This window comes from Robertmurraya mesotrionivorans (genome assembly GCF_050971805.1).
GTDB lineage: Bacteria > Bacillota > Bacilli > Bacillales > Cytobacillaceae > Robertmurraya_A.
The window spans coordinates 1-57,671 of sequence record NZ_JBPCCH010000013.1; the positions used below are offsets into that span (position 1 = coordinate 1).

A 57,671-nucleotide genomic window follows, 5' to 3' on the forward strand; every position below is an offset into this window, starting at 1 on the left:
TCCGGCTCAATACCGAAGTCATCTGTTGGCAGCTTAAGTCTCTTTATTAAACTGTCCATTTTATGGGGTATAGTTCAAAAATCACTGTCCGTCTAAACAATATCTTTATAATTAGCTATAGTTTTTTCTGCTGAAAGAGCTTCTTTTAATCGTTCATCATAGTATGTATAAATTATTTTATCTTGATTGCTCATCTTATAATGTGTAATCAAGAAATTGATTCTAGAAATAACCTCAATAAAATTCAAAGGTTTTGCTGAAGTTATATGGTTACCCTCTTGGAGCAAACTAACTTCAAAAAAATTCATTGAACTGCTTTTTGTAAAGTCTTTTATTAAGATTTCCAAGGGAACACCTCCAGTTTTAACCCTTTACACATTAACATAAAATGGAATTAAAAGTTGGAATGCTTATTCCATAAAACTCTTAGCTTAAGTAGTTTCCCTCACAATTTGGATGTAACCTGAGCTTTTAGCTTAATAATAAACTGCTGTTTCCACAGCTAGCCTCATTCTCAAACTCTTATTTTATCTTTTTCGGTTCAATCTTTAAATGATAGCCCATCTTCCTTCAATGCAATCCTAAGTTTAGGTAAGGATGCTGGTCCCATACCGTGAAGTTGCAAAATCTCTTTTTCGCTATAGGTTGAGAGTTGTTGCAAAGTAGTTATTTCCTTGTGTTCCAATGCTCGTCTGGCTGGTGCACTTAGGAGTGAAAGAAATCCGCTGTTTGGTTTGCGTTCTTGCTCACAGATTGGGCACGTAGGACAATCGCTACTTTTATAATAATGGTGTCCATGGTCGCAAGTTTTTGATTTTTTTGAAGTCGTCATTTTACATCTCCTTTTCGGAAGGATATTCTGATTTTCTATATCTAGTAGAGCCTTCTTCAGCTAACCAGCTCCGTCGAATAAGAAAAAGTGGTCAATAATGGACAACTTCTTCTCTTACACATTTACTTTATAGTTTAACGCTAACTAAACTCAAGTACTTCTACCATACACGAATGGATGATGTTCGATAGTGTTTCCTTAATCGGATTTAGTCTTCCCATAATCCCATAAATTTTAATTTGTCCCATACTCAGCTCACCTTTCTCTTCTCAACTAAACTCGGTTAATACTCTAATATTCTACAAGGAGATTTGTAAATCCTTTTCCATAAACCTGCACCTATTGTTCAAGAAGGAAATATAGATTTTTAGTCGTTAGCAAAAGTCAGATGCTATCACCTTTTCTATTTAATAGATATTTATGTTGATTAATATTAGAAATATTATTGTAATAAAAATGCCATGGCCGTAATCGAATTAACACCTCCCTGTTCTTTTTCTCAGAAAAATATATGTTACGATAATTTAAAATTAGTAACCAAAGAACATGGAGGGTAATAAATGCTTAAAAAAATTATTTCAGGTGTAGCAGTTACTGTACTCTCAGTATCAATAAGTGCAAATGTACAAGCTGCAACGATTACTGTACAGAAAGGAGATACCCTTTGGAATCTTTCACGAGCAAATAATACAACTGTAGAAAATATTAAAACGTTGAATGATCTCACTTCTGACCTTATTCACCCTGGGGATGTCCTAACCATTTCTCAACATAAAAATTATACCATTAAACAAGGTGACACTTTATGGGACATAGCCTTAGAACATCATGTAACAGTTTCACAAATTAAAGAATGGAACCAATTACATACTGATCTTATTCATCCTGGTTTAAGCCTATTAATCTATGAAGATATTAATACTACTAAGACGGCTATAACTGAAAATTCAATGATGCCTGAAGCACAAGAGTCAAAGGAAATTATAGTGGAAGCTACTGCCTATACAGCTTCATGTGAGGGATGTTCCGGAATTACCTCTACTGGAATTAATCTAAAAGAAAACCCAAGTGCAAAAATCATTTCAGTTGACCCTACAATTATTCCACTTGGTAGTAAAGTTTATGTGGAGGGATACGGTGAAGCTATCGCCGGAGATACCGGCGGGGCCATAAAAGGAAATAGAATCGATGTCTTTATTCCTTCTCAGCAGGATGCAATCAATTTTGGAGTTAAACAATTAAAGGTAACCATTTTAAACTAGAAATCAAATAATCCTCATCCGGAATAAAGATGAGGATTATTTTATATTAAACAGATATCCTTCTTCCTAGTTATGTCTTTCACTATCGTAAAAAAGTAAGCGTCGAGCTAATCTCATATAAATGATTTTGGTCTGCCCATAGAATGAAGTAATTATAGAAGGTGTCTCCGATTTGGATTGGTTCTGGATATCGGACAATCAGTGCTGCTTGCCCTCTCATTTCAGGGGATTGATCTTCTGACGGAAATATATAGCAAGCCTCCTGAGTTTGTATGTTTGTCTGTAGGATAAGTGGTTTGGTACCGTACGGGAGTAGTTGGTGAAAGGCTTCATTTTGGCAGACGGTGTGGATGGGTTCATCTGAAGATATTGCTGCTACTTGAAAAAATCCATCAGGACCTTCATATCTATCATCACTTACCTGCTTCCAGTGTGCCGGATACTGAAATTGGATGTTAAAGCTATCACTTGTAAATGTCTTTTTTAAAGATGAAATGGGAACAGGTGACCATTGTAACGAGGTGATTTGTCCTCCCTCCACAATCTTAATCGGAACGGGATGGCGTAAATCTAGCACCCACATTTCCCTCCCTATTCCTTCTCCATTACACCCCGAAAGATAAGCTAATTTTGGTGATTCTGGCGACCAAGTAACAGGAGTTGCGTAGCAAGAGGATATAGCTACCGTCCGGTCATTTTCTCCTTTCCTACTTGTGGTTCGAATCAATGAGAAATAGCCTACATCTTCAAAGGCTGTCGCACTATAAGCAATCGTCGAGGAATCTGGTGACCATACCGGATAATAATTTTTTGCAAGCGGGCCTCCCTTCACCTCGAAAATCTGTCCACTTGTAAGTTCGATCGTATGAATAATAGAAATACTTGCACCTGGACTTGTGTATAAGACATATAAACCATTCGGGGATAAGCGAACATTGTTCAATCTTCCTCCCGTGTTTTCAGTAATTTGCTGTTTATCTGTACCATCTGTAGCAATGCGATAAAGCTGACTAAAACCCTTTTCATCAGGAGCTTGATAAAGGAGTTCTCGCCCATTTGGAAACCACTGAACATCCGTCGCATTTACTGCTTCTATTCGTTGAACCTGATGGGTAGACACTCGATATAAGATGATTTGATTATTCTTTACATAAGCAACCCTTTGACTGTCTGGGGACCAATCTAAAAAGATCCCTTCTCCTTCAGTGAACTGGTCAATCCTAGAGGTGCTCCCGTCCCCTGCATCAAGGATGAACAAGACACCATTTCTTCCTACAAAGGCAATCTTGGTACTATCTGGTGACCAAAATGGAGTAGTATATGATTCTCCCAATCCATTAGTGAGCTGGACATTTTGCCCGTTTCTAAGATTATAAACCCAAAGGTCGTAGCTACCTCCCCGATTGGAGGTATACGCAATCATACCAAGATCCCCAGGTGGGGCATACGGAATTCTTAATCGCATTCCTGGAGAAAGATTGTAGTTTGGAAGCTGGTTTACTTGTCTAATCAGCTCATAGTTACTTTGTCCCCTTGTGGTGACGTTGTATCTGTTTGCTATCTGAAATAAGGTATCTCCAGGCTGAACGACATAGAATGGATTCCCTGGAGGTACCTTTAGTAGTTGCCCCACTTGTATTGTATATGGCGGCTGAAGCTGATTTGTCTGAATAATAACAGATTGTGGCACACCCAATGTTTGAGCTATGTTAAAAACGGTATCACCTGATTTTACCCGAACTCTATCCACTCCTGGTGGCACCGACAGTTGCTGACCAACATAAATCGTATAGGGTGGCTGTATATTATTAGCGGCAGCAAGAGACTCATAGGAAAGCTTCCATCGACTTGCAATTTGAAAAAGTGTATCCCCAGGGCGGACCGTGTAAAAAAGTTGCATAAACACTCCTCCATTAAACTAATGCTTTATCTGCCTATATGCTATTCATGAATACACGTAAAGATTCATTTAATATAGATAGAAGAAGATTGTATAAAAAAGAACCCAGGAATTCCTGAGTTCTATGACCCTTATAAACTAGCTACTTCTTCCTTCACAACAAGTACCTTTTTCTCCCACACTCTGCTTCTCCATCTAAAATACATCACAATTCCTCTTAGCCACTCATCGACAATAAAGGCAACCCAGACTCCATAAAGTCCCCATCCGAAGTGAATTCCAAGCACATATGCTACTGGTACACCAATTACCCACATCGAGATAACTCCCATTTTTACTGAGAAGGTAGCGTCACCTGTTGCACGCAGAGCATTCACTACTAAAAGGTTAAACGTTCTTCCTGGTTCAAGGATTAAACAAAGCAGCAACAATTGACTACCAATATAAATGATTTCATTGTTATCTGTAAAAATGCTCATTAATGGTACTCTAAACAATGCAACAAGGATTGCGATAAGTATCGTGATAATAAAACTTGACTTTAAGCTCTTTAGGAGTTGACGATAGGCTCCATCGAAGTCCCCCGCACCAACACGATAACCGATTAAGATTTGGGTTCCTTGTCCCATGGCCAATCCGAACAACAAAATAAACGTCATTATGTTCCAAGTGTAGACTCGAGTCGTTAAGGCAGCTGCTCCCATTAATGCAGTAATCGCGGTGATTGCCATCTGACTCGTGTTATAACATAACTGTTCACTTGCTGCAGGCACACCAATTCGGAGGATCTTTTTAATCTTTGAAGCATCAAAATGAGTATAATCCTTAAGCTCCACCTTGATAGGAAGTCTCTTATACATAAGATAAACAGCAATACCTAAGGCTATGGCTCTACTGATAGCGGTTGAAATCGCTACTCCTTCTACCCCAAATACAGGTAAGCCAAATAAGCCGTATATAACTAATGCATTTCCTATTAAGTGAATGATGTTCATGATAATCGATACAAACATCGCATCTCTCGTAAACCCATAAGCTCGTAAAATGGAAGACACGGTGACAAGCAAGGCTTGTAAGAACAAAGTTGCACCTACAATTGAAAGGTAAGAATGGCCAATAGATGCTAAGTGTTCTTCGAGCTTAAAGAGGTCGAGCAGCGGTCCTTGGAAAATAAACATCAGCGCACTTACCACAAGACCGATAAATAAATTAATCGTAATAGAAATACCCGCGGTCTCCTTTGCCTCTAACCTCATTCCTGCCCCTAAGTACTGGGAAATCAGAACCGCTGTCCCTGTTGAAGTAAAGGCAAAAATCAAAATAGCAAAGAAAACCAATTGATTCGCGACACCGACTGCTGCAACCGCATCATCTGAAATATGAGCGAGCATGATGGTGTCTGTACTTCCCATAATCGTCTGTAAAAATAATTCAATAAAAATTGGCCAAGTGATGGCTCGTAAGGTGAGTTTATGCGGTTCATTAGATGATAGTGATTTTCCCATAGTTATACCTTCTTCTGTTTTAAATTGAGGTAAAAGCAATAGAAAAAATCCATATCAAAGGTTGATATGAATTTCTTTCTATAGCCATATAAAAATTACTCAGGTTTTCCAAAGTACGGTGTTCCGTCTTCTTTCCACGTAAACACTTGAGCACGTGTATGTCGATTCGGATCGTACAATGGATCTCCAACAATCTCTGTATACGTTCGTGCATGATAAACAAGAATATCCCCAGTTCCATCTTCTGAAACAGTAAAGCTATTATGACCTGGACCATATTGTCCCGCTTCACGGTTCGTTTGAAATACGGGCTTATCCGATTTCTTCCAAGAGTTAGGATCTAATAGATCACTTGTTTCATCTGCTGAAATCAATCCCATGCAGTAGTTTTCATCTGTGGCACTTCCTGAATAAGAAATGAACACACGACCATTTCTTTTAATCACAGCAGCACCTTCGTTTACCCAAAAGCCAATTGTTTCCCAGTCAAACTCCGGTTTGGTAATCATCACTTGAGGACTTTTGATTGTCCAAGGATTTTCTAAAGGAGCAATATACAGATTAGAGTTTCCTTTTATATTAGGATCCTTCTGGGCCCAAACTAAGTATTGCTGCCCATTATGTTCAAAGGATGTCGCATCTAATGCAAAGGATTCCCAATCCGTTTTGATTTGTCCCTTTTCCTCCCATGTACCTTCTAATGGGTTAGCAGACTTATTTTCAATAACAAACATACGGTGATCAAACAAACCGTTGATAATTTCTTTTGACTTAGCAGCTGCAAAGTAGATATACCAGCTTCCGTTAATAAAATGAAGCTCCGGTGCCCATATCAATGAACTCATTGGCCCAGTCTCATGCTTTCTCCATGCCACAACTGGTTCTGCCTCTGCAATTCCATGTAATGTCTTTGAACGACGAACCTCAATTCGATCGTATTCAGGGACAGATGCCGTAAAATAATAATATCCGTCAGTATGCTTGTAGACCCATGGATCGGCTCTTTGTTCTAAAATTAGATTTTTATCTTCTGTTTTCACCATCATGGACTCCTCCGATTTCTTCTATTTCTTATCCCTTACAGGTACGCCAAAATTTGGTGTTCCATCTTCATTCCATGTAAATACCTGCGCACGAGTATGGCGATTATGATCCCACAGTGGATCTCCTTCAATTTCTTTGTAGTTACGAGCATGGTAAATCAGAATATCCTGTGTACCATCTTCGGATACAGTAAAGCTATTATGACCTGGACCATACTGGCCATTTTCTTCACTTGTTTGGAAAACGGGCTTATCAGCTTTTTTCCAAGACTTAGTGTCAAGCAAGTCGCTATCCTCATCTGCCGTTAATAGACCCATACAATAATTGAAATCGGTTTTACTTGCTGAGTATGTCATAAAAATCTTACCGTTTCTCTTTAATACAGCCGCTCCCTCATTCACTAAAAATCCGATGGTTTCCCAGTCATATTCTGGCTTTGTAATCATGACTTGAGGACCTTCAATTTCCCAAGGGCTCACCATTTTAGCGATATAAAGATTAGAGTTTCCAACGACGTTTGGATCGCGCTGCGCCCATACATAGTATCTGACACCTTTATGTTCAAAGGTCGTAGCATCAAGAGAAAAAGACTCCCAATCCGTTTTCACTTGGCCTTTTTCAACCCACTCACCCTCTAAAGGATTGGCAGAATCATTTTCTAAGACATACATGCGGTGATCAAAAATATCATCCGCTCTTGCTGCTGCAAAGTAGATATACCATTTCCCATCAATGTAATGAAGCTCCGGTGCCCAAATATGTGCACTCATTGGTCCTGTCTCATATTTCCGCCAGGCAACAACCGGTTCTGCTTCTCCAAGTCCTTGGATCGTTTCTGCCCTTCTTAATTCAATTAAATCAAATTCAGGGACAGATGCAGTGAAGTAATAATAGCCGTCTGTGTGCTTGTAAACCCATGGATCTGCTCTTTGCAACAAAATTGGATTGTTTAATGTTTCTACTTTTTGCATGTTCTTCACCTTTCCTTATTAAACAAATTGAGGGCTCACTTTAGCCACTTCATTTAAAAATTTTAATACCGTAAAGCGGTTACGAAGATGGTGTGCTTCTTGTAAGCTTCTATTCACTAACTCTTCACTGATTCCAAGCTCTGCTGGAGTAACTGCACCATTTAATTTTTCTAATATCTCTCGAAGCCTTTCGGGCTGAGGGATTTCTTCATAAATAGATTTAATCACTGGAAGATGCTCTTGGATATTTTTAACTATGAATGGATCATCTATATTCTCCAAATCCTTTTCTTCTGTAATAAGCTCTAGAAACTCGCGTTTATAAATATCAGCTAATAGTAAAGTAGCAACAGATACCTTCGCTCCATGAAGAACGGCAGGACGGCCCAGTTTTAGAAACTCCATTTCCCAGTAGTGAGATAGATGATGCTCTCCACCAGAAGCTGGGTGAGATTGCCCAAATAGAAGCATGGCTAATCCAGACTTGATAAGCGCCTCAATTAAAATCCGAACGCCCAACTGACCTCCCGCTTCAATTTCCTCCGCATGTTCCACACAATTCTCTAAGGCATCTCTAGTGATTTGTGCCGAAAGAGGGCAATATGGTTCACCAACCGCTACGTGACCGAGCTTCCAGTCAGCTAGAGACGTATATTTGGCCATCATATCTCCAAACCCTGCTGCAATCATTTCTCTTGGAGCAGACTGGAGAATCGTTAAATCAGCAAAAACAGCAATAGGCGAACTCATCTGAAAGGTCGTTTTTACTCCGCGAACGATGAGAGGAGCACCTAATGACGTGAACCCATCAACTGAAGGAGCAGATGGTACTGAGATAAAAGGAATTTTTAGCTTTGTCGCACAAAAACGTGTGATGTCATGAATCGTTCCCGCCCCAAAAGCGATGAGAACATCAGCTTCTGTCGGAATGTCAAGTAACGCCTGAACCAGACATTTTTCATCGGCAACGACATCATTATTTTCGTCTGGTTTTAAAATAGTTACTGAAAAAGGAATATTCTTTTCTTTTAAGTGTTCAGCGAATTTTTCGACTCCAGCCTTATACGTTTGTGCATCTGCCACAATAACCACTTTTTGATAAGCTTTTCTTTGAATAAATCGAGCGGCTTCCTTCAGAGCATCATTTCCAATCTTTATTGATTCAATCGGAATCACATTATGATGGTTTCCACAGTCACATTGTTGGCTCAAAGTCATGACGTCTGCTATATAATTCTCCATTTTGGTACTCCTCCTTTTCCTATGCCTATTTAAAACGTTCCGAACTTATAGGTAGTACTTGATGTAAACGGCTGATCCTTCTCAATCACACAGCTAGGAAACTCTGGATGATGAACGGCATCAGGTAACCCTTGAGTTTCTAAGCAAAGACCTAGATACTTTCGAGCTGGAACACCTCGTATCTCCCCTTCTGCTTTGATTTGTGTACCAGAATACAAAACGACAGCCACTTCATCTGTTTCAATCGTTAACTTACGACCACTTTCTTCATCCTTTAATACAATCTCGTCCTCATAACGTGAGTCTAATAAAAATGGATGGTCATACCCTTCACCAGCTAGTTTATTTTGCGGATGGTTGGATTCTGCTCCTTCTCGTATGACACGTCCAGCTGTAAAATCAAACGGGGTATTCTTCACATCTGCAGTCTGTATCGGCAGCAGCTCGTCGTTCAATTCAAGGTATTTACTACTTTTTATAAATAAAGAGTGATCTAAAGTATCACGTTTTAAATCCCCACTTAAATTAAAATAGGAATGGTTAGTCATGTTTAAAATGGTCTTCTGGTCAGATGCCCCTTTGTAGCTAATCGTTAACTCATTATTGTTGTTTAACATGTAGGTAACGGTTAGCTTCAAATTACCAGGGTACCCTTCTTCTCCATCTGGACTAAAGTAAGAAAACTGTACCCCTACCTCATCTTCCCTTTCGAGGATCTCAGCATCCCAAATGACCTTGTCAAACCCCTTATTTCCACCATGAAGATGGTTCCCATTATTATTTTTTGCCAAGGAAAAGGTTTTGCCGTCTAATTCAAAAGAAGCTCCCGCTATGCGTCCAGCAAATCTACCAATAACCGCTCCTAAATAATACGAGTCTGCTAGATATTCATCGATGGAGTCATAACCAATCACTACATTTTCCATTACTCCATTTCGATCTGGAGTGATTATCTTTGTGATAATACACCCTAAAGTAATACAGCTTACGCTCATTCCACCATCATTTACAAGGGTGTATGTATCAACGGTTGTTTCATTGATTTGTCCAAAGTATTCCTTATTGACCTTCATTTTCATCCAACCTTTCCTAAAACCGATGAATATAAATGATTCCATATCACCACAAGGATGATATGGAAGGACTAATGCTTATTTTTTCTTTGCTAGACGGATGACATTCCAAGACAACTTCGGTAAAACCGCTTTCACTCCGCTGTTCTCTTTTATCGCATTTCCATTAGAATGCGGAGCAACAGGTGTCCCCTGTGCTGAGTTCGTCTGTTTGATGTCATCATTCTCTAAAACGATATGCTCGATCACTTCGTAGCCCTCAAAGTTACGGATATCTACTTCTAAATCTAATCCTTCTTCGAGGTGACGGTTGACAGCAAAAATGGTTAATGTTTCATTTTCTTCATTATACACTGCTGTTGACTCAAGGAATGGTACATCTGTGAAATCTTTACTATCATATTTTGAACTTGAAATGATAGGGTTTAATGCTACACCGCGACCGTAAACAGAAGTGTGCATATATGGATAGAAAATGGTTTGCTTCCAAGCTACTCCGTTGTTTTCTGTCATAATTGGAGCAATGACATTGACTAACTGAGCCAAACAAGCAATTTTTAATCGGTCTGCATGCTTAAGCATAGTAATTAGCATGCAGCCTACTAAAAGGGCATCTTCAAAATTATAAATATCTTCAAGCTGCGGAGGTGCAATACTCCAAGGTTCTATTTGTTTATCTGCCTCGTTACTGTGGTACCATACATTCCACTCATCAAACGCCAAGTGAATTTTCTTTTTGCTATGTTTCTTCGCTTTAATATAGTCTGCAATCGAAATGACCGAACGAATAAAGTCGTCCATTTCTAATGACAATGCTAAGTAATTAGAAATATCATTATCACGGTTACCGTAGTATTGGTGAAGAGAGATAAACTCTACATGGTCATAAGTGAAATCAAGAACGGTTGCTTCCCAATCCGCAAAAGTTGGCATTTTGCGATGAGAGCTTCCACATGCCACTAGCTCAATCGTTGGATCGACCCATTTCATTGCTTTGGCCGTTTCTTGAGCGAGTCTTCCGTATTCAGCCGCCGTCTTATGTCCGATTTGCCATGGGCCATCCATTTCGTTTCCTAGGCACCACGTCTTAATTTTATGAGCCTCTTTATAACCGTGAGAGATTCTGAGATCACTATAATAAGAACCACCTGGGTGATTACAATATTCTACTAAATTTCTTGCCGCATCAATTCCACGTGTCCCAAGGTTCACCGCCATATTTACTTCAGCGTTCACTAGTTTTGCCCACTGCATAAATTCGTTTGTTCCCATTTCATTTGTCTCCGTTGTACGCCAAGCTAGATCTAGTCTTCTTGGACGTTTTTCAACTGGACCAACGCCATCCTCCCAGTTATATCCGGAAACAAAGTTTCCACCTGGATAACGGACAAGAGGGACTTGCAACTCCTTCACCATTTCGATTACATCTTGTCGAAATCCATGTTCATCAGCAGTATGGTGACCTGGTTCATAGATTCCCCCGTATACCGCACGTCCTAGATGCTCGATAAAAGATCCATAAATTCGATTGTCAATTTCAGAGATTTTAAAGTCTTTTTCTAAAATCATTTTCGCCTGATTTTTCATGTGATCTATTCCTTTCTGATTCCATACAGAGTATCGGGTTTTGTATGCTTCTAATCTATTTAGCTAACTTTTTCCCATTTTGGCTTCCCAGCAAAAGGACAGCTTTTGTTTTTAAACTTTGCCAGGTAGCGGACAATACATCCGCTATGAGCACAGGTAGTTCCATATTGCAATGATGAACAACCTTCACAAGCTGTTAATCGCTCTTGATAGACTTCTTCAGAAACGATTAGACTTGGCTGTTCTTCCGTTTCTTTTATCAGTTCCTCTATCACTTCTTCAGTGACAATCACGCTTTCTACGCAGCCTTTACATAAGCTTTTCCCGCTCAAAAGTTCCACCCGCCTATTCTACGGATAAAGTAACAACACTCATTGCAGGTAACTTGATAGATAACTTGTTGTTTTCCACAGTAAAGCTTGTAAACTCTACTGGTTTCACCACTTCAGGTTGCTCAAAGGTATTGTGGGCGTTCATGCTTGCTGCAGTTAAAATGGTACCTTTTACATTTGAAGTTCCAGCATTCACTCCACGAAGGTCAAGTTCTAGAACAGATTCGTTTTGATGATCAATATTACATAAGCTCACATGAATCGTTCCCTCTGCATTTTTAGAAGCAGAAGCGGTTACTTGTGGAAGCTTTTCTCCCTTGTATTCATACTCACCGAATGTTGAATCTACAGCGATACGCTCAGCATCCTGGTGAACTTTATACATATCAAATACATGATACGTTGGAGTAAGAATCATCTTTTCCCCTTCCGTTAAAATCATGGCTTGTAATACGTTTACGGTTTGAGCAATATTCGTCATTTGAACACGTTCGTTATGTTCATGGAAGATGTTAAAATGCAAGCCAGCCACTAATGCATCACGAATCGTATTTTGCTGATATAAGAAGCCTGGATTTGTTCCTGGTTCAACATCAAACCATGTGCCCCATTCATCAATGATCATGCCAATACGCTTATCAGGGTCGTATTTATCCATAATGGTGCTATGCTTTGTAATCAATGTGTTCATGTGAAGAGCTTTTTTCATGGTAATGAACCACTCATCTTCAGGGAAATCAGTAGCTGATCCCTTTCCAAGCCAAAAGTCACCAGGAATGGTGTAATAGTGAAGACTTAAACCGTCCATTAACCAATGAGCATTTTTCATTAATACTTCGGTCCAATTGTAGTCATCTACGTTGGCACCACCAGCAATTTTATAAATCTTGTTTTGACCATAATTACGGACGTACGTTTGATAGCGGCGATATAGGTCCGCATAATATTCTGGTCGCATATTTCCACCGCAGCCCCAGTTTTCATTGCCGACACCAAAATACTTCAATTTCCAAGGCTCATCTTTTCCATTTTCGCGACGCCAGTTCGCCATTGGTGATTCGCCTTCAAAGGTCATATATTCAACCCACTCAGACATTTCTTGAACCGTTCCGCTACCCACGTTTCCACAAATATAAGGCTCACATTCTAGTAATTCACAAAGAAGCATAAATTCGTGCGTTCCGAAGTGATTGTTTTCGACGACTCCACCCCAGTGCGTGTTCACCATACGCTTCCGGTTTTCCTTAGGACCAATCCCATCCTTCCAGTGGTATTCATCAGCAAAGCAACCGCCCGGCCAGCGAAGAACCGGAACCTTTAATTGCTTAAGCGCTGCTAATACATCGTTCCGAATTCCCTTTGTATTCGGAATCGAAGAATCTCCTCCTACCCAAATTCCTTCATATATACATCTGCCAAGATGCTCAGCAAAATGGCCATAAATATTTTTATTAATTTTCCCTTTGGTCACATCTGCATTAACGATTACACGGTTACTCATGTATCCTACCCCCTAAAGGCGTTCCTTTATTTTGTTTACAATGCTTTCTACCGTAAAGCCATATTCTTTAGCAATTTTATCTCCAGGTGCAGATGCTCCGAATGTCGGTATCCCGATAATTAAACCGTCTCTACCTACATACTGTGCCCAACCTAATGGAGAACCTAGTTCAATAGCAACATCCAGCTTGCTGTCAGTTGATAAGATAGAGTCTTGATATTCCTTCGACTGCTTATTAAACAACTCCCAAGAAGGCATGCTGATCACTCGAGCCAAAATTCCTTCTTGGTCTAGCTCCACCTTTACACGAAGAGCTAGATCTAGTTCTGAACCAGTAGCTAGTAACTGAACCGTTGGAGTTCCGTTGTCAGAATCAGCCGCAATATATGCCCCTTTAGCTATTTGTTCGTTTGCTGTATTCGCGTCAATATTTACGGTTAAGTTTTGTCTTGTTAACACTAGAACAACTGGACCTTCTTGATTTTGTACTGCATACTTCCAAGCTGCTGCCGTTTCGTTCGCATCAGCTGGACGAAGGACTGTCACATTCGGAATTCCTCTAAGCGCGGATAATTGCTCAATTGGCTCATGTGTCGGTCCGTCTTCTCCTACAAAAATGCTATCGTGAGTAAACACAAAAATAGCTGGAAGGTTCATTAGGGCAGAAAGTCGAATAGCTGGTTTTAAATAGTCTGAGAAAACAAAGAAGGTAGAACCAAATGGCCTTACTCCTCCGTGTAGCGCCATTCCATTTACGGCTGCTCCCATAGCGAACTCTCTTACACCAAAATAAATATTTCGACCTTCGTATCTTTCTGCTGAAAATCTTCCTAAATCCTTTAAGTGCGTCATAGTTGACGACTCTAAGTCAGCCGATCCACCAAATACATTTGGTATTCTTTGAGCTAAAGCATTTAACACCTGACCAGAGGCAATTCGAGTGGAAACAGAAGTACCTTTTTCATACACAGGAACGTTTAGATCCCAACCTTCCGGAAGCTCTCCTTTTAGATCTCGTACCAGTTGCTCAGCTAGCTCTGGATAAGCCGCCTTATATTGGCTAAACAAGGTATCCCACTCTTGGTTCGCCCCAATTCCACGTTCTTTTACCTCAAGCCAATATTCCCTTACTTCTTCAGGAACATAAAAATCTTCCTGCGGCCATCCTAAGAATTCCTTCGTTAACTTGACCTCTTCTCCTCCAAGCGGAGAACCATGGGTCCCTTGATGTCCCGACTTTCCACCTTTATTCGGGCTACCATATCCTAATGTCGTTTTTAGTTCAATTAGAGTTGGTTTAGTCGTATCCTTTTTTGCTTCTAATAAGGCTAGTTCAATCGCTTCTAGATTATTCTCTTCTTCTACTCGAAGCACCTGCCAGCCATACGCTTCAAATCTTTTTTGAACATCTTCGGAGAATGATAGATGTGCCTCTCCATCTAATGTAATGTTGTTTGAATCATATATAACAACTAATTTACCTAGCTTTAAATGTCCAGCAAGAGAAGCTGCTTCCGCTGAAACACCTTCCATTAAATCACCGTCGCCACAAATGGCATATGTATAGTGGTTAACTAGCGAGAACCCTTCCCGATTATAAACAGAAGATAAGTGAGCTTCCGCCATTGCCATTCCTACACCCATCGCAATTCCTTGACCTAAAGGACCTGTTGTTGCATCTACTCCTGGTGTGTGACCGAATTCAGGGTGACCAGGTGTCTTGCTTCCCCACTGTCTAAATTGCTTAAGATCGTCCAAGGAAACATCATAGCCACTTAAATGTAAAAGACTATATAAAAGCATCGACCCGTGCCCTGCCGATAGGACAAAGCGATCACGGTTAAACCATGTAGGGTTGGCTGGGTTATGATTCATAATCTTTGACCATAACACATGACCTGCAGGAGCCATTCCCATTGGCATTCCAGGGTGTCCTGATTTCGCTTTTTCGATTGCGTCAATGGCTAGTGTACGAATCGCATTGACGGCTACATGCTCCACTGTTTGTTTATCAACTGTTTTATTCAAGGGTGTTCCTCCTCTTTCTTACAATTGGGGGCTATTATTTCTAATAGCCCCACCTAGATTTATTAGATTTTATCGGTAAATAACTTCGTTCCAGCGCAATTCATTGTTAAAGTTATTAGTTTTTGTATCGTTATTAATGACCACCATTTCAATTCCTGTTAATTCAGCAAAGTCTCTTAATTGTTCTGTAGTTACTTTGTAAGAGTAGCAAGTGTGATGAGCTCCTCCCGCCTGAATCCAATTTTCTACCGCTTGGCTTAACGAAGGTTGTGTCTTCCACAGTACTCGAGCAACTGGAAGGTTTGGCATTTCTTTTTCTGGTTGAACCGCATCCACTTCATTGACTAAAAGACGGAAACGATGTCCTAAGTCGATGATGGAAGCATTTAGTGCAGATCCACCCATTCCATCAAACACGATTCTTGCTGGATCTTCCTTCCCACCAATACCTAGTGGATGAACTTCGATTTTTGGACGTGTAGCAGAAATGGTAGGGCAAACTTCTAGCATATGTGCACCAAGGACCATTTCATTTCCTGGCTCAAAGTGGTATGTGTAATCTTCCATGAATGACGTTTCTTCATTACCAGCAATAATTTTCATTAAGCGTACCAATGCAGCTGTTTTCCAATCTCCTTCACCCGCAAAGCCGTACCCTTGTTCCATTAATCGTTGAACAGCTAAGCCTGGTAGCTGACGCATACCATGAAGATCTTCAAAAGTCGTCGTGAAAGCTGAATATCCACCTTCTTCTAAGAACGCCTTCATTCCAAGTTCAATTCTTGCTTGGTAACGAATAGATTCTCTAACAGAACCATCCGTTAATCCTTCTGAAACAATTGTATATTTCTCTTCATACTCAGCCATTAGCTGGTCAAGTTCTTGTTCAGAGACATCATTCATTCGTTGAACAAGGTCACCTACACCATATCCATTCACTGTCCAACCAAATTTAATTTGCGCCTCAACCTTGTCACCTTCTGTAACTGCTACCTGACGCATATTGTCACCGAAACGGGCAACCTTCAAGATTTGACTTTCTGAATAAGCAACAGCTGTTCTCATCCAACTTCCCACACGCTCTCTTACCTCTTGGTTTTCCCAGTGACCTACAACAACCTTGCGCTTTACATTTAATCGACTAGTAATGAATCCATGCTCACGGTCACCATGTGCCGATTGGTTTAAGTTCATGAAATCCATATCAATCGAATCCCACGGAATATCACGGTTAAATTGTGTTGCAAGATGTAGGAATGGCTTTTGTAGTGCGGATAATCCCGCAATCCACATTTTTGAAGGAGAGAATGTATGCATCCATGTAATAATACCTGCACAATTATCGTCCGCATTCGCTTCAAGCATCACTTTACGAATAGCATCTGCATCCTTTACTACAGATTTAAATACTAGTTTATGAGGAACATTTGCATCCAAACCTTCTACTATTGCACGTGAGTTGCTTTCTACTGCTTTTAAAACTTCTTCTCCGTACAATAATTGACTTCCTGTTATAAACCAAAATTCATAAGCTTTTGTCGTTAACAAGGTAAATCCCCCTAAATAGAAAATGTATTGGTAGAATCATAGAATTAAACAAGTTATACGTACAAGTAATGTTATTTTTGCCCGTAATATGCCTTTGCACCATGCTTACGTAAATAGTGTTTATCTAGGATTGCTTGCGCAATTGGGCGAACACCTGGGTTTAACTGATACGCTTGCAGTGCCATTTTTGCCACTTCCTCAAGAACCACTGCATTATGTACCGCCTGGTGTGCATCCTTTCCCCAACTAAACGGTGCATGGTTTGCTACTAGTACCCCTGGAATGGCGACTGGATCGATTCCTCCAACTGCGAAAGTCTCGATAATAACATTCCCCGTTTCCAGCTCGTAGGCACGATCAATTTCTTCTTTTGTCATCTCTCTTGTACATGGAATTTCTCCGTAAAAATAATCGGCATGTGTTGTTCCTAAAGCTGGGATGGAACGCCCTGCTTGAGCCCAGCTTGTTGCCCAAGGGGAGTGAGTATGGACGATTCCCCCAATAGAAGGAAATGCACGATACAGTGCTAGATGAGTAGGCGTATCGGAAGAAGGTCGTAAATTGCCTTCCACCATATTGCCTTCTAGATCAACCACAACAAGATCTTCTACTGTTAGATCTTCATACGGAACACCACTCGGTTTAATGACGACTAGGTTCTCTTTACGATCAATTCCACTCACATTGCCCCAAGTAAATGTCACTAAGCCGTGCTTGGGAAGATCTAGGTTGGCCTGTAACACCTCTTGCTTTAGTTGTTCTAGCATACTGTTTCCTCCTTCTTTTCTGAGGAACTAGCATTCTTAAGTTTTTTCAAAGTTTTCATGACATTGTTCTCTCCGCGACCGAAGTAGTCATAAAGGCGAGCATACTCGCTGTATAACACATTATAAACAGCTGCATTCTTAAGCTTCGGTTGGTAATACTCATCCTTCACTCGGCCCATTTCCTTTGCTGCATCAGTGATGGTGTCATAACCTCCACGATCCTTTCCTGCTGCAACGGCTCCAAACATCGCAGAACCAAGTGCAGGTGTCTGAGATGAAGCAGAAATTTTAATATCCATATTTAACACATCAGAATAAATTTGCATCATCAATGAGTTTTTCTCAGCAATACCACCAGCTGCGTATACTTCATTTACTGGTACACCATTATCTCTAAAAGTCTCAACAATCATTCTAGTGCCATACGCTGTTGCTTCAATTAGTGCTCGGTAAATTTCTTCAGGCTTTGTTAGAAGGGTTGTTCCTAATAGAACACCTGTTAAGTCCGCGTCCACAAGAGTTGAACGATTTCCATTCCACCAATCTAGAGCAAGTAGTCCACTTTGGCCCACTTTCAGCTTGCTAGCCTTTTCTGTTAGCAACTGGTGGATATTCACTCCTTTTGCTTTTGCCTCATCCTGATAGCTTTCAGGTACACAGTTTTCTGTAAACCACTCAAAATGGTCACCTACACAGGATTGCCCTGCCTCATATCCCATAAAGCCAGGAAGAACACCATCCTCAACTACACCACACATACCTGGGACAATTCTTTCTTCTTCTCCTAGTAAAATATGACAAGTTGACGTTCCCATAATCATTAATAGTTTGCCAGCTTCCGTGATTCCTACAGCTGGCACAGCAACGTGTGCATCTACGTTTGCAACTGCTGCGGCCGTACCAGGCTTTAATCCTGTAAGTTTCGCTGCTGCTTCCGTAATTTCTCCTGCCTTAGCACCAATTGGAACTATTTTAGTAGATAGCTTTTCTTCTACTACATTCTCTAATCTAGGGTCTAATGCTTTAAAGAAATCCTTCGACGGATACCCTTCTTGCTTATGCCAGATGGCTTTATAGCCCGCCGTACAACTATTCCGATTAATTTCACCTGTTAACTGGTAAATGACCCAGTCTGTTGCTTCTAGAATTTGATCAGCCGCTTCATATATATCTGGTGCTTCATTTAAAATTTGCCATACCTTTGGAATCATCCATTCAGAGGAAATCTTTCCACCATAACGCTTTAGGAATGCTTCTCCACGTTGTTCCGCAATTTCATTCAAACGATTTGCTTCATCCTGTGCCGCATGATGTTTCCATAGCTTCACATAACTATGTGGGTTTGCGCGATATTCCGGCTTTAAGCATAACGGTGTTCCGAATTCATCAATTGGTAAAACCGTACAAGCTGTAAAGTCAATCCCTAACCCAACTACATCTTCAGGTGAAACTTGTGCTTTCTCTAACACTTCTGGAATCGTAATCTGTAAAACTTCTAAATAATCTGTTGGATGCTGAAGTGCCCAGTCGTGCTCTAACTTCGTCGTTCCATCTGGTAAAAATTCATCCATCACACCATGCGTATAAGGTTTGACAGCTGTTGCTACTTCCTTACCTGTTCCAATCTCGACAAGTACCGCTCTTCCCGACTGTGTTCCATAATCAACACCGATTGAATACTTACCCATTTACATCACCCTGCCCTTAGAAAGAATGCGTTTACATTAAGATAAAAAGATGATCCGAGATTTGTTTATATATCCATCATCGGATTAAAATGTAACTTTTTCCATTTAGAATATAATGTTATGCGTACAAGATATTAGAGACTTTATATGTAATCCTTTACAATCAACCTTACAAGTTGACTTTTTTCATTATTTTTTCTCCAACTTGTACGCATAACCTTTAATTTGATTGTACCACCTATCGTCATTTTTTCAATGGTATTTTTAAAAATATATTTAAGTTTCTTTGACATATTTGCCTAAAAACTAGTTCTTTATCATACGAACAGCAAATACTTTCGGTACTTTCCGGCCTTCATGTGCCTTAAATTGTACACGGACACTTGTCTTATTCTGTGTAATTGAACGAGGAATGTCGTACCGTACAAGTACAAACTTGTTCATCTCTTCTAGTTCTATTAATCCATCTTTCAAACGAAACCCATCTATACTCAAATCAAAGGACTTCTTAGTTTCAATCTCTTTCGTATACATGACGACTAACGCATGTAATGAATCTGGATCAACACTTAGCGAGAAAGAAAAATAACCACTTGGCCACGTATCTCTGTATTTACGATTCGACTCCACACCTAATCCAACATGTTCTCCATGAAAATCATGGTCACGTTCTGGTTGCATTTCACCAGGTTGGAAAAAGTCAACCGTCTTCGCCTGTAGCTCGCGTTCTTTTTCAAGTGAAGCCTTATAAACCATTTCCGTCTGTTGCCATTCCCCCACCGAAAATACATCCCAATATACGGTTGTACTACGGTCATGCATTAAATAAAAAGGGTACATTTCCACATTTCGCGGATAACCGATTTCTTTCATAAGAAACTGATGCTTTTTTTCAGCAATTGGATGTATATAATTTGTGATACTAGAATTATTTGTCACAAGCACAGGTGTAAACAGCAAATCCTTCGATTGTACTTTCTCGTTAATCGGACCTAAATCCCCCGCTAACACGAGTGGGCCGCTCATAAAGGCTATTCGATTTGGGTTATCGTTCATCTTTTCGATTCGTAAAGTCATAGGCATAACTAATTCAACCCTGTCTCCTTGCTGCCATGTTCGAGTAATGGTGATAAAACTTGAAGGCTTGTTGTTATGAAGGTACATTTCTCCATTAACAAAGACACACATTCCTTGTTCTGCCCAATATGGGAACCGAACGGAAAGGGAGAATGTCTTTGCCTCTTCACAATCAATTGTTACCGTCACCTTACCGTCTTTTGGATACTCAGTGTATTGATTTAGTCTAACACCCATCTCCACCCAATCAAGCGTTGATGGTACATACTGATTGATGTACAGTGAATGTTCACCATAGAAATAAATATTGTTTCCATAGCTTGAGTGATTCTCCATTCCAGAGCCAACACAGCAGGTGAAATCATTAAATTTCGAATTATATACTTTGTGTCCACCCATATCGAGTGAGACAAAATACGTAACCGTTCCTTCTGTTGGATGCTGTGAAGCTAGGATGTGATTATATAAAACCCGTTCATAAAAATCTCCCTGAATCGCTAATGGATTCCATTGAAAGAGATGTTTCGTAAGCTTGAGCATGTTGTAGGAATTACAAGTTTCACATGTAAAGGCACCAAGGCGATCATTTAACTTGTCTGGCTCTCCAAAATGTTCATTCATACTATTACCACCTATCACATACGAATGGTGGTTGGTGACTTTCTCCCAGAAAAACTCTGCAATATGCCGGTACGATTCATTCTGTGATACTTCGTACTGACGTGCAGCCCCAACTATTTTTGGTATTTGTGTGTTCGCATGCCTACCCGCTAACTCATCCACTCCATTTGCCAGAGGGTTAAGTATTTCTTCATGATGAAATTGTTCAGATAAGCTCCAAAAACGATCATCTCCCGTATCAACAGCTAAATCCGCTAATACCTCTGACATCCCACCAAATTCACAATGTAAAACCGCTTGTACTTGGTCATGCGTTAAGTGCGAAAAAACATCTACCAACCACAAACCTAACTTCTCTTCCACTTGTAGCGCCTTTTGATTATTCGCTAAATGATAGGCATCTCTTAATCCTGCAAATAATTTATGAATAGAATACAAAGGAACCCAACCGCCGTTTAAGTCAAAACCTTGTGAGCGAATATCACCTGATTTCACTTCCTCAAACAGCTCTTTTCCACACGGCACACCTCCAACATAGCCATTGCCATTCGCATGTTGACATTGTTCTAACTCTTCTACCATATAATTCACACGTTGTAAAAATCTCTCATCCTCCGTTGAGGCAAACATCATGGCACAACCAGACAAGTAGTGCCCAAGAGTATGGCCCGATATCCCTTGTGCTTCCCAGCCCTCGTAATTCTCAGCCTTTGGCTCTAAGCCAGCATACTCTCTAAAACGGGATAATAACCGGTCAGGTTCAAGTTGCAGTAAGTACTCCTTATTTAATTCCATTGCCGCTTTAAGAGGGCCACCAGTCACTTTGACACGATTTAACTTAAATGAAGTTAGCTCCATTCCACACCGCTCCTATCTCAAATAGTAAAACTACCCTACTTTTTTACCGATGACGACATTTCCCTGTTCATCTTTACCTGTAAAAACGAGTGTGTGATTCCAATTCTCCCAATCCCATGCCGGTAAAACGATAATCTCACAAGCTCTTTCGTCCAAATGGACCTTAAAAACATTACCCCTTTTATATTCCAGTACCCCTTCTGCCGTAGCAGACAGAGTCATAGAGCGGGAAGGAATTAGTTCATGTTCCTTTTTATCCATCCAAACATATTCCCATTTTCCATTCATCAATTCTGGATCAACAGGCTGCTCCTCTTCTCCTGCGTATCTCTCAGGAGAAACGAGTGGCCAGCCATCCTCTGTCCATACGATCTTTCTCACATGTAGATAATGCCAATGGGGATCCTTCTCCCCTCTTGCGTGATGAACGATATAATAATTTTCGCCATCTTGTAACACCGAATTATGTCCGGGCGCAATCCAGCCTTCCTTATCGCCAAATTTATATCCACCTAATATCTTCATTCCTACTTCGTTTGGTGGAAGTTCTAAATTGGTCATTTCATTCCCATCATAGTCAAGATAAGGACCCTCAATAGAATGAGACCTTCCCACGCGAATATGATAATTCTTAAATAAGGAATCATAGGAAACGAATAAGTAATATTCATCAAACTCAGGATGATACACAATATAAGGTCCTTCAATCGCAGCCTCTACACTGGTATGCCTTTTAGCAACTAGGATTTCTTCACTTCCTGCGCGTTTTTTTCCTGTTGCTGGGTCAATAGGGAAAACATATAATCCACCAAAGAAGCTTCCATAGACTAACCATGGATTGCCGTCACGGTCAAAAGTAATATTCGGATCAATCGCATTGGGCCCAGGTACATCCTGCTGCGATTTCACTACCTCTCCTTGATCCTGCCATGGTCCTTCAATACTTTGACTTGTTGCAACTCCAATAAACGACTGAGTTTTTCCGAATTGTGAAGCAGCATAGTACAAATAGTAGGTGTCACCGAACTTGGCTACTTCCGGTGCCCAAAGCCCTTTAGCTCCCGTCCAATCGTAAGCATCTTTTGGTATTTCATCGAACGCATGACCGACAAACTCCCATTCTATTAAATCCTTTGATTTCCGTATTTGAATCCCACCAGTCGGAGGTCCACCATACTTCGCATCCGTCGAAAATACGTAGTACGTATCACCATCCTTGAAGCTAGCCGGATCGTGAGCATTGTTGATGTTCCACTGACTTTCATCGTGAATAATAGATTCGTCATATAATTTATACTTAATAGGTTCTTTAGGAAATTTCATCCTAATCACTCTCCTTTAATTTGCTTTTTCCCCCAGATGGCCGTTCCTTCTTCATTCATCCCAGTAAATACAAGCGTTTCATTCCAATTTTCCCAGTCCCATCCTGGCAGTACTTTTAAGCTATACTCCCAATAATCATCAGGAGCGACCCCAGGATCATAGATTGCTAGCGTAAGCGTGTTGTCACCAGTTAATTCCCAACTACTTTTTCCGCTTTCATCTTCTATCTTTCCATTCGAAAGGAAGGTCAGTTTCCGGGAAGTTTGCAGTGTGTCGTCATACCGCGGGAGGAGAATTTGCTCCCAATCTCCAATAATGTGTTTTTCTTCTATTTTCTGTTCCTTTTCACCCGCATATCTCTCTGGAGATACAACCGGCCAACCATCCTCAGTCCATACGATTTTTCTCACATGTAAATGAGACCAGTATATTTCCTCACCTGCTCTCGCTTGGTGGATTAAATAGTAATCTCCATTATCCTCAAGCAAGCCATTATGCCCTGTTCCAAGCCAGCCGCTATCTTTGTTAAAAGCATACGAGCCAACGATTTTATTACCGATATCAAAGGAATCATCTGACGGATCAACCATATCGTTTTCGTTGAAGTCTAGATAAGGTCCTGTAATATTCTTTGAGCGGGCGGTCCGCACATTATACGTGTCCTCTAACCATTCATACGAGACGGTTAAATAGTAATATCCGGTGTTTGGATTATACATGATCTCAGGCGCTTCAATTCCATAACTCATGTTTTTCCGTTGGGCAATTAATGTTCCTTCTTCCGTTGGATCTACTAATCTCCCTGTTTGCTGATCAATTTTCGTGATAAAAATGCCCCCAAAATATGAACCATAAACCATCCATGGCTGTCCTTCTGTATCAAACGTGATATCCGGATCAATGGCGTTTACCGTATACCCATCGCCTTCCTGCGTTTTAAACACAGCTCCTTCATCCTTCCAAGGCCCCTCCAATGAGTCACTTGTTGCTAAACCGATATACGAAGTTCGCTTCCCAACTGAGGAGACGGAATAGTACAAGTAAAACTTATCATTCATTTCAACAACATTTGGCGCCCAATACGTCGTCCCACCAGTCCATTCCCACGCGTCACTTGAAACTTGATCAAACACTCGACCAACAAACTGCCAGTGAATCAGATCCTTTGATTTTCGTATTTGAATTCCTGGCGTCGGCGGTGCACCGACCATGTAATCAGTCGAATATACATAATACCAATCACCATCTTTTATAATGGCACCGTCATGGGTAAAATTCGTTGTCCACTCTTCTTCTTTGTAGATAAGGTCATTCATTACTTTAGGAATAACCTTATCAGCTGGCGGAGAAGGAACACTAAGACCAGATAGATCATTTGTATTTGGTTCTATGAATCTAGGCGTAATAAATAATGCTAATACTAGTAACAGAGCAATACTTACGCCTAGAAAAAGTATCTTTTGTTTGTTCACTGTTGTGGCTCCCAACAAATAAATTATGAAAATAAAAGCACTTATCCTATGTAACTCTCGATAAGTGCCTTTCCATTTTTTTGTATTCAATTTTTCAATCAAAATATTCCCGGTATTTTGATTTGCATCTCCTGAATCAATGTATCAACCTTTTACACCAGAAATAGCAATCGATTCGATAATCTGCTTCTGGAAGATAATAAATACGATTAACATCGGTAATAAAGCAACCACTGATGCCGCCATGATGAGCGGATAATCACTTTGGATCGCATACGACGCGTTAAAGTTTGCAATAACTAGCTGTAATGTTTGCTTCTCTGGTGAGTTTAAGTAAAGAATCGGACCTAAATAGTCATTCCAGATTCCCATAAACCACAGAATTAATTGTGCAGCAACAGCTGGTTTAATTAATGGAAAGATAATCTTATAAAAGATTTGGAAATACGAGCATCCATCAATTTTTGCTGCTTCAATAATGGAATTGGGAACGCTATTCAAGTATTGTCGTAAGAAGAAAATCATGAATAAATTCCCAAAAAGACCAGGTACGATTAATGGTAATAAACTATCTACCCAACCGATACTTGAAAACATAATGAACTGCGGAATCATGAGCACCGGATAAGGAATCATAACCGATGCAAAAAGCATAATAAAGATTTTATTTTTCCCATTGAACTTCAGCTTCGCAAATGCAAAAGCTGCTAAACTCGAAGTAAGGGTACCAATAATTGTTACTGATAATGCCACAATTAAACTGTTACCAATACCCGATAAAAGTGGCCCCATATCCCAAATTTCAAGATATTTAGAAAAAGAGATATCTTTCGGAATCCATACAGGCGGTAAAGCAAAAACGTCTTCCTTCGATTTAAGTGATGTAGAGAACATCCACAGGAGCGGCGCTACCATAAAGATCGCCCCGAAGCTTAGGAAGGCAAAAACAAATATATTGGTAATTCTATCTTTCTTTTTCTCAGACATCGGCTCAAGCTTCACTTCTTTTTCTACTACTGCAACTTCCATTATCAAAAGCCCCTTTCTATTAGTCTTTTTATTAACCTAGTCTTAATCCAATTCAAAGGAAGATTTTTCGTTCATCTTAAATTGGATCAGGGTAATAATAAAGATGAAGAGTCCTAATACTAAGGCCATTGCAGATGCATAACCTAATTGGAAGTTACCAAATGCTTTTTGCCAAATGTAGAAAACAACTGATGCTGAACTATACTCAGGACCACCAGTAGGTGTCATAACGTTAATTTCAGTGAAGATCTGCGCTCCACCAATAATATTTGTAACGATAATAAAGAATGTTACTGGTTTTACCATTGGAAGCGTGATATGCCAAAAGGCTTGAAAAGCGTTTGCTCCATCCAATTTCGCAGCTTCATAGAAGGTTTTAGGTACACTTTGTAGTGCTGCTAAATACAGCAACATGGTATATCCTAATCCTTTCCAGACAGCCATAATAATTAATGCTGGTTTTACGGTAGCTGTATTTTGCAACCAGTTAGGACCCTCAATTCCAATAAGATCTAAAAATTGGTTAACTAAACCATAATCTCCGTTATACGCCCATTGCCAAAGAATAGAAACCGCTGCAATGGAGGAAATGACAGGAATATAGTAAAGCACGCGGAAGGTATTTGTTCCAAAGATTCCTCTATTCAGAGCTAGAGCCAGTAAAAGTGCTAGCACAATTCCAATCGGAATACCTAGCATCATAAAGAAGGTGTTATACATCGACTTGTAAAAATACTCGTCTTTAAATAAATTTATGAAGTTTTCAAAGCCGATAAACTCCATTTGTCCTAGACCATTCCAATTCGTAAAGGCTCCGTACATTGAATAAATAAGAGGAACCATTGCAAAAATGAGGAATCCTAAGACTGGTGCTGCAATAAACAAATAGGCATATCTTTGTTCTGTGCGATACAGCTTGGATGTCGCTTTCATCTTTCCTCACCCTTTCAACAAAAGCATGAATACACGCTTTCTTTTGGTACAAGTAACGTTTTATTAAAAGATGTAAATGATGCTAGCTTATGATTCTATGAATCTAGCACCATTTACACATTGTTAATCTTTCAATGAATCGCTATTACTTACTTGCTTGTTTTTCTTGTTCGATTGCTGCATCTAATAGTTTTTGCATTTTCGGTTGTGCTTCTTTTACGTAGTCTTCAACTGATGTCTTACCATCTAACACTGGTTGAATGTTTTTGAAGAACTCATCATACCATTCAGCAGTATAAGTTTTTTCAGCTGGGAATCCACGACCGTAGTCTTTAATGATATCTAGGAATTCTTGTTTATTGTCAGGTTTAATTGATGTGTCAGCAGCCCATGCATCTGCTACTTCTACACTATTTGGCAATTGAACTTGCGCGTCAACTAATGCTTGTTGTCCCTCTTGGTCAGCAGATAGGAACATTGCTAACTCAGCTGCTTCTTTAGCATGTTTTGTTGTTGCTCCAACACCGATACCTAAAGATCCAACCCAAGCAGAAGATTCACCCGTAGAACCTGCAGGCCAAGGAAGTAAATCATATTCAAACTTTAATTGCTCTTTAAAAGCAGCCATATCCCATGGTCCAACTGGGAAGAATGCTAATTGACCCTTTAACCATCTTTGGTAGGTATCTAATGTTTGTGCGTCACCAATAGAAGGAGTAATTTGGTGCTTGTTTTGTTGGTCTACAAAGAATTGTAATGCTTCGATAAACTTAGGATCGTCGATTGTAACCTTTGTTCCATCTTCGTTAATCCAATCTGCGCCGTTACTCCAAACAAATGGTTGTAATGCCCAGTTTACGTTAAATCCTGTTCCATACTGATCCATTTTACCGTCGCCATCATTATCTTTTGTTAACTTCTTAGCAACATCAATGAATTCATCCCAAGTGTATGGCTTGTCTTTATCAGGAAGTGGAATTCCTGCTTCTTCAAACATTGTTTTGTTGTAACCTAAAGCGAAAGGACCTAAATCTTTTGGTAATCCATAGATTGAACCTTGACCTAATGTTTCACCATCAAAACGGTACTTATTAATCCCGGCTTCCCAAATGTCATCAATTTTTACGTCAGTTGATCCTTCAACTTGTTCCGTAATATCTAATAATACTCCAGAGTTTACATACGCTTTTACTTGAGCTGGGTTATAGAAGAAAACGTCTGGAATTTTACGTCCTGCGATTGCTGATTTTAGCTTCGTATCATATTGATCAGGAGCTGTTTGAACCATTGTAACTTTTACATCCTTGTTTGCTTCTTCGTATCTCTTTACAGTAGCTTTATAAGCTGCTAGTTCCTCAGGATTTCCTCTAAACATAAAAGTAAGCTCAACCTTGCCGTCACTGCTAGCCTTATCACTACTTGAGCACCCACTAAGGATTGCACCAATCACCATTATTGCTAGAAGCATTATTACACCAAATTTTTTAGATGATTTAAACAAGTTAATCCCTCCATCTTCAACCTATTGTAGTCATAAAAGAATGAAATTAAGAAAAACTAATTGAAAGCGTAATCACTTTACTTTAAAAAAATAATAGCTTATTCTCTAGTTTAATAATAGTCTTTTTTATATGTACGTACATGTTAGGGAATTACATATAAATCCCTCCTAATAAATTAGTAGTTTTCAAGCAAAAGCAATTGACCCTTAAGAGTTTTTTCTTTGAAAGCGTATTCTCTACAATTAAAATAGTAATACACCTGTTCGTACATGTCAATGCGATTTTTCAAAAAAATATTTATTATGTCCGTACGTGTTCATATTTATTTATAAAATACACTTGTACGGCATAGTTTTTTTCCATTTTATTTGATACTATGGTATTATTATATATATGTTGTACGTATAAGTTGTTTTTAATTATGTACATGGAATAGAAAGCGGTGATACCTCAGTGGCACAACAAAAAACTAAATACAACATGGTTAAGGAAAAGATCGTGGAGTGGATTGAAACAGGGAAGGTAAACCCTGGGGAAAAAATTTACTCGGAAAATGAACTTGTGCAGATATTTGGGGTTAGTAGACATACCGTGCGACAAGCGGTGGGTGATCTCGTCCATGAAGGATTACTTTATAGAGAACAAGGTGCTGGTACCTTCTGTTCGCATAATCCTAGACAATCGCAACAACAGAGTCAATCTTCTTCTTCTGTAATAAAAGGAAAAAATATTGGTGTTATCACTACCTATATTTCTGATTATATCTTCCCGTCCATTATTAGAGGAATTGAATCCTATTTGACAACACAAGGATATACGTTAACTTTATCTTGTACAGATAATAATGTGGAGAAAGAAAGACAATGTTTACAAACGATGTTAGATAGAAATGTTGATGGGCTTATTGTTGAACCAACAAAGAGTAGCAACTATAATCCTAACATTAACTACTATCTTGAACTGGAACAAAACAATATTCCTTATTTAATGATTAACCAATTTTATTCTCAGTTGATGCCTCCTCATATTATCATGAATGACGAGCACGGAGGTTTTATCGCGACCGAACATTTAATTAAATTGGGTCATGAAAAAATTATCGGTTTGTTCAAAACAGATGACCTTCAAGGGGTTAATCGGATGCAAGGATTTATTCGGGCATTTAGAGAGCACGGTGTTACGTTTTTCCCTGAAATGGTCATTACCTATTCTACAGAAGATGTGAATAGCAAAACATTGAAACAAATTGAAGAGTTTTTCTCAAAGGATGAAAAACCAACCGCCATTGTGTGCTACAATGACCAGCTGGCCGTAAGTGTACTAGATGTTCTCCGTAAACTCGATTTAAAAGTTCCAGAAGATGTATCTATTGTTGGATACGATGACTCGTTCTTAGCAGAAGCAACAGAAGTAAAATTAACCACTGTTACCCATCCGAAAATGGACATGGGGATTGAAGCAGCAAAATGGATTGTATCAGCAGTGGAAAAGAAAGAAGTACCTCAATCGAAGGTGTATGACCCTGAACTTGTAGTAAGAAATTCAACGATGCAGTTGAAAAAGACTAGCTTGATTTAGATAAGGTACGAACCCTGCGTGATGTGGCAGGGTTCGTTTTTTATCTATTGTGGGTGGTGCGCTATCAGAATTGAGTGTTTGTAGAATCGTAAGTATATTGGTGGAACCGCAAGTAAATTTATTGAATCGCAAATATATTGGTGTAATCGCAAATAAAATTTTCGAATAGCAAATAAATCTCTGGAATCGCAAATATATTTCTAGAATCGCAAACAAATCTCTACAATCGCAAATAAAGCCTTCCCCATTCCCATTCATCCGCTATATTTCTATTAAAAATTCCAAAAATCCAAACCAAACAACTAAGAAAAAGCGGAAAATCGATAAAATTTACTTTAACCTGACGTTTTTCAATTTGTTTTTTCCACAAAAGCATCCACGCTGTTAATACAACTTCACCAATACCGCTCCATGTGGCGGAAGCACCTGTTCCATTTCATCTGTTATCTCACCAAGTTCTTTATGTGTCCACAGTTCACGTGCCTGCTTCACCCCAGTAACTCCTACCTGGTCAAGAGTTGTCTTCACAGTTGCCGTTTCATTGCTTAAATTAAACAATGCAACATACGTGTTCCCCTCTAAATCCTTGGCACTCCAAACCACTCGATCTTCTTCGCGAGATACAAGTTGGTTGCTATGACTTTCTTTATGCATCTTTAATACGTCGGGATTTGCGAGAAGTGATAACGTCCATTCGTCATTGTCACGCAAGTCTCCTCCAAACATAAGTGGCGAGCGGAAAATGGACCATAATGTCATCATTGTAATCTGTTCATCCTTCGTGAAGCGAGTCCATCGATCTCCTCCCCCTCCATCGACAGAGCGGATTCCAATATGACCAAGCGGTAGCATGTCACAATCCGGCCAGTGACCTTCACCAACATATTCACTCCACTTTTCACACCGCTCAAACATTCCGTAGAGTAAATCCCAGTGATCCCAGAAATCGTCCGTCATTCTCCACATATTCGCATTTTCAATTAAAGTGTCAGCAAATTCAAGTGGAGCAGGTCCCGGCGAAAGGCTTAGAACCATCTCTCTTCCACAGTGATCAATAGCTTTTCGAATGAGCTCAATTTCTTCTTTATGAAAATAGTAAAGTCTTGATGCAGCTATATCATCTACCTTAACGAAGTCCAGTCCCCATTCGGCATATAGCTCAAACAGAGAATTATAGTATTCCTGAGCACCTTTCTTTGACGCGTCAATCCCATACATATCCGTATTCCATGGGCAGATGGAGTTGGGGTGAGCGATGTCACGTGCTCGAACCTCTGTACCCAGAATTGGTGTGTTGGCATGTACTGCTTGGCGAGGAATTCCACGCATGATGTGGATGCCAAATTTTAATCCCAAACCATGTACATAGTCAGCTAATGGCTTAAAGCCCTTTCCCTTTTTTGAAGAAGGAAAACGATTCGCAGCTGGGATGAGCCTTGAATAGTCATCCATCTCAAGTGGAACAAACGGACGATAAATAGACGAGTTGGCCCCCGCTTCATACCATTGAATATCCACCACAATATATTCCCAGCCATGTTCCTTTAAATATTTGGCCATATACTCTGCATTGCCTCGAACTTCTTCTTCTCTAACTGTTGCCCCGTAGCAGTCCCAGCTATTCCAACCTAATGGGGGTGTACTTGCAAACATGTGATGTTTCATCCTTCATACCCGCCCTTCATGTATAATTTTGCTCTTGTCTTGAATAATAAAGGACGGAGATAAATACATCTATCACATTATTTTGCCTTTAGTTGTACAATATTGCTCCTAATTAAAACGAATCTCATTCATGAGCAGCAAATCCTTCCCAGTACGGAACTCTCCTGGTGAGAATCCAACCCAAGAATGAAATACCTTAATAAAATAACTACTACTTGCATATCCAATTTGATTGGCGATCTCCTCGATCGTATAATCGGTCGTTCGCAGGAGGGTAATTGCTTTTTCCATTCGCACCTTTGTGACAAACTCCATCGGTGAAAAAACTGTGTGCTTTTTAAATAATCTTGAAAAATGGTATTTTGATAGTTGAACACGCGCAGCAATTTCCTCTAGACTTTGTAAGGAGTGATATTCTTCGGTCAATATTCGTGCTGCTAGAGTGACTTTGTCTGGCCATCCCTCTGCTACTTGTTCATATCCTTTTCCATAACGATAAAGCTCCATTACAAATTGATAGACGATGGACGATGCCCGAAAACCATCTGTAATTTGATTCTTCACCGCTGCTAAGTACGTACTTTTTAAAAAGTGGATGGGAGAGCTGTCCTCCTGAATTCTAGGTATTCTTCCGAGCATTTTTACGACTTCCTGCCACTCTTGTTCAATTTTCCTTGGGCGAAAAAGGATAAAATAGAACTCCCACTCCTCGCTATCCGTCGGCAAGTAATATCTGTGAGTACTCGGTATTTCCACCATAAAAGCAGAACCTGGCTCTACCCTGTGAACTTTTCCATTGATATCAATATCACCGAAACCAGATACAGTATACTGGAAAAGATATAACGGACCATCCTTACGTCTTAACCCATCCCAATCATAGCTTTTCTCTTGTATCTTTTGGTGGCCAACGGCAAATAACTGATAAAACGAACTTTGGAAAGTATCCAAAAAACGAAATCCATACACCTCATTACTCATCTATCAACACCTTACCCACAAGTTTTTTGTTCATAACCATTTATACATAATCCAAAATGTTTGATAGATTGTGGATAACCGCTAGAGGCTTATGGTTTGTTTCTGGCTCTCTTTTCCGATGGTTAAACCAAAGTGATTGCCATCCCGCTTTCGATGAGCCAACAATATCATTCTCCCATGAATCACCTACGTATAGTAATTCATGAGGCAATAGATTTACATGCTTTCTCACATGATGAAAGATATCTGGATTGGGCTTAGCTACCCCTACTCCATCAGATACAAAAATGAGATCGATAGGAATATGACTTTTCAGCCCTAAAGAAGAAATTTTAATGTGCTGATGCTCCACCGGACCATTTGTGATCATCCCTACGGTGATCCCCTTCCTTTTAATTTCTTCAAGAAGATTCGGTACCTCCGGGAACATCTTAAGCTGACTCTGATTATACTCGTATTGGTTTTGAAACAATCGAGCTGTTTCAGAATCTATCGTTATATCCATACCTTTTAAAGCCAAGATCATCCTCTTTGTTCGCAGCTCGACTAGAGACATTTTCCCTGCCACATAGTCCTTCCACAACCAATCACTAGCTTCTCTAAACTTTATATATAGTACATTCATATTCAATTCTGAAGCTACTTCCGGGAGCAGTTCTTCTACCGTTTTTTCAAAAGGATATTGCGAGTCGTGTAATGTATCGTCTAAATCAAAAAATAGTGCTTTAATGGTCATAATCTTCTCCTCTTATAATTCGTGATATTTGTGCTGACAGAAATTCCAGCTTTTTTTATCGGTAAGAATATGCTATTTTTATGATAATCCTAGAAAATAAGAAACTTGGTGAAAAAATGAAATACGAAAACAATGCTTTTTTTAGAATGCTAGAAATTGTAACCGCTTTTTTTCAACTTAATATTTTATGGCTTTTATTTTGTCTTCCCGTGATTACCATTTTCCCTGCGACCGTTGCGATGTATTGTGTCACTCGACAATGGATTATCCACAAAGACTATAGTGTCTTTCGTTCTTATATGAAATTTTTCAAAGAGAATTTCAAACAAAGCTTTGTGCTTGGGTTGATTTGGTTAGCGCTGTTCGGTCTATTATTTTTAGACTTTACCTTGATGAATAGCCTTGGGTCTTTACAACCTATCTTCTATTCTATCTTTTTACTGATCGGATTTATATTATTACTAACAACTATTTATATATTTCCAATGATGTCCCACTACCGTATGAAAACAATCGATATTGTAAAAAACTCATTTTTCTTTTCACTACGATTCTTCTCAACCACGTTTTTGTCCTTGCTATGTATTGCGGCTACAGGGATGATCCTTTATTTTTGGCAAATTACCTTTTTATTCATCTATTGTGTCTGTGCTTTTTGTATCAGCTTTCTTTGTCATCGTGTATTTCAAAAAGTTCAAGAACAGGTCAAAACCTTATGATGTAATGCAATTAAAAAACCGAGTACTACCCTTTTCGGTATGTACTCGGTACGTATGATAGCATTCTTAGAAACTATCTTTGAAATTCTACTTTTCCTTCAAATTTTCCAAATATTTTATCGCATCAGCTAAGTTAGCAACCGGCACGATTTCTAAGTCATATCCACTGTTCTTTACTTCATCTAGCGCATCTTTTTCATTGGTGTCAAGCTCAGTCAAATCTTTTGGAACAAAGAAAATATCTGTTCCCTGTAAAGATGCCGATGTAACTTTATGTCTTATACCGCCTATCTGCCCAATATTCCCATCATGGTCAATGGTACCAGTTCCAGCTATTTCATATCCCTTAGTAAGGTCTTTTCCAACAAGCTGCTTATAAATCTCTAATGAGAACATTAAGCCCGCAGATGGACCGCCAATATCCTCGCTTTTAAGCTCAACCTTTCTAGCTACATCTACAATAAACTCTTCTTCAGGAGTGATCCCAAGACCAATACGGTTCGTCTCTTCATCTAGAGTAATAATTTCTATTCTTTCTTCAAGAGTTTTACCATTTCTCCCAAAGTTTAAAGAAACAGTGTCTCCTGCTTTTTTATTCTTTTCTATATAATTAATGAATTCGTTTCGCTCCGATACCTTTGTTCCATCTACTTCCGTGATTATATCCCCAACCTTTAGAATACCATTTGCCTTTGATTGTTCTGAAATTCCATATACAAAAATACCGTTATAATCAACATCAAGATCTTCTCCGGCTTCAGAAAAGCTAGATACTATCGCATTTTGTTTAGAATCTCTCATCATGAAGTTTAGGAGATCATCATATTCCTGATCTGTTAAATCCTGTTGCACGTCAGAGGCCTTTTTTATTTCCGTATGTGGAGCTAACAGCCCATACAGTAAATAATAAATATTGCTAGCTTCTGAGGATAAGACAGTCGTTAAATAGAAGTTACCTTTCTCTTCTTTATATCCATCTTCAACATTTACCAATGAACTTAAATCATCTGTGTTTCCCGGCTGATACAAATAATAAGGGGTTGGAATTAAAGCCAGAATTAATAAAAATAATAGAATGAAGAAAAAATTCTTGATGCGTTTTGACATTCGTTTCATGATTCACCTGCTATAATTTTTTTGCTAAAAGTCAGCCAGGAGTAATTCGACACGTTCTGTCAAAATCCCTTTAATCTATTATGCTTCTCTTTCACGAAGCCTTTCCCCAGGAATGATCTTTGGTACTTCAACCACTCTAGCTAAAATGATTGCCACAATACAGATACAACCTGCTAGTAAAAAGGCAAAGGTAAATGGGAGGGCTTTTACAACAATCGGTCCAACAAACGCAGATAACCCGTAGGCTTGGTACATAAAGCCGTAGTTACTTCCCATGTTTCTTACACCAAAATAGTCTGCAGTAACTGATGGGAAAAGAGCGAGAAAACCACCGAAGCAAAACCCTATTAAGGAAACAGCAATTAAAAACAGAGGATAGTTCATCATTCCTGTACTCATATAAAACATCATCACGGCTGTTAAGCCATAGATGGTGATTAATGTAGGTTTCCGTCCAAAACGATCGGATAGTTTCCCCCATACAATACGCCCTGCAGCATTAAACAGAGCAATTACCATAACCGCATTTCCTGCTTGTTCAAGTTCAAGATTTGCCATATCCACTCCGATGTCGACCGCAAAACTAATCACCATTAAACCGGAAACACTACCAAATAAAAACATGAACCATAATAAATAAAACTGTTGAGTTCGAAGCATTTGTTTTGGTGTAAACTGATTGCTCGCATCTACAAATGTTTTTACCTGACTATTAGATGTTTGTTGTCTAGGTTGATACTTTAATACTTGCTCTTCTGTTGGATTTTTCAGCAACTGTGCCCCAGCAATAACAAACAACAAATAAATGATTCCTAAATACATAAAGGTTGATGAAACTCCCGATAATTCAATTAGATATCCAATCAACGGTTTATAAATAAGTCCACCTAGTCCAAACCCTGCAACAGCTACACCGCTTATAAATCCTCTTTTATCAGGAAACCACTTTACACATGCGGATAATGGACAAACGTAGGTCATTCCGATTCCAATTCCTCCGATAACACCATAGAAGAAATACAGCTGTAAAAGTGAAGTTGCCTGGCTTGATAGCATTAATCCAATTCCTAGCAGCAAACCTCCAATCGTCGCGACCCACCTAGGTCCAATTTGGTCTTGTAGCCTACCAGCAAAAATCGTTGCAAATGCAAAAACAGCAATCGTTATCGAAAAAGTAACAACTACATCTTCCCTAGCCCAACCAAACTTATCTATAAGCGGCTGATTAAACAGACTCCAAGCATACACCGCCCCTAAATTAATTTGAATAAGAACTGCTCCCAACACTACTAACCAACGATTCAAATATAAAACCCTCCTTAAGTTTAGAAAATTGCCCATTAAAAAAGAGACCAGCGGTGATGGAAATTCATCATCGCTGGTCTCTTCTATACTCACAAACATTGTGTTTACATAAGCAACCAAACAAAATTAATAATTACAAATAAAAATGATTTCCCTTCCCCTTGTCCGAATGACATTGAAAAGAGCTATCACGATTTTTTTCTAATTATAAGTGGCTGTGTATGATCGGTCAAGAAAAATTATTAATACAGATAAACAGATTAGTAAAGCTTAGCACGTTAAACACCCCCTTTGCTTTGCAAAGGGGTTTATTCATAATCCATATTCTTTAATTTTGTTATATAAAGTACCTCTAGATATACCTAATAGAGTGGCTGCCGCACTTTTATTTCCATATGTCTTTCTTAACGCACTCTCAATCTGCAACGCTTCTACTTTTTTTCCTTCCATCTCTTGTTGCTTCTTTTCTTTTAAAGGCAACCTTTTCTTTTCTACTACCTCAATTATATTTTCCGGTACATCTTCGATTGTAATAGTAGACTGGTCTGATAAAATAATAAATCTTTCCACTATATTTCTAAGCTCTCTTACATTCCCTGGCCAATCGTATTCTACAAGCATTTTCAACACTTTCGAATCAATTTGCGGGATCTTTTTATGATAATTAGTGCAGAACTCATTTACATAATGTTTAATTAGTGGAGCAATATCCTCCGTTCTCTCCCGTAAAGGTGGGATATGAATGGAAATTACCGATAAGTGATAGTACAGCTTTTCATTAAACTCTCCTTCCCTCACCAAATCTTCCAACGATTGAGATGCTGATGCAACTATTCGAGTGTTTACCGTAACATCTTCTTTTCCGCCGACCCGATAAAAAGAGTGCTTTACTAAATAATCTAATAATTTCTCTTGGAGAGACAAGGTCATTTTATCAACATCTTCAATAAAAAGAGTTCCATTATATGCCTGTTCAATTTTTCCTATTTGTCTTGTCTGGCTTCCCTCAATAAATGATTCGTTTTGGAAACCAAATAGTTCTATCTCTAGTAGAGCAGGCGGAATAACCGAACAATTAATCGTTACGTATGGACCAGTACTTTTAGAGCCCCCATAGTGAATTGCTTGAGCAAGCATTTCTTTCCCTGCACCCGATTCACCCCTTAATAAAACAGGGATATCTGCATGGGCAACCTTTTGTGCCATCCCAACAGCTTCTTTAATTTTCTTAGATACACCAACAATAGAGGAATAAGGATGGTCTTGATGTACGAGTACGGGCAAAGTTGATGTTAATTCTTCGTTTAATCGAATGATTTTTGTAATATCTCTTTCAATTGCGATTCCGCCTTCAATCTGATTATTTACAATGATTGGCGCCGCATTAATCAACACATGATTCACTTTGTTCGGACGATGATAGGCTCCACGAACTTGTCTTCCTTCCTGCAGTATTTTGTTTAATACAAGAGACTCTGAGTCAAAGTGATCTTTAAGTTTTCTTCCAAGGATTTTATCCTTTTTTATTTTATAAGTCAGTTCTGAGGTATTGTTCCAACATACAACATTGCCTTCTTTATCAACAGCTGTCACGGCATCATTAATAGTTTCTGATAATATGTGGAAGTAACCCTTTACTTTTTCACATTCCTGTTCGAGGAAGGGGATCCACTTATCGGCCGTTATAATTCCTATTAATTGATTATTTGTATCCTTTAAAACTACTGGCCTTTGCCAATTCATTTTTTCCACGGATAAATCACTAGATACTACCACAGAAGAGGGTGTCCATTCGACTTCATTAATCCAATCTTTTATATGAGTATCTTGGTTCCCAATAGATAGAAGTTTTCTTTCATCCTTCAAAATAGTAAAGTACGCCTCATTGAGAGCCACAACCACGTGAGAAGAAATTAGTTGTTTCACTATCTCTCCTAATGGAGCATGCCCATTCGTAATTGTTCTGATCTCTTCTATAGATTCCATCATTTTTTGAAACATACGATACATCCTTCCTACATCTTTCTATTAACGTACCATACTTTATTCTCTTATTTCCAGGAACGAAAGACAATAGAAAGTGAAAGAAATAGGATCAGTCTAATTAAACACCAGTTTTTTTCGGTTAAACTTTAACTTGTTCATTATAGATAAATAATACTCGAATTCACGTACAACCATTAGCAAATGTGCTCTTGCTTCAAACGTTTCCCAGTTTTCTGGCGGAGGCACTCTTCTGAAATCCTCTTCTACCCTTTTTAACCTTTCTAGATACGATTGGTCTATTCTATCTGTATAAAAGTAGGATGCCATATAGTCTAGGAAATCTGCGAAGATATACCGTTGTTCAATCATTGGATGCACCAGTTCTAAAGTAGGGAGCATTCTTACTAACAAATCTATTTGTTTCTCTCGGATAGTAAAATAGCGATAATAGTAATCTTCCTTTTTAAAGAAATTATTTTCCACATCCGTAAAAGCAAGAGTCTTGGCTTCTTTAATTATGTCCACCGTTTCTATAATCTCTCTTTCTGTCCAAAGTTTCTTATTTGTTCGTAAAAACTCTGCAATCTCAATCAAAAGGTGTTGGAACTTATTCTCAACTTCTACTTGTTTTACTATTAGTTTTCTATCTAGGCTAGGCATATACACATTTACGAATAATGCAGAACCAATCCCAATGATTACTAACGCCACTTCATTTAATATTACTGGGATAGCAATACTTCCTGAGGTATATATATGTAAGATAATCACAGAACTCGTGACAACCCCTTCATTAATTTTAAAAAGGACGGTGGTAGGAATAAAGAATAATAAAAGTAGGCCTATTGCAACTGGATAGAATCCTAACCCTTCAAAGAAGATGTACGTAAATGGGATTGAAAGCATACAAGCAAAGAAGCGTGAAGAGGCACTATTTAAGGATTTTTTCTTTGATGTTTGAACACATAAAATGGTTATAATAGCACAAGTAGCATAAAAATCTAATTCAAAAAATTGACTAATTGTAATCGCTAAAGAAACTGCAATAGCCGTTTTTACTGTCCGTAAACCTATTTTATATTTCATTGTAGTATTAATTCCCTTCCCGCTTATTATTGTTACTAATTAAACGAAAAACTGCTCCCACTAGGTAGCAGTTTTTATATCTAATTCCTTTGTTATATCCAACCCCTGAATTTACAGGCCTCAACCATTCTTTGCAATCCTACTATATAAGCTGCTAATCTCATATTCACATGTAATTTGACTGATGTTTCATGTACTTTATTAAAGGATGAGATTAGTAATCTTTTTAATTTTGCTTCTACCTCTTCTTCAGACCAATAATACCCTTGGTTGTTTTGGACCCATTCAAAGTAAGAAACAATAACCCCTCCCGCATTAGCAAGTACATCAGGAACAATAATTACTCCTTTATTTGAAAGTATTTCAGTGGCACGAATGGTGGTCGGACCGTTAGCTGCTTCCACAACAATTTTCGCCTGTATATTTTGGGCATTCTCGTCTGTAATTTGATTGGCAATCGCAGCGGGAATAAGTATATCACAAGGCATTTCTAACAACTCTTGATTTGTCATTCGATTGGAAAATATGGTTGTTACCGTTCCAAAAGAATCTCTGCTATCAAGCAAATAATCTATATCCAACCCCTTAGAATCGTAGATGGCTCCATAAGCATCGGAGATCCCAGTGATAATTGCACCTTCATCATATAGAAACTTTGCTAAAAAACTTCCCGCATTACCGAACCCTTGAATGTTGATTTTTGCCCCTTCTAAAGAAATACCCGCCATTCTTACCGCTTCTTTTAAAACAATCGTTACTCCTTTTGCTGTTGAAGACTCTCTTCCAACAGATCCTCCTAAGACGAGAGGTTTACCAGTTATAAATGCAGGTGAATCAAATTCACGAATATGACTATATTCATCCATCATCCATGACATTATTTGTGAATTAGTGAAAACATCGGGGGCAGGAATGTCCTTTGTTGGCCCTACAATTTGGCTAATTGCTCGAACGTACCCTCTACTTAACCGTTCGAGTTCAGCGAAGCTCATTTCTCTGGGGTCACATTGGATTCCACCTTTTCCTCCCCCATAAGGTAGACCAGTAATTCCACACTTGATGCTCATGCAAATTGAAAGTGCTTTTACCTCTTCAATTGTCACATCAGGATGAAATCGAATTCCCCCTTTTGTGGAACCTACTGAGTCATTATGTTGAGCACGGTACCCCGTAAAGACCTTCACTGTTCCATCGTCCATTTTAATAGGTATTCTTACCGTTAATAATCGCAATGGCTCCTTTAATAACTCAAAGACTTCTTGACTATAATTCATTTTTTCTAGTGCCTGTCTAATGATGCTTTGTGTACGATCTAGCACATTTACCTGTTCGGAGTTAGCTTCTAATACTATTGGCTTAACCGTCATAATTTTTCCCCTTCATTTTCACTAAGCAATTTGTTTATATTTTTCAAACGTTTTGTTTAATGCACTAGATGGAGCTGGTGTTAATAGGCTAATCACTACTATTGCAGTGGTGCAAGCCAAGAAACCAGGTACAATTTCATATAGGGTATTCTTTAAAACGGGGATACTAGCCCAAATAATAACCGTAATAGTTCCCGTTAACATACCTGCAAAAGCACCCCATTTATTCATACGTTTCCAGTAAAGGCTCATAAGGATGACTGGTCCAAAGGCTGCCCCAAACCCAGCCCAAGCATAGCCTACCAAAGATAAAATGGTACCTGTTTTATTAAATGCAAGGGCAACTGCTACTACTGCAACAATTAAAACCGCTAACCGGCTAACAAACAACAATTCCTTATCGGATGCTGCTCTTCGGAAGAAGGTCTTATAGATGTCTTCTCCTAATGAGCTGGCAGTTACTAATAACTGAGAAGAAATGGTACTCATAACAGCTGCTAACAGAGCAGCAAGTAAGAAACCAGTGATTATTGGGTGAAATAGGATCTCACTTAATTTAATAAAGACCGTTTCAGGATCATTTAACGGCAATCCCTCTTTTGAAAAATAAGCTAGGCCGATAAAGCCAGTGATCATTGCTCCTACAACTGAAATGATCATCCAGCCCATTCCTATTTTTCTTGCTTTTTTTATTTCTTTTGCCGAGGATATAGCCATAAACCGAACAATAATATGAGGCTGACCAAAATATCCAAGACCCCATGCCATAAGCGAAATAATTCCTAGTAAACTTGTTCCTTTAAATATATTAAAAAGGGTCGGATCAATAGCATTTATTTCGTTAAATGTTGGTCCAAGTCCGCCAACCTTCATTACCGTTACGGTTGGTACTAATACTAATGCGGTAAACATAATAAGTCCTTGAACAAAATCTGTCCAGCTTACTGCTAAAAATCCACCAAATAGAGTATAGGCAACTACAACTGCTGTAATAATCCACAATCCTACATGATAATCTAAGTTAAACGTCGTCTCAAATAGCACTCCACCAGAAACGATCCCAGAGGAAACATAAAATGTAAAGAATACAATGATGACAATTCCAGACATTAAGCGAAGTAGATTGGAAGTATCCCCAAATCGATTTTCTAGAAACGCAGGGATGGTCATTGAATTATTAGCTAATTCTGTAAAGGTACGTAACCTTGGTGCTACATACAACCAATTTAAGTAAGCACCTATTGTTAAGCCGATAGCAATCCATGTGGCACTTAACCCTTGAGAATACATTGCTCCTGGCAGACCCATCAATAACCAGCCACTCATGTCGGAGGCACCTGCACTTAAGGCTGTTACCGCCGGCCCGAGTGTTCTCCCCCCCAACATATAGTCCGAAACATTGGAAGTTCTTTTATAGGCAAAATAGCCAATGAGCAACATCCCAACCATATATATCCCAATAGAAAAGATTAACTGAATGTCCAAAACTGCATCCCCCTTATTTAACTCTTCCCATAGATCATATTGCATAATGTATTAAGAATTTCATTAGTTTATTTTTCTAGAAGTCATTTTTGCTTGCGTGAATAATAACAAGTAATCGTAGCCTCCTGCTTTTGAATCCGTACCTGACATATTAAATCCTCCAAAAGGATGTACCCCTACAAGAGCACCTGTACACTTCTTGTTAATATAGAGGTTTCCGCAATGCATAGTATTCAACGCATAATCAATTCTCTCCTCAATTTGCGAAAAGAAAGCTCCAGTTAAACCATAGTCTGTATCATTATAAATACGGATTGCATCCTCCCAATTAGACGCTTTACAGATGGCCAGAACTGGTCCGAAGATTTCCTCCTGCATGATTCGTGCCTTCGGATCTACATCAGCAAATACCGTTGGTTTGATGTAAAAACCATTTCCTTCTCCCTTTGAACCTCCAGTAAGCAGCTTTCCTTCTTCGTTACCAATCTCGATGTACTTTGTCACTTTATCAAACGACTTTTGATCAATGACGGGACCAATGGCTGCATTTTCTTCTGGCAAACCAATTTCTAGTTGCTTTGTTAGGGCGACTACTTTTTCTACCACTTCATCATAAACGGAGTCCACGATGATTGCCCGAGAGCCTGCTGAGCATTTTTGACCTTGGAAACCAAAGGCAGAAGCAACAATTCCTTTTGCTGCAGCATCCAGATCAGCTGTTTCATCAACGACAACTCCATCCTTTCCACCCATTTCTGCAATAACACGCTTTAGCCAAATTTGTCCTGGCTGCACTTTTGACGCACACTCATAAATCCTGCAGCCCACTTCACGAGAACCTGTAAAGGAAATAAATCGAGTTTGGGGATGTTCAACTAAATACTCTCCTACCTCTAATGCATCTCCCGGCAAGAAGTTAACTACCCCCTCAGGTAAACCTACTTCCTTTAGTAATTGCACAAACTTTGCCGCTATTATTGGTGTGTTATCAGCTGGCTTTAAGATTACACAGTTTCCTGCTACGATGCCTGCCACAGTAGTTCCAGCCATAATTGCTAGTGGAAAGTTAAACGGAGAGATTACAATTCCAACACCTAGTGGAATATAACTAATATGATTGTCATCACCATCGATTTTTGTTAATGGCTGATGTATATCTGTTTCACTTAGTCGAATCATTTCACGAGCGTAAAACTCTAAAAAATCAATTGCTTCTGCTGTATCAGCGTCTGCTTCTGCCCAATTCTTTCCTGACTCTAAAATCAATGCAGCTGAGAACTCGTGTTTACGTTCACGCATTAAAGCAGCTGCTCGGAATAAATAGTCTGCACGCTCGGTTGGAGACACCTTTTTCCATGTTTCAAATTTATCTAATGCAACGGACATGGCCTTCTCTGCTAATTCGGTCGAACCTTTACTAACATAGCCAATGATTTCATTAACGTTTCCTGGATTAAATGAAGTAATTTGTTCCTCCGTGTAAACTTCATCTGTTCCAATATATAGTGGATATTTTCTACCTAACTCCGCCTTAACTTTTTGTAAAGCTGTTTGCATTGCCAGTTTATTTTCCTTAACATGAAAGTCTGTAAATGGTTCATTTTTAAATGGTGAAATTGCTAGTGTAGTTGACATATACATTACCCCTTTAGTTTTTTAATATATTGCTTTAAATCTCTTATTTGAAAAAGTTTTTCAGAACAAACCATACATTCGCAGGTCTCTCTGCTAGACGTCTCATAAAGTAACCAAACCAGTCAATTCCGTATGGGACATAGACCCGAACTTTATATCCTTCTTTTACTAATTGATTTTGAAGATCCACACAAATTCCATAAAGCATTTGGAATTCAAATAAGTTCTTTGAGATATTAAATTTTTTCACCATTTCTTTCGTTTGAGCAATTACCTTCGGATCATGCGTCGCAATAGCTGTGTAATTACCATTTAATAGATGGGTTTCAATGCACTTAATAAAATTTGCATCTACTTCTACTTTTTCTGGAAAGGCAACTTCAGGTGATTCTTTGTAGGCGCCTTTTACTAAACGTAAGTTTGCCTTACACGCATCCATTTCTTTTATATCGTTGTCCGAACGGTATAAGTAAGCCTGTATGACAAGACCTACATGATCGCCATAAATCTCCTTTAACTCTTTAAAAATATCAACAGTCACTTGGGCATGAGCATAATCCTCCATATCAATCCGAACAAAGTTACCATACATTTTTGCTCTATCTAGGATTCTCTTCATATTTGCCACACATAGGTCTCTACTAATATCCAATCCTAGTGATGTCATTTTTAATGATAGATTAGATTGTACTGAGGACTGTGCAATCGCATCTAATGTAGCAATACACATACTTGCCGATTCATTCGCTTCTTCCTCCGTAAAAACAAACTCCCCTAAGTGATCTAATGTAGCAACCTTCCCTTCAGCATTTAGTTTTTTCACCGCATTGATTGCTGTCTTAATGGTATCTCCAGCAACAAACCGGGTAGCTCCTAAACGTAATCCATATTTTTTCGCTAGCTTGTTTGCTGATGGATTCTTCCCAAGTGATTGGAACATATTTCTCATAATTAATTCCATATCATACACTCCTTCATTTTGTAAACTTAAACAATTGTGTTCAAAATTGTTTAAACTCTTAAAATTTGAACAAAGTTGTTTAATAGATGAACCGATTATAGTATATAAAAAAAGACAGAATGTACTATTCTGGCACAAAATCTGACATACTTTTTTGATAATTCTAAAATTGGTTGAAAAATCTATGTGAATGCAACAAAAGAAAAGACACTTTGCCTCCTTGGCAAAGTGCCTCTCCCTCTCCACTTATTGGTGAACTTTATTCTATTCCTCATTCTCATATTTGTAACTATTATAATGGAGAATTCTAACAGAGACTTTCACATCCTTTAACGAGTTTTTATCTAAGTAAAAACGGTTAGAGGTCTTAATTTCTTGATATTTTTTTGGATTTGCTCTGTACCATCTTTCTCCTACATTGAGAACATCTAATCTCTTTTCAACACCATTAAGATAAAGCTCGGTTACTTTCGATTCGACATCTTTCTGAATAATATCCTTTACCTTTTTGATAGGAACCTCTTTTAATTTTTCTAAAAGATCAGCTTCCACTGAGATGTTTAGAGAGAACACAGGTGCGCTTAAATTATCTTCATACAAGACTTGAACCTTCGGAGTAGATAGCTTTAAGACAGCAATTAATTGTCCATCCTCTTCTACTTTTTGATTTAACGCCACATGTTTTTCTCTTAACCAATTAAGATAAACCGCATCTTTAAAAGGAAAGGTTTGAATGTACTTTTGTTGTTGAAACACCGAATATCCACTAAAGTATAAGATAGGATATGGTTCATCTGCCTTCCAACTTTCTTTATCAATACTCACAGTAGGAATCTTCGCCATCCCCATAGGCTCATGAAACTCTCTTAAGAAAAACATTAACATTGTCGGTCTAATCTCATCCTGTGCTATTTCGTATTGATTCTTCTTATATAGTACAGTGTACACAGCAGGATAATTAAATAAGGCCTTTACATTTAGAAGATCTTGCATATCCTCTGATGTAGAAATAATGCGAAGTGTTGGCCTCAGGGATCGATTTCTACCAATTTCTTTAATTACCTCATTAAACTTGTTCTCAACAATCGCTTGAGTAAGTATCAGTGTCTTTACATGCCCAAAAAACAAGGGAGGCTCAGACATTTTATAAAGATTGCTCACTGCCAAGTTGAGGGTTTCACCTTTAGCCGATGCCACAAAGATAGGGATCGGTTCAGTAGGTTTTCCCCCTTCCTGCTTTGCCACACTTGCAAAATTCAACCCTTGTAGATAGGCGGTGTATTCCTTGGTTTCCTCATTATAATCAAGTCCAATGGCTACAATATAGGTTAAGTCTTGAATATTTTTTAACCCTGAACAGCTTGTTAGCAGAAGACAGCCTATGATACAGATAAACCAACTTCTTTTCATGATCAATCTCCACCTCTTGTCTTGTCATTAGGACTCGTGGAGGATGTTCTTGTTTTGTAATACTGAGTAGGTGCTTTTAAAAAGGACTTAATCGCCTCTTTTAATGACACAGGGGCTACCGCTCCTAGATATGGAGAACCAAAGGAAGTAATGGTTGACAAATAAATAACGGTTAATATATAGCCAATAATGACACCAAATAATCCAAAAAAAGTACTTAAAATAAGTATCCCAAATCTGATGATTGTAATTGCTGAACTTAATGATTGATTCACTAAGGTAAAGGACGAAATATATGTAATCGCAGCAACTACAAGCATCGTGGGAGAAGTTAAGCCTGCTCTGATGGCTGCATCTCCCACAATTAAGCCTCCAAGGACTGCTACCGTTTGTCCAATTGCTCGTGGCAACCTTACTCCTGCTTCATTAAATAACTCGAACAAAAATAAGATAACAAACATTTCAATTGGTGCAGATAAGGGCAATCCAAAACGTGAAATAGATATCGTTGCTACAAGTAAGTACGGAATCTGCTCAATGTTAAAAGCTGAAAAAGCAATCCAAATTCCAGGTAAAAATCCTGACACCGTCACTCCTAACATCCTCATAATTCTTTCCATCGTTACATACGTATAGCTAATATACTGGTCTTCAGGAGATTTGGTTTGTAATAATAAGTTGGTTGGAGCAATGGAGACAGTTGGATTTCCTTCAACTAAGAGAGCAAATCGACCTTGAATCAAAGCCTGAACGATAAAGTCTGGCCGGCCCGTATAGTCCAAACTGGGTAGAATTGAATACGGTCGATCACGAATCAATGATTCCAAATCGTAAATACTCGTCAATACATCAATCTCTATCTTGTCTAGTCGTGTATGAACCTCTTCAAGTACCCTTTTGTCTATAATATCTTCTATATACATAAGGACTACTTTTGTATTGCTTCTTGTGCCAATTGTATATTTTTCGACACATAAAGAAGAAGTATTGAGTCTCCGACGAACTAATGAAATGTTTGTCTTTAAATCCTCAACAAAACCATCCTTTGGTCCTCTAATGGAGGTTTCAAGCGCTGATTCCTCAGGCTGTCTTTTTGGAAAATCACTCGCTTGAATACTTAATAACTCACTTTGAAAATCAAATAGCACATATCCTTCGAACAAAAGTTGTAACAAATCATCAATTGATTTATCAGTCACATCTTCCGCCTGAAACAAGGAAGTTAATTTCGCTTTCACTATGTCTTTCTCGTGACCGCTTATTCTTGGTAATATATATTGATCTAAATATTGGCTATCAACTATCGATTCAAAAAAGATAAACTTAAATTTCTCAGCTTTTTGACCATGTTCCTTACATAATAGATCTTCACTTTTCTTCAGCTTCTCTGAGATCAGGCTTGTTTTATCCTTTGATGTTTTATGAAGAACTGGATCCGAATTCATTTTCCTTCTCATGTTGTTTATCCCTCTTCTTTAAGACAAAAATAATAAAAGCTGATAGTAAAATCTGTAGTAGAAAAAAAGCTAGAGTTATGGGTAAGACATATAGATAAATGATTTGATAGAAAGTGAATGATTCAAACTTTATCAAAGAAACTCCTAATAATAAGAGATACATCATACCTACAATTTTAGGATTCAGCCGATACTCAGCCCTTTTTCGTGATAAAGAATGTCCTAAGAGGTACATAAATAATCCAATTCTTATAAGTGCACCACTTAACCATTGGTACAGAGCAAAGAAGTCTAGATTTGAGATGTATTCACCAATATTTAATACTCTCCACTGTTCATAGGCTGGATAGCGATGTTTCACTGACTCAACTACACCAAATTCCATGATGGAAGCTGAGAGTGGGCCAAAAATTAATCCGGTTAATACGGTCATTACTATCAGTAGTTGCTTAAATGTAATAGGTTCTTGTGAGAAAGGTTGTATCAAAACCACAATATATAGTTCTAACAGTCCCGCAAGAACATAGATTGTTCCTCTAAATAAAGGAATATATCCATCTGTTAATACAGGGAATAGAAGGCTTGGGTCCTTAAAGCTCGTATTAGTTAATGCAATAAAAAATCCTAGCAATACCACAATAGGTAACAATAGTCCACTTGCTATAGCCATCGTTTTTACACCAGATAGTGTAATGATGCAGCACACAATAATTAATACGATATTGATTATCATGATAGGTGCTTCAGCGAGAAAATAGGCACTTAACCAGATCATCAAGTCTCTAAAGGTTACATAAGAGCTAATAAATAAAAATAAAAAAACAGGAGCTAGTAATAAATAAGAAAAAGTGCGTCCAAATCGGTTTCGGACCATATGAAAAAACCCCTCATTTGGGCTGTTTTTTATGATGTAAAAAATTAACCAAAGAAAAATTATGGCAATCGGGTAAGCAACAATCACACTTAACCAACTATCCCTCCCGGCAGCTGTCAATAAATTTGGAATGAGTATGACATGGTTAAGCAAACCAGTTGATAGGACTAGCAATAGAAATAATTGTCTTGGTAGTAGTATCTTCCCTAGGTTTTGCATAAATTTCTCCTATTTAGCAGTTTTAATATTAAATTCACCTAAACTTCAGTTTTTATGTTGTACATAGTTGAAAAAGATTATAAGAAACAACATTAGGTTGATTGCCTTTGATCGTCTGACTGCAAGGGTTATTCGGACAGGACTCGTTGGAATTGGCACTTGGGAGTCCGAATCCAAGGGTTATTCGGACAGGACTCGTTGGAATTGGCGCCTGGGTGTCCGAATCCAGGGGTTTTTCGGACAGGACTCGTTGGAATTGGCACTTGGGAGTCCGAATCCAGGGGTTTTTCGGACAGGACTCGTTGGAATTGGCACTTGGGAGTCCGAATCCAGGGGTTTTTCGGACAGGACTCGTTGGAATTGGCACTTGGGAGTCCGAATCCAGGGGTTTTTCGGACAGGACTCGTTGGAATTGGCACTTGGGAGTCCGAATCCAGGGGTTTTTCGGACAGGACTCGTTGGAATTGGCACTTGGGTGTCTTATGCACCCGAAAATAGGGACCCTTTGTCTTTCGACAAAGGGTCCCTATTTTACACATGTAAGTAGCTTTCTTTCATTCTTATTTGAATACATATTTTGATCAGCTTGAGCGAATAGTCTAGTCATTTGTCCAATCGAATTTTGAGAAAAAGCACATCCAATAGATAGTTTAATCTCTAAATTTAAGGAGCTAGTATTATACTCTTGGATCCTATTCAATATTTGGGAAACAAGCTGTTTAGACTCTCCTTTTGCTATTTCTTTAACGAGTAAGACAAATTCGTCTCCACCTAATCTTGCGACCGTAATGGTTTCCGAAGAAAATTCTTGGAGTACCCGCGCTGCGTTTTTAATTAGTTCATCGCCTTGTTTGTGTCCATATGTATCGTTCGTCGCCTTTAGATCATCTAAATCACAAACAAGAATAGCCACAGACGAGTTCTTATCCTCATTCAACACGGTACACTCTGATTCGAAAAAATCTCTATTATATATTCCCGTTAATGAGTCATGATTAATTCGATATTCTAAATCTCGCTGATATTCTATCCATTTCTTCCGCTCTACTTTCCTGTAAACCGGCAAATTCATTAGACCTACTAGTAAACCTAATGAGAAGTAAAGCAACCACATATATTCCCCTACTCACTATGTAAATTATTTACTATTCTTAATATAATTGGCAATTAATACTATTATTATAGTTCTTTATAACTATACTGTAAATAAATAGATATATGTTCTAAAATAAAATAAAGTAACCAGAATTTGATCTAGTTACTTTAGATTTTATTCATAAATTAAAGATGTTTTGTTCTCTTACTTTTAAAGAAATACAAAACAAATAATAAAACAAACCATAATGGTGTCAACATTAATGCTGAACGAGTGGATTCTGAAATAAGCATCACAAGTAAAATAAACCCAAAAAGTGCTAGTACAACATAATTAATAAATGGTGTTAGAGGAGCTTTAAATACTGATTTTTGATGTAAATCAGGACGAGTTTTCTTATATCTAATATGAGAGATTAATATAATGCTCCACACCCAAATGAAACAAATGGCACTTATGGTTGTCACAATTCCAAAGGCTTGCTCGGGGATGAGTTTACTTAAAAGTGTCCCCACAGAAACAATGACCGTTGAAATAAGTAGTGCATTACTTGGCACTGCATTTTTGTTTAATTTTGAAAGCATACCCGTTCCACCATTTTGACGTCCTAAGTTATACATAATACGGCTTGTAGAGAATAATCCACTATTACTCGCAGATGCAGCAGACGTTAATACGACAAAGTTAATGATTCCAGCTGCAACGGGAATACCAACTAAACTAAAGGTCTTAACAAAAGGACTTGTATCTGCATTCAACTGGTTCCATGGATTAATAGAAAGCAGAACAATTAGAGCACCTACATAAAAGAACAGAATTCTTAAAGGAATTTTGTTTATCGCTGAAGGAATATTTTTCTTTGGATTAGCTGTTTCTGCAGCTGATACACCAACCAACTCTACTCCAACAAAAGCAAATACGACCATTTGGAAAGAAAACAAAAAGCCGCTAATTCCATTCGGGAAAAACCCTCCGTGTTGCCATAAATTTTGTACAGACACCGTTCCTGCCTCTGTTTTAAATCCAATAACTAGTAAAACAACCCCAATAACAATTAAAGCAAGAATCGTTATAACCTTAATAATAGCAAACCAAAATTCTAATTCTCCAAAAAGCTTTACTGTTAATAGATTCAATCCTAATAAAATGATTAAACAGATGAGTGCTGGTACCCATTGCGGAATATCGAACCAATACTGCACATACATTCCTACCGCAATAATATCGGCCATCGCCGTCATAATCCAACAGAACCAGTACGTCCACCCTGTTACAAAGCCTGCCCATGGCCCAATATAATCCACTGCAAAATCGGTAAACGATTGATAACCTGCATTCGATAACAAAAGCTCCCCTAATGCTCTCATAACAAAAAAGGTTGCTATACCCACTATTAAATAAGCTAAGATGATTGAGGGACCTGCTAATGAAATTGCTTTTCCTGAACCTAAAAATAAGCCGGTACCAATCGTTCCACCAATTGCGATTAGTTGTACGTGACGATTTTTCAGTTCCCTTTTTAACTCATGCTGTGCCACTTGAAATTCCTCCGTTTTCTCTCTAATAATTATTGTAAGAATAATAGCCATAAAAAAAGAGACTGGAGTTCCCCCCAATCTCTTAAAACGTCAGAATAACAAATACACATGGTAAAATGATAAAAGAGACTTACTTACTCTTCCAATCATACCAAATAGTATCTTTACTCTTCTGTCCTTTTGCCTGAGATTGTGAACCCTTCGGCGTCGCAATACGCGATCTCTCCAGAAGCCGCTCCTGTTATAGTTTGACCCATAACAATCATAGCTCGCTTAATTATTTTATTTACAGCCTAGATTTGTTGCTTTCAACAAACTCCAAAGCTATTATCGTACAATAATTTGTAATTCTAACAGTATTCTTTTAGTTGGTCAAGAATATTTTTGTGATATGTTGATCAATTTAATTTAACACATTATGAACCTACTATTTGATAAGTAGATCCTTCTGATTGTTTGCTTGGATATGTAGTCACCACTAAAAAAATAAAGAATAACCGTTGCACCAAATAACCAACGGTAAATATCTGTTCTTTCTAACCAAACGGACCACCTAGATTTCATAATACACCTTCTCCTAATTACTTCACTCAAATTTCAGTAATTATTCAAGACAAACCTTAAGAAAACCTTAAAATAAAAAATGCCCTTAACAAAGAGCATTTTACTTTTGAATAGTATTATCAAATAGTTGAGACTCTAACTTACGAACCCAATTATAATATCCTAGCAAAATTAGGAGTAATACTGGGTCCACAATCGCTGCATGCCACAGCTTCCACCAACCATAGTGAAAATATCCCCAAGGTTCGGGAAGCAAGGTTATCGATTCATAGATTAGAATTCCAATTACCCAAAAGAAAATATAAATGAATCTTTTCCAAACCGATTTTTTAAAAGGAAACCAGTTCAGAAACATCATATTAACTGGTGGAATAAGCACAGTATGTGGAAGGAGACCTACCCAATCAATACCTTTATTAAAATACCAATATCCATGATATTTAAATTCTACAAAAAGATCAAAGCCCACCTGAAATGCAATTGTAAACACCCAAATATGTACAATTTGATTAGCAGTCAATCTTTTATTCGTTTTAAAGGCAATAAGATTAAAAAGTATAATGGCAATAATCAGACCTATCATATCATTTTCCTTTTTTATTTTTTAAACTTCCCATAATATAGGTAACTTACACATAAATTCCCCTACTATTTATCTCAACCTATTTCATTTCCCATATAAAAGTAACCGCACTTTTAGGAGGAAGAGTATACGTAAAAAATGAACCTCTATCATTAACTTGAAACCTTGTTTCATTATCACTAGGATTTAAGGCGATAAGTACAGTAGAATGATCAAGGTTTTCATAGGCAATCGTCTCAATGATTCCAGGAAAGCTTGTTGAAGCAATTCTTATCGCTCCAGCTTGAACGAATTTACTTGCGTGCCCGATTGAATAGTATTCAACATTCATCGTCACTTTCCCAGTTTCCTGATTAATCGTGACAACCCCACGGCAATTTTCACAACCTCCATTGGTTGGCCCTCCTTTTTCATCTAGTGCCATATTCCACATCAACACACTCTTCGCCCAGTTTCTTGGACCTCCAATAATCAAATTGGACATTTGCCAACTTAAATTATCCCCAAAATCCTCGCTCCATTCACCACCACTGCACTCAGATAGATAAATATGTTTATCAGGGAAATTGGCATGTACTCGAGTCATAGATTCCGGTGTTCCTTTATAACAATGAAACGCAGCTCCCTCTGTATATTTGTTCGCGTCCTCATGTTGAAGCACTGTAGAAATAAATTCGGAAGCCCCCTCCCAGTTATGATCATAGGCAATAATTTTTGTATCGATCTTGTTCGATTCAAGTGCCGGACCTAAGTATTTTCCAATAAACACAGCTTGTTCTTCCGCGCTCATACTCATCGTTGGATAATTAGGTGACGTAAAGTCTGGCTCATTTTGAATAGTAATACTATCAATCGGAAGCCCTTTTTCTTCATATGATTTTATATAACGAACGAAATAGTCTGCGTAGGCTTTGTATGTTTCCTCTGTCGTATAGTCAAGGTACCAACCATTAAATGTTTTTTCTCCGTATTTCATCCATGATGGTGCGGTCCATGGTGTTCCCATGATCTTCAGATTCTGGTTTTGGCTTCGAGCCTCCAGTAGGACATTGATAACCTCTTGATCTTTATCCACCGAAAAGCGACTTAAACTAATATCCTCTTCATCCGCATACGTGTAGCTGCTCGCATTTCCTTTATCATCAACTGAAAAATCAGATCCTCCAATTGAATGTCTTACATAACTGATATGAATACCATTTGCTGAAAACAAGTCCTTTAGAAGCATCTCCTTAGACGATTGGTTTAATTTATTATTTATTAAATAGGCCGAAGAACCGGTTATCGCAGCCCCAAACCCATCCATCGTTTGGTATTTTGTTTCACGGTCGATCGTGATGGTTTGGATATTTTTTTCTTTTATTTTCGAAAATGGTAGTGGAGATTTTTGAGTAAGAAGGTTCTTTTGATCACCCGTTGTTAGCCAGATAGAAGCCTCATTCCGTTCCACCGATGACTCTCGGTTCTCTGCTCTTTCCTTAAAAATTGAGAACGTGCTAATACCACCTAATAACAAAAATAGAAAGACTAGAAGTATAATTTTGTGATTGTAGTTCATATTTGTCACCTCTTTGGTTTTATTTCGCACATATTTAAACCAACCAACAAACTTATTTTCAAAAAAATCCCCACAAGCACATAACGAACTTGTGGGGGAAAATTAATAGGATTATCTTCTTGCCTGATTATCCTTACTGTTTTTTTCACTTTGCTTTTCATGCTTCAGCTTATTTTCATTTGACTTGTTTGAGTTTGCTTTAGATAATTCGTTTTTATCTGAGTCAGCATTCGTTGCTTGATTAAATTGCTGACTAATTTCTTTTGATATGGTGATACTGCCTTTCAAGCGAATATCCGTAGAAGAGCTACCAACGTAGATAGGTACCTCACCAGAAGGCATCACCCATTCATTTTTCTCTTCGTCATAATAAGATAATGCTTTTGCATCAAGCTGAATTGTTACACCACTTTGTTTACCTGGCATTAATTCAAGCTTTTGGAATCCTGCTAATTGTTTTGGAGCTGTTTCAACATCCGTCGGCAATTCACCAGTATACACCTGAACAACCTCTGAACCTGCTACATCTCCAGTATTCCTTACATTTAACGAGACTTCAATCGATGGTTCTTCCGTTTTCTTCGATGAATTTACCTTTGTTTTTAAATTCTTATAGCCAAAGTCTGTATAAGATAATCCATGACCGAAGGAGAACGCCGCATCAATATCCGCTTTTTCAAAGCCACGGTATCCAACGAAAATTCCTTCCGTATATTTAGTTACTTCGTTAATTCCTGGATATTGCTCTTCTGAAGAAACTGGTGTTGAATCTTCATCTACTGGGAAGGTAACCGGTAATTTACCCGATGGATTTACATCTCCGAATAGTACATCGGCAATGGCGTTCCCTTGTTCTTGTCCTGGGTACCATGCTTGGACAATTGAAGGTACTTGATCCTTCCAATCTCCCATTTCAATAGCTGTTCCACTTTCATTCACAACTACCACGTTTTTGTTCACTTTTGCTACTTCTTTAATCAGTTGTTCCTGGTTATTCGGAAGTTCCATATCAGAACGATCCACATACCCTTCGCTATCATACGTTCTTGTTACAATCACTGCTACATCTGATTTTTTCGCTAGTTCAACTGCTTTAGCCATATTATCATCTACCACATCTTCAGCCGCTTCCCAGCCAAAGCGTAATTGACCGCCATTGTCATTTCCAGTTGCCTTCGCATAATCCGTTTTATATTCAATTTTCACGTCATAGTTTTTACCTGCTTCTAAAATCACCGTTTCTTCAACTGTAGCAAGCTTTGCTCCAGCATTGTCTATAACGAGCTTTCCATCAATATATACTTTACTAGAACCATAGCTAGTTGTTGAAAGCTTGTACTCACCAGACTTCGGTACCTGGATAACTCCTGTATATCTTGCAGACATCATGCCGTTTAAGTTTGTAGGAAGTTTATCTAATTTCGAAGACTGAGCATTAAAGCCTTCATAATTATAAAATCCTAGATTTAAGTTTACTTGCTTAGCTGTATGCTCAAATACAGGGTTGCCTTCCATATTTTTATTTGACCAGTACTCTGCTTTTAATCCGTTTTCGGATGCATCAGCAGATGGTAATAAAAATGCAGATGGCACTGCATTTGGCCCTGGAAGAATATCTCCCGCACTAATTGGATCCGTTCCAGCTGCATACTCAACCTTCACCTTATCACCAGCACGCTTCGTAATTCCTTCAAGCGGAGTGACCGTATACGTAGGATTTACAAGTGAGCTTCCACCACCAGCAGCAGATGCCGTATCAGCATCAGGTCCAATGACTGCAATTGAATCAAGTTTTTCCGTATTTAATGGCAACACATCTCCATTATTTTGTAGCAATACCATTGCTTCAGCAGCAATTTGTCGAGCGATAGCTCCGTGTGCTGCTACATCTATTTGATTGTTTTGTGTAGGATTATCGAATAATCCTTTATCAAACATTTGATATAAAATGCGATACGTACTTTGATTGATCGTATCTACACTAACTTCTCCGTTATTCACCGCTTGTAATAAATCGTCACCCCATAAACCAAACGGCTCTCCAGGTGTTTCTAGATCAAGTCCAGCATTAATCGATTCTGTTGTACTTACATTTGCCCCGTAATCACTCATAACAAAGCCATCAAAATTCAAGTTTCCTCTTAATAAGTTTGTTAAAAGATCCTCATTTTCACAAGCATATACACTATTTACTTGGTTAAAGGAACACATGACACTTCCTAAACCAGCGTTTTCAATGACACTCGCGAACGGTTTTGCATAGATTTCATTAATTGCTCGCTCACTAGCCTGTGAATCAGCTGTAAAGCGATCCTTTTCTTGGTTGTTTAATAGATAGTGTTTTGCTGTAACTAGTACATTATTTTCATGAATCGCATTCACATAGTTTGTAGCCATTTGTGATTGCAAATATGGGTCTTCTCCCAGTGATTCAAAGTTTCTTGCTCCAAACGCATTTCTAGCAATATCTAATCCAGGCCCTAACAATACGTTATGTGTGGTATTAAATGCTTCATTTCCAATTAAATCTCCATATTTCTTAGCAGTTTCCGTATTCCAAGTAGCTGCTAATCCAATATTTGAAGGTAAAGCAGTAGATTGCTTATTTTGTATTTCCGGATTAGCAATTCGAACCCCGGTCGGCCCATCAGCCATTTGCAGGGCAGGAATTCCATACTTCTCCATTCCCTCATTATAAAAACCATAGTAATTGTTCACATTACCAGTGATAAAATCTACTTTGTCCTCAAGTGTCATTGCCTCGACTAACAAATTAGCCCGTTCCTCAGCAGAAAGACTCTTGTCCATCCATGGAAACGTCCCTTCAGCTAATGTGGTTAATGGAACAGCTACCATACTTACAACTAATGTAAAAATGAGACTTAGTCGTATAGTGAGCTTTCTCTTCGCCTCTAAAAAGCCAACCATATTCTCCAACTCCTTTTTCTATTGTCTATGGATTAGTAATATTACTTCCTTTTTCTGGATACTACATCCATAACCCTTATCATCATAACGAAATAAAGATAAAAGGCTATAGAGAGATGGCTTTAATTTTTATAAGGAAAAAAAGAGCCGTTTTAGCTAAGAATAGTAAATTATTTGAAATTAACGACTCGGTTTTATTTAGAGAAATGGGGATATATGGATGACGTACGTTTTCATAAAAACGTGCTTTTTCTCTATTGAATTTGAAATCTGTTTAATTTTGGAAGGGGAATATCTGAAATATCTGTAATGTGCGTGAAATATATTGAAATATTTTTAACCTGCACAAAAAAAATGCAGTCCCCCAAAGGAGCTGCATTTATATAAGTCTATGATCTCATTTTAAAGAATTGTATCTTTTCTCTCATTTCATTCGTCATTCCACCTAAGCTTCCTGCAGAAGCCGCTACTTCTTCTGTCGATGATGACATTTCTTCCGCTGAAGCGGCAATCTCTTCGGCAGATGCTGCTACATTCTCAGCAATGGATCCAGCTTTATCGATTTCTGAAAGAATTTCATCTTTATCTCTTTGTATTTTTCCTGACGATTCCTTCGTTTCTTTGATTTTCGGAGTAATCCTCTCAACCGCGTGTATGATTTCTTCAAAGGAATGGATGGTAGCATCTAGCTGCGCTCTTTGTAATAACATTTCGTTATTCACTTCTTCT

The 57,671-nt window shown here is 38.4% G+C and carries 45 protein-coding genes and 1 riboswitch (1 of these 46 running past the window's edge); of the genes, 3 read left to right on the plus strand and 42 right to left on the minus strand.

Annotation, left to right across the window (positions count from 1 at the left end; translation table 11 throughout):
• Nucleotides 1-92 precede the first annotated feature (92 nt).
• Together ACRX5O_RS17780 and ACRX5O_RS17785 are read right to left on the minus strand one after the other, a co-directional pair.
• On the minus strand, nucleotides 93-347 hold the full coding sequence (locus ACRX5O_RS17780) for a hypothetical protein (RefSeq protein ID WP_433907169.1): 255 nt from the start codon (nucleotides 345-347) through the stop codon (nucleotides 93-95).
• Nucleotides 348-541: 194 nt separating this feature from the next.
• Nucleotides 542-832: an RNA polymerase alpha subunit C-terminal domain-containing protein gene (locus tag ACRX5O_RS17785; RefSeq protein ID WP_433907170.1), complete on the minus strand. Its 291-nt coding sequence runs from the start codon at nucleotides 830-832 to the stop codon at nucleotides 542-544.
• A gap of 560 nt (nucleotides 833-1,392) precedes the next feature.
• Between ACRX5O_RS17785 and ACRX5O_RS17790 the strand changes: the two genes are divergently transcribed.
• Nucleotides 1,393-2,094 (plus strand): 3D domain-containing protein, encoded by a 702-nt coding sequence (locus tag ACRX5O_RS17790; RefSeq protein ID WP_433907171.1) that lies wholly within the window; start codon nucleotides 1,393-1,395, stop codon nucleotides 2,092-2,094.
• A gap of 82 nt (nucleotides 2,095-2,176) precedes the next feature.
• Here ACRX5O_RS17790 and ACRX5O_RS17795 read toward each other — a convergent pair whose 3' ends face one another.
• From ACRX5O_RS17795 to ACRX5O_RS17885, 19 genes are all read right to left on the minus strand, one after another.
• The gene (locus tag ACRX5O_RS17795; RefSeq protein ID WP_433907172.1) at nucleotides 2,177-3,994 is read right to left on the minus strand and encodes a LysM peptidoglycan-binding domain-containing protein; all 1,818 of its coding nucleotides are present in this window, start codon (nucleotides 3,992-3,994) and stop codon (nucleotides 2,177-2,179) included.
• Between the two features lie 131 nt (nucleotides 3,995-4,125).
• Nucleotides 4,126-5,499: an MATE family efflux transporter gene (locus ACRX5O_RS17800; protein WP_433907173.1), complete on the minus strand. Its 1,374-nt coding sequence runs from the start codon at nucleotides 5,497-5,499 to the stop codon at nucleotides 4,126-4,128.
• A gap of 95 nt (nucleotides 5,500-5,594) precedes the next feature.
• Entirely contained in the window at nucleotides 5,595-6,542 is a 948-nt protein-coding gene (locus ACRX5O_RS17805) for a glycoside hydrolase family 43 protein (RefSeq protein ID WP_433907174.1), read from the minus strand.
• A 21-nt stretch (nucleotides 6,543-6,563) separates the two neighbouring features.
• The gene (locus ACRX5O_RS17810) at nucleotides 6,564-7,514 is read right to left on the minus strand and encodes a glycoside hydrolase family 43 protein (protein WP_433907175.1); all 951 of its coding nucleotides are present in this window, start codon (nucleotides 7,512-7,514) and stop codon (nucleotides 6,564-6,566) included.
• Nucleotides 7,515-7,532: 18 nt separating this feature from the next.
• Complete coding sequence (locus ACRX5O_RS17815; protein WP_433907176.1) at nucleotides 7,533-8,756, minus strand: sn-glycerol-1-phosphate dehydrogenase; 1,224 nt, start codon at nucleotides 8,754-8,756, stop codon at nucleotides 7,533-7,535.
• A 29-nt stretch (nucleotides 8,757-8,785) separates the two neighbouring features.
• Nucleotides 8,786-9,829, minus strand: a complete 1,044-nt coding sequence (locus ACRX5O_RS17820; RefSeq protein ID WP_433907177.1) for an aldose epimerase family protein — start codon at nucleotides 9,827-9,829, stop codon at nucleotides 8,786-8,788.
• A 78-nt stretch (nucleotides 9,830-9,907) separates the two neighbouring features.
• Nucleotides 9,908-11,416: an arabinosylfuranosidase ArfA gene (arfA, locus tag ACRX5O_RS17825; protein ID WP_433907178.1), complete on the minus strand. Its 1,509-nt coding sequence runs from the start codon at nucleotides 11,414-11,416 to the stop codon at nucleotides 9,908-9,910.
• Nucleotides 11,417-11,475: 59 nt separating this feature from the next.
• Nucleotides 11,476-11,748 (minus strand): DUF6171 family protein, encoded by a 273-nt coding sequence (locus tag ACRX5O_RS17830; protein WP_433907179.1) that lies wholly within the window; start codon nucleotides 11,746-11,748, stop codon nucleotides 11,476-11,478.
• Between the two features lie 13 nt (nucleotides 11,749-11,761).
• Nucleotides 11,762-13,249 (minus strand): alpha-N-arabinofuranosidase, encoded by a 1,488-nt coding sequence (locus tag ACRX5O_RS17835; protein WP_433907180.1) that lies wholly within the window; start codon nucleotides 13,247-13,249, stop codon nucleotides 11,762-11,764.
• 12 nt (nucleotides 13,250-13,261) lie between these two features.
• On the minus strand, nucleotides 13,262-15,277 hold the full coding sequence (gene tkt, locus ACRX5O_RS17840; RefSeq protein WP_433907181.1) for a transketolase: 2,016 nt from the start codon (nucleotides 15,275-15,277) through the stop codon (nucleotides 13,262-13,264).
• A gap of 69 nt (nucleotides 15,278-15,346) precedes the next feature.
• Nucleotides 15,347-16,825, minus strand: coding sequence for an L-arabinose isomerase (gene araA, locus ACRX5O_RS17845; protein ID WP_433907182.1), 1,479 nt, complete (start codon nucleotides 16,823-16,825; stop codon nucleotides 15,347-15,349).
• 71 nt (nucleotides 16,826-16,896) lie between these two features.
• The gene (araD, locus tag ACRX5O_RS17850; protein ID WP_433907183.1) at nucleotides 16,897-17,592 is read right to left on the minus strand and encodes an L-ribulose-5-phosphate 4-epimerase; all 696 of its coding nucleotides are present in this window, start codon (nucleotides 17,590-17,592) and stop codon (nucleotides 16,897-16,899) included.
• Nucleotides 17,586-19,280, minus strand: coding sequence for a ribulokinase (gene araB, locus ACRX5O_RS17855; protein WP_433907184.1), 1,695 nt, complete (start codon nucleotides 19,278-19,280; stop codon nucleotides 17,586-17,588). The genes araD and araB overlap by 7 nt, the downstream gene beginning before the upstream one ends.
• A gap of 306 nt (nucleotides 19,281-19,586) precedes the next feature.
• On the minus strand, nucleotides 19,587-21,836 hold the full coding sequence (locus ACRX5O_RS17860; protein ID WP_433907185.1) for a beta-L-arabinofuranosidase domain-containing protein: 2,250 nt from the start codon (nucleotides 21,834-21,836) through the stop codon (nucleotides 19,587-19,589).
• A 30-nt stretch (nucleotides 21,837-21,866) separates the two neighbouring features.
• On the minus strand, nucleotides 21,867-23,159 hold the full coding sequence (locus ACRX5O_RS17865) for an arabinan endo-1,5-alpha-L-arabinosidase (RefSeq protein ID WP_433907186.1): 1,293 nt from the start codon (nucleotides 23,157-23,159) through the stop codon (nucleotides 21,867-21,869).
• 5 nt (nucleotides 23,160-23,164) lie between these two features.
• A complete protein-coding gene (locus ACRX5O_RS17870) occupies nucleotides 23,165-24,631 on the minus strand; it encodes an arabinan endo-1,5-alpha-L-arabinosidase (RefSeq protein WP_433907187.1) in 1,467 nt (488 codons plus the stop codon).
• Nucleotides 24,632-24,775: 144 nt separating this feature from the next.
• Nucleotides 24,776-25,618: a carbohydrate ABC transporter permease gene (locus tag ACRX5O_RS17875; RefSeq protein WP_084362070.1), complete on the minus strand. Its 843-nt coding sequence runs from the start codon at nucleotides 25,616-25,618 to the stop codon at nucleotides 24,776-24,778.
• An 84-nt stretch (nucleotides 25,619-25,702) separates the two neighbouring features.
• Entirely contained in the window at nucleotides 25,703-26,593 is an 891-nt protein-coding gene (locus ACRX5O_RS17880; protein WP_433907188.1) for a carbohydrate ABC transporter permease, read from the minus strand.
• A gap of 145 nt (nucleotides 26,594-26,738) precedes the next feature.
• The gene (locus ACRX5O_RS17885; RefSeq protein ID WP_433907262.1) at nucleotides 26,739-28,061 is read right to left on the minus strand and encodes an ABC transporter substrate-binding protein; all 1,323 of its coding nucleotides are present in this window, start codon (nucleotides 28,059-28,061) and stop codon (nucleotides 26,739-26,741) included.
• 514 nt (nucleotides 28,062-28,575) lie between these two features.
• Between ACRX5O_RS17885 and ACRX5O_RS17890 the strand changes: the two genes are divergently transcribed.
• A complete protein-coding gene (locus ACRX5O_RS17890; protein ID WP_433907263.1) occupies nucleotides 28,576-29,673 on the plus strand; it encodes a GntR family transcriptional regulator in 1,098 nt (365 codons plus the stop codon).
• A 384-nt stretch (nucleotides 29,674-30,057) separates the two neighbouring features.
• On the opposite strand, the gene ACRX5O_RS17895 is transcribed toward ACRX5O_RS17890, so the two are convergent.
• The 3 genes from ACRX5O_RS17895 to ACRX5O_RS17905 all read right to left on the minus strand — a co-directional run bounded on the left by ACRX5O_RS17895 (nucleotide 30,058) and on the right by ACRX5O_RS17905 (nucleotide 33,055).
• Entirely contained in the window at nucleotides 30,058-31,338 is a 1,281-nt protein-coding gene (locus tag ACRX5O_RS17895; protein ID WP_433907189.1) for a glycoside hydrolase family 27 protein, read from the minus strand.
• A 108-nt stretch (nucleotides 31,339-31,446) separates the two neighbouring features.
• Complete coding sequence (locus ACRX5O_RS17900; protein ID WP_433907190.1) at nucleotides 31,447-32,319, minus strand: helix-turn-helix transcriptional regulator; 873 nt, start codon at nucleotides 32,317-32,319, stop codon at nucleotides 31,447-31,449.
• 40 nt (nucleotides 32,320-32,359) lie between these two features.
• Nucleotides 32,360-33,055 carry an HAD family hydrolase gene (locus ACRX5O_RS17905; protein ID WP_433907191.1) on the minus strand — a complete coding sequence of 232 codons (696 nt, stop codon included), beginning with the start codon at nucleotides 33,053-33,055 and terminating at the stop codon, nucleotides 32,360-32,362.
• Between the two features lie 146 nt (nucleotides 33,056-33,201).
• Here ACRX5O_RS17905 and ACRX5O_RS17910 point away from each other — a divergent pair, with 146 nt between their 5' ends.
• The gene (locus ACRX5O_RS17910) at nucleotides 33,202-33,774 is read left to right on the plus strand and encodes a YesL family protein (RefSeq protein ID WP_433907264.1); all 573 of its coding nucleotides are present in this window, start codon (nucleotides 33,202-33,204) and stop codon (nucleotides 33,772-33,774) included.
• Between the two features lie 87 nt (nucleotides 33,775-33,861).
• On the opposite strand, the gene ACRX5O_RS17915 is transcribed toward ACRX5O_RS17910, so the two are convergent.
• The 18 genes from ACRX5O_RS17915 to ACRX5O_RS18000 form a co-directional block, all read right to left on the minus strand.
• On the minus strand, nucleotides 33,862-34,890 hold the full coding sequence (locus tag ACRX5O_RS17915; protein WP_433907192.1) for a SepM family pheromone-processing serine protease: 1,029 nt from the start codon (nucleotides 34,888-34,890) through the stop codon (nucleotides 33,862-33,864).
• A gap of 78 nt (nucleotides 34,891-34,968) precedes the next feature.
• A complete protein-coding gene (locus ACRX5O_RS17920; protein ID WP_433907193.1) occupies nucleotides 34,969-36,195 on the minus strand; it encodes an L-lactate MFS transporter in 1,227 nt (408 codons plus the stop codon).
• Nucleotides 36,196-36,507: 312 nt separating this feature from the next.
• On the minus strand, nucleotides 36,508-38,196 hold the full coding sequence (locus ACRX5O_RS17925) for a sigma-54 interaction domain-containing protein (RefSeq protein ID WP_433907194.1): 1,689 nt from the start codon (nucleotides 38,194-38,196) through the stop codon (nucleotides 36,508-36,510).
• 99 nt (nucleotides 38,197-38,295) lie between these two features.
• A complete protein-coding gene (locus ACRX5O_RS17930) occupies nucleotides 38,296-39,267 on the minus strand; it encodes an aromatic acid exporter family protein (RefSeq protein ID WP_433907195.1) in 972 nt (323 codons plus the stop codon).
• Between the two features lie 92 nt (nucleotides 39,268-39,359).
• Nucleotides 39,360-40,634 carry a Glu/Leu/Phe/Val family dehydrogenase gene (locus tag ACRX5O_RS17935; protein WP_433907196.1) on the minus strand — a complete coding sequence of 425 codons (1,275 nt, stop codon included), beginning with the start codon at nucleotides 40,632-40,634 and terminating at the stop codon, nucleotides 39,360-39,362.
• Between the two features lie 21 nt (nucleotides 40,635-40,655).
• Complete coding sequence (gene putP / locus ACRX5O_RS17940; RefSeq protein ID WP_433907197.1) at nucleotides 40,656-42,119, minus strand: sodium/proline symporter PutP; 1,464 nt, start codon at nucleotides 42,117-42,119, stop codon at nucleotides 40,656-40,658.
• Between the two features lie 63 nt (nucleotides 42,120-42,182).
• On the minus strand, nucleotides 42,183-43,754 hold the full coding sequence (gene pruA, locus ACRX5O_RS17945) for an L-glutamate gamma-semialdehyde dehydrogenase (RefSeq protein WP_433907198.1): 1,572 nt from the start codon (nucleotides 43,752-43,754) through the stop codon (nucleotides 42,183-42,185).
• 43 nt (nucleotides 43,755-43,797) lie between these two features.
• The gene (locus ACRX5O_RS17950) at nucleotides 43,798-44,715 is read right to left on the minus strand and encodes a proline dehydrogenase family protein (protein WP_433907199.1); all 918 of its coding nucleotides are present in this window, start codon (nucleotides 44,713-44,715) and stop codon (nucleotides 43,798-43,800) included.
• 264 nt (nucleotides 44,716-44,979) lie between these two features.
• A complete protein-coding gene (locus tag ACRX5O_RS17955) occupies nucleotides 44,980-46,125 on the minus strand; it encodes a Ger(x)C family spore germination protein (RefSeq protein ID WP_433907200.1) in 1,146 nt (381 codons plus the stop codon).
• Between the two features lie 2 nt (nucleotides 46,126-46,127).
• Nucleotides 46,128-47,582: a spore germination protein gene (locus ACRX5O_RS17960; RefSeq protein WP_433907201.1), complete on the minus strand. Its 1,455-nt coding sequence runs from the start codon at nucleotides 47,580-47,582 to the stop codon at nucleotides 46,128-46,130.
• A complete protein-coding gene (locus ACRX5O_RS17965) occupies nucleotides 47,545-48,675 on the minus strand; it encodes an endospore germination permease (protein ID WP_433907202.1) in 1,131 nt (376 codons plus the stop codon). Before ACRX5O_RS17965 ends, ACRX5O_RS17960 begins: the two co-directional genes overlap by 38 nt.
• Nucleotides 48,676-49,201: 526 nt before the next feature.
• Nucleotides 49,202-49,789, minus strand: a complete 588-nt coding sequence (locus ACRX5O_RS17970; protein WP_433907203.1) for a GGDEF domain-containing protein — start codon at nucleotides 49,787-49,789, stop codon at nucleotides 49,202-49,204.
• 167 nt (nucleotides 49,790-49,956) lie between these two features.
• Complete coding sequence (locus ACRX5O_RS17975) at nucleotides 49,957-51,309, minus strand: amino acid permease (protein ID WP_433907204.1); 1,353 nt, start codon at nucleotides 51,307-51,309, stop codon at nucleotides 49,957-49,959.
• 162 nt (nucleotides 51,310-51,471) lie between these two features.
• Nucleotides 51,472-51,548: riboswitch (glycine riboswitch) on the minus strand.
• Nucleotides 51,549-51,717: 169 nt separating this feature from the next.
• A complete protein-coding gene (locus tag ACRX5O_RS17980) occupies nucleotides 51,718-51,873 on the minus strand; it encodes a hypothetical protein (protein WP_433907205.1) in 156 nt (51 codons plus the stop codon).
• Nucleotides 51,874-51,973: 100 nt separating this feature from the next.
• Nucleotides 51,974-52,456, minus strand: coding sequence for a hypothetical protein (locus ACRX5O_RS17985; protein ID WP_433907206.1), 483 nt, complete (start codon nucleotides 52,454-52,456; stop codon nucleotides 51,974-51,976).
• 79 nt (nucleotides 52,457-52,535) lie between these two features.
• Nucleotides 52,536-54,014, minus strand: coding sequence for a glycoside hydrolase family 30 protein (locus ACRX5O_RS17990; RefSeq protein WP_433907207.1), 1,479 nt, complete (start codon nucleotides 54,012-54,014; stop codon nucleotides 52,536-52,538).
• A 111-nt stretch (nucleotides 54,015-54,125) separates the two neighbouring features.
• Nucleotides 54,126-56,942: a beta-glucosidase gene (locus tag ACRX5O_RS17995; protein WP_433907208.1), complete on the minus strand. Its 2,817-nt coding sequence runs from the start codon at nucleotides 56,940-56,942 to the stop codon at nucleotides 54,126-54,128.
• 389 nt (nucleotides 56,943-57,331) lie between these two features.
• Nucleotides 57,332-57,671, minus strand: partial view of a methyl-accepting chemotaxis protein gene (locus ACRX5O_RS18000; protein WP_433907209.1) — the end only. It continues 1,724 nt past the right edge of the window; only the last 340 of its 2,064 coding nucleotides appear in the window; its start codon lies beyond the right edge, outside the window; the stop codon is at nucleotides 57,332-57,334.

What these genes read in the sequence shown, in the direction of transcription:
- ACRX5O_RS17955 (WP_433907200.1), bottom strand. Translation starts at nt 46,125, where the DNA reads ATGAAAAGAAGTTGGTTTATCTGTATCATAGGCTGTCTTCTGCTAACA.
- ACRX5O_RS17925 (WP_433907194.1), bottom strand. Translation starts at nt 38,196, where the DNA reads ATGTTTCAAAAAATGATGGAATCTATAGAAGAGATCAGAACAATTACG.
- ACRX5O_RS17950 (WP_433907199.1), bottom strand. Translation starts at nt 44,715, where the DNA reads ATGGAATTAATTATGAGAAATATGTTCCAATCACTTGGGAAGAATCCA.
- ACRX5O_RS17905 (WP_433907191.1), bottom strand. Translation starts at nt 33,055, where the DNA reads ATGACCATTAAAGCACTATTTTTTGATTTAGACGATACATTACACGAC.
- ACRX5O_RS17880 (WP_433907188.1), bottom strand. Translation starts at nt 26,593, where the DNA reads ATGAAAGCGACATCCAAGCTGTATCGCACAGAACAAAGATATGCCTAT.
- ACRX5O_RS17900 (WP_433907190.1), bottom strand. Translation starts at nt 32,319, where the DNA reads ATGAGTAATGAGGTGTATGGATTTCGTTTTTTGGATACTTTCCAAAGT.
- ACRX5O_RS17810 (WP_433907175.1), bottom strand. Translation starts at nt 7,514, where the DNA reads ATGCAAAAAGTAGAAACATTAAACAATCCAATTTTGTTGCAAAGAGCA.
- araD (WP_433907183.1), bottom strand. Translation starts at nt 17,592, where the DNA reads ATGCTAGAACAACTAAAGCAAGAGGTGTTACAGGCCAACCTAGATCTT.
- ACRX5O_RS17995 (WP_433907208.1), bottom strand. Translation starts at nt 56,942, where the DNA reads ATGGTTGGCTTTTTAGAGGCGAAGAGAAAGCTCACTATACGACTAAGT.
- ACRX5O_RS17885 (WP_433907262.1), bottom strand. Translation starts at nt 28,061, where the DNA reads ATGCTTCTAGCAATAATGGTGATTGGTGCAATCCTTAGTGGGTGCTCA.
- ACRX5O_RS17875 (WP_084362070.1), bottom strand. Translation starts at nt 25,618, where the DNA reads ATGTCTGAGAAAAAGAAAGATAGAATTACCAATATATTTGTTTTTGCC.
- ACRX5O_RS17815 (WP_433907176.1), bottom strand. Translation starts at nt 8,756, where the DNA reads ATGGAGAATTATATAGCAGACGTCATGACTTTGAGCCAACAATGTGAC.
- ACRX5O_RS17800 (WP_433907173.1), bottom strand. Translation starts at nt 5,499, where the DNA reads ATGGGAAAATCACTATCATCTAATGAACCGCATAAACTCACCTTACGA.
- ACRX5O_RS17785 (WP_433907170.1), bottom strand. Translation starts at nt 832, where the DNA reads ATGACGACTTCAAAAAAATCAAAAACTTGCGACCATGGACACCATTAT.
- ACRX5O_RS17980 (WP_433907205.1), bottom strand. Translation starts at nt 51,873, where the DNA reads ATGAAATCTAGGTGGTCCGTTTGGTTAGAAAGAACAGATATTTACCGT.
- ACRX5O_RS17790 (WP_433907171.1), top strand. Translation starts at nt 1,393, where the DNA reads ATGCTTAAAAAAATTATTTCAGGTGTAGCAGTTACTGTACTCTCAGTA.
- ACRX5O_RS17795 (WP_433907172.1), bottom strand. Translation starts at nt 3,994, where the DNA reads ATGCAACTTTTTTACACGGTCCGCCCTGGGGATACACTTTTTCAAATT.
- araB (WP_433907184.1), bottom strand. Translation starts at nt 19,280, where the DNA reads ATGGGTAAGTATTCAATCGGTGTTGATTATGGAACACAGTCGGGAAGA.
- ACRX5O_RS17990 (WP_433907207.1), bottom strand. Translation starts at nt 54,014, where the DNA reads ATGAACTACAATCACAAAATTATACTTCTAGTCTTTCTATTTTTGTTA.
- ACRX5O_RS17860 (WP_433907185.1), bottom strand. Translation starts at nt 21,836, where the DNA reads ATGGAGCTAACTTCATTTAAGTTAAATCGTGTCAAAGTGACTGGTGGC.
- ACRX5O_RS17930 (WP_433907195.1), bottom strand. Translation starts at nt 39,267, where the DNA reads ATGAAATATAAAATAGGTTTACGGACAGTAAAAACGGCTATTGCAGTT.
- ACRX5O_RS17910 (WP_433907264.1), top strand. Translation starts at nt 33,202, where the DNA reads ATGCTAGAAATTGTAACCGCTTTTTTTCAACTTAATATTTTATGGCTT.
- ACRX5O_RS17895 (WP_433907189.1), bottom strand. Translation starts at nt 31,338, where the DNA reads ATGAAACATCACATGTTTGCAAGTACACCCCCATTAGGTTGGAATAGC.
- pruA (WP_433907198.1), bottom strand. Translation starts at nt 43,754, where the DNA reads ATGTCAACTACACTAGCAATTTCACCATTTAAAAATGAACCATTTACA.
- ACRX5O_RS17985 (WP_433907206.1), bottom strand. Translation starts at nt 52,456, where the DNA reads ATGATAGGTCTGATTATTGCCATTATACTTTTTAATCTTATTGCCTTT.
- ACRX5O_RS17835 (WP_433907180.1), bottom strand. Translation starts at nt 13,249, where the DNA reads ATGAGTAACCGTGTAATCGTTAATGCAGATGTGACCAAAGGGAAAATT.
- ACRX5O_RS17890 (WP_433907263.1), top strand. Translation starts at nt 28,576, where the DNA reads ATGGTTAAGGAAAAGATCGTGGAGTGGATTGAAACAGGGAAGGTAAAC.
- ACRX5O_RS17935 (WP_433907196.1), bottom strand. Translation starts at nt 40,634, where the DNA reads ATGACGGTTAAGCCAATAGTATTAGAAGCTAACTCCGAACAGGTAAAT.
- ACRX5O_RS17965 (WP_433907202.1), bottom strand. Translation starts at nt 48,675, where the DNA reads ATGCAAAACCTAGGGAAGATACTACTACCAAGACAATTATTTCTATTG.
- ACRX5O_RS17960 (WP_433907201.1), bottom strand. Translation starts at nt 47,582, where the DNA reads ATGAGAAGGAAAATGAATTCGGATCCAGTTCTTCATAAAACATCAAAG.
- ACRX5O_RS17970 (WP_433907203.1), bottom strand. Translation starts at nt 49,789, where the DNA reads ATGTGGTTGCTTTACTTCTCATTAGGTTTACTAGTAGGTCTAATGAAT.
- ACRX5O_RS17915 (WP_433907192.1), bottom strand. Translation starts at nt 34,890, where the DNA reads ATGAAACGAATGTCAAAACGCATCAAGAATTTTTTCTTCATTCTATTA.
- ACRX5O_RS17820 (WP_433907177.1), bottom strand. Translation starts at nt 9,829, where the DNA reads ATGAAGGTCAATAAGGAATACTTTGGACAAATCAATGAAACAACCGTT.
- ACRX5O_RS17805 (WP_433907174.1), bottom strand. Translation starts at nt 6,542, where the DNA reads ATGGTGAAAACAGAAGATAAAAATCTAATTTTAGAACAAAGAGCCGAT.
- ACRX5O_RS17865 (WP_433907186.1), bottom strand. Translation starts at nt 23,159, where the DNA reads ATGAAATTTCCTAAAGAACCTATTAAGTATAAATTATATGACGAATCT.
- arfA (WP_433907178.1), bottom strand. Translation starts at nt 11,416, where the DNA reads ATGAAAAATCAGGCGAAAATGATTTTAGAAAAAGACTTTAAAATCTCT.